The 57,671-nt window shown below is 43.6% G+C and carries 54 protein-coding genes and 2 pseudogenes (2 of these 56 running past the window's edge); 13 read left to right on the plus strand and 43 right to left on the minus strand.

Going from position 1 to position 57,671, the window contains the following annotated elements:
* Positions 1–1,586: the 5' portion of a catalase/peroxidase HPI gene (gene katG, locus BUR09_RS04225; protein ID WP_074215684.1), read on the minus strand. It extends 610 nt beyond the left edge of the window; only the first 1,586 of its 2,196 coding nucleotides appear in the window; it begins with the start codon at positions 1,584–1,586; its stop codon lies beyond the left edge, outside the window.
* Positions 1,587–1,880: 294 nt separating this feature from the next.
* Between katG and BUR09_RS17175 the strand changes: the two are divergent.
* Positions 1,881–1,997 (plus strand): annotated as a pseudogene (locus tag BUR09_RS17175) (transposase); the annotation flags it as partial.
* A gap of 245 nt (positions 1,998–2,242) precedes the next feature.
* Here the strand turns inward: BUR09_RS17175 and BUR09_RS04230 are convergent.
* From BUR09_RS04230 to BUR09_RS04245, 4 genes are read right to left on the minus strand one after another with little or no spacing between them, the layout of a single operon-like run.
* A complete protein-coding gene (locus BUR09_RS04230; RefSeq protein ID WP_074215685.1) occupies positions 2,243–2,977 on the minus strand; it encodes an SDR family oxidoreductase in 735 nt (244 codons plus the stop codon).
* Positions 2,978–2,979: 2 nt separating this feature from the next.
* A complete protein-coding gene (locus tag BUR09_RS04235; protein WP_074215686.1) occupies positions 2,980–4,317 on the minus strand; it encodes an FAD-binding oxidoreductase in 1,338 nt (445 codons plus the stop codon).
* A gap of 12 nt (positions 4,318–4,329) precedes the next feature.
* A complete protein-coding gene (locus BUR09_RS04240; RefSeq protein WP_074215687.1) occupies positions 4,330–4,746 on the minus strand; it encodes a GtrA family protein in 417 nt (138 codons plus the stop codon).
* 4 nt (positions 4,747–4,750) lie between these two features.
* Positions 4,751–5,623: a UbiA prenyltransferase family protein gene (locus BUR09_RS04245; RefSeq protein WP_084539320.1), complete on the minus strand. Its 873-nt coding sequence runs from the start codon at positions 5,621–5,623 to the stop codon at positions 4,751–4,753.
* Positions 5,624–5,907: 284 nt separating this feature from the next.
* On the opposite strand from BUR09_RS04245, the gene BUR09_RS04250 reads away from it, so the two are divergent.
* On the plus strand, positions 5,908–7,152 hold the full coding sequence (locus BUR09_RS04250) for a glycosyltransferase family 87 protein (RefSeq protein WP_139296729.1): 1,245 nt from the start codon (positions 5,908–5,910) through the stop codon (positions 7,150–7,152).
* A 30-nt stretch (positions 7,153–7,182) separates the two neighbouring features.
* Here BUR09_RS04250 and BUR09_RS04255 read toward each other — a convergent pair whose 3' ends face one another.
* The gene (locus BUR09_RS04255; RefSeq protein WP_074215689.1) at positions 7,183–8,337 is read right to left on the minus strand and encodes a TadE/TadG family type IV pilus assembly protein; all 1,155 of its coding nucleotides are present in this window, start codon (positions 8,335–8,337) and stop codon (positions 7,183–7,185) included.
* A 754-nt stretch (positions 8,338–9,091) separates the two neighbouring features.
* On the opposite strand from BUR09_RS04255, the gene BUR09_RS04260 reads away from it, so the two are divergent.
* The 4 genes from BUR09_RS04260 to rimK all read left to right on the plus strand — a co-directional run bounded on the left by BUR09_RS04260 (position 9,092) and on the right by rimK (position 12,362).
* A complete protein-coding gene (locus BUR09_RS04260; RefSeq protein ID WP_084539322.1) occupies positions 9,092–9,514 on the plus strand; it encodes a cytochrome c3 family protein in 423 nt (140 codons plus the stop codon).
* A gap of 25 nt (positions 9,515–9,539) precedes the next feature.
* Entirely contained in the window at positions 9,540–10,745 is a 1,206-nt protein-coding gene (locus BUR09_RS04265; protein ID WP_084539323.1) for an NADH:flavin oxidoreductase, read from the plus strand.
* A gap of 267 nt (positions 10,746–11,012) precedes the next feature.
* On the plus strand, positions 11,013–11,450 hold the full coding sequence (locus BUR09_RS04270; RefSeq protein ID WP_074215690.1) for an ATP-dependent zinc protease family protein: 438 nt from the start codon (positions 11,013–11,015) through the stop codon (positions 11,448–11,450).
* 6 nt (positions 11,451–11,456) lie between these two features.
* Complete coding sequence (gene rimK / locus BUR09_RS04275) at positions 11,457–12,362, plus strand: 30S ribosomal protein S6--L-glutamate ligase (protein ID WP_074215691.1); 906 nt, start codon at positions 11,457–11,459, stop codon at positions 12,360–12,362.
* Positions 12,363–12,467: 105 nt separating this feature from the next.
* Here the strand turns inward: rimK and BUR09_RS04280 are convergent, their stop codons facing one another.
* The 6 genes from BUR09_RS04280 to BUR09_RS04305 all read right to left on the minus strand — a co-directional run bounded on the left by BUR09_RS04280 (position 12,468) and on the right by BUR09_RS04305 (position 17,234).
* On the minus strand, positions 12,468–12,791 hold the full coding sequence (locus tag BUR09_RS04280) for a hypothetical protein (protein ID WP_074215692.1): 324 nt from the start codon (positions 12,789–12,791) through the stop codon (positions 12,468–12,470).
* 347 nt (positions 12,792–13,138) lie between these two features.
* Positions 13,139–13,471 carry a hypothetical protein gene (locus BUR09_RS04285; protein ID WP_074215693.1) on the minus strand — a complete coding sequence of 111 codons (333 nt, stop codon included), beginning with the start codon at positions 13,469–13,471 and terminating at the stop codon, positions 13,139–13,141.
* Positions 13,468–13,761, minus strand: a complete 294-nt coding sequence (locus BUR09_RS04290) for a hypothetical protein (protein ID WP_074215694.1) — start codon at positions 13,759–13,761, stop codon at positions 13,468–13,470. Before BUR09_RS04290 ends, BUR09_RS04285 begins: the two co-directional genes overlap by 4 nt.
* 253 nt (positions 13,762–14,014) lie before the next feature.
* Positions 14,015–15,406 (minus strand): sigma-54 dependent transcriptional regulator, encoded by a 1,392-nt coding sequence (locus BUR09_RS04295; protein WP_074215695.1) that lies wholly within the window; start codon positions 15,404–15,406, stop codon positions 14,015–14,017.
* A 73-nt stretch (positions 15,407–15,479) separates the two neighbouring features.
* On the minus strand, positions 15,480–16,709 hold the full coding sequence (locus tag BUR09_RS04300) for an HD-GYP domain-containing protein (protein ID WP_074215696.1): 1,230 nt from the start codon (positions 16,707–16,709) through the stop codon (positions 15,480–15,482).
* Between the two features lie 342 nt (positions 16,710–17,051).
* Positions 17,052–17,234 carry a hypothetical protein gene (locus tag BUR09_RS04305; RefSeq protein WP_074215697.1) on the minus strand — a complete coding sequence of 61 codons (183 nt, stop codon included), beginning with the start codon at positions 17,232–17,234 and terminating at the stop codon, positions 17,052–17,054.
* Positions 17,235–17,805: 571 nt separating this feature from the next.
* Here BUR09_RS04305 and BUR09_RS04310 point away from each other — a divergent pair.
* On the plus strand, positions 17,806–18,879 hold the full coding sequence (locus BUR09_RS04310; protein ID WP_175565984.1) for an alpha/beta fold hydrolase: 1,074 nt from the start codon (positions 17,806–17,808) through the stop codon (positions 18,877–18,879).
* A 183-nt stretch (positions 18,880–19,062) separates the two neighbouring features.
* Here the strand turns inward: BUR09_RS04310 and BUR09_RS04315 are convergent, their stop codons facing one another.
* The 26 genes from BUR09_RS04315 to BUR09_RS04440 all read right to left on the minus strand — a co-directional run bounded on the left by BUR09_RS04315 (position 19,063) and on the right by BUR09_RS04440 (position 47,413).
* Positions 19,063–20,238: an AMP-binding enzyme gene (locus BUR09_RS04315; protein ID WP_074215699.1), complete on the minus strand. Its 1,176-nt coding sequence runs from the start codon at positions 20,236–20,238 to the stop codon at positions 19,063–19,065.
* Positions 20,235–21,059, minus strand: coding sequence for a beta-ketoacyl synthase N-terminal-like domain-containing protein (locus BUR09_RS04320; protein ID WP_074215700.1), 825 nt, complete (start codon positions 21,057–21,059; stop codon positions 20,235–20,237). The genes BUR09_RS04315 and BUR09_RS04320 overlap by 4 nt, the downstream gene beginning before the upstream one ends.
* Position 21,060: 1 nt before the next feature.
* The gene (locus BUR09_RS04325) at positions 21,061–22,239 is read right to left on the minus strand and encodes a beta-ketoacyl-[acyl-carrier-protein] synthase family protein (RefSeq protein WP_074215701.1); all 1,179 of its coding nucleotides are present in this window, start codon (positions 22,237–22,239) and stop codon (positions 21,061–21,063) included.
* A 1-nt stretch (position 22,240) separates the two neighbouring features.
* On the minus strand, positions 22,241–22,495 hold the full coding sequence (locus BUR09_RS04330) for a phosphopantetheine-binding protein (RefSeq protein WP_074215702.1): 255 nt from the start codon (positions 22,493–22,495) through the stop codon (positions 22,241–22,243).
* Between the two features lie 9 nt (positions 22,496–22,504).
* Positions 22,505–23,407, minus strand: a complete 903-nt coding sequence (locus tag BUR09_RS04335; RefSeq protein ID WP_074215703.1) for an LpxL/LpxP family acyltransferase — start codon at positions 23,405–23,407, stop codon at positions 22,505–22,507.
* Entirely contained in the window at positions 23,400–24,563 is a 1,164-nt protein-coding gene (locus tag BUR09_RS04340; protein ID WP_074215704.1) for a DUF2062 domain-containing protein, read from the minus strand. Before BUR09_RS04340 ends, BUR09_RS04335 begins: the two co-directional genes overlap by 8 nt.
* A gap of 2 nt (positions 24,564–24,565) precedes the next feature.
* Positions 24,566–25,021 carry an acyl-CoA thioesterase gene (locus BUR09_RS04345; protein WP_074215705.1) on the minus strand — a complete coding sequence of 152 codons (456 nt, stop codon included), beginning with the start codon at positions 25,019–25,021 and terminating at the stop codon, positions 24,566–24,568.
* The gene (locus BUR09_RS04350; RefSeq protein WP_074215706.1) at positions 25,018–25,407 is read right to left on the minus strand and encodes a hotdog family protein; all 390 of its coding nucleotides are present in this window, start codon (positions 25,405–25,407) and stop codon (positions 25,018–25,020) included. The genes BUR09_RS04345 and BUR09_RS04350 overlap by 4 nt, the downstream gene beginning before the upstream one ends.
* A complete protein-coding gene (locus BUR09_RS04355) occupies positions 25,404–26,156 on the minus strand; it encodes a hypothetical protein (RefSeq protein ID WP_074215707.1) in 753 nt (250 codons plus the stop codon). The genes BUR09_RS04350 and BUR09_RS04355 overlap by 4 nt, the downstream gene beginning before the upstream one ends.
* A complete protein-coding gene (locus BUR09_RS04360; RefSeq protein ID WP_175565985.1) occupies positions 26,153–28,546 on the minus strand; it encodes an MMPL family transporter in 2,394 nt (797 codons plus the stop codon). The genes BUR09_RS04355 and BUR09_RS04360 overlap by 4 nt, the downstream gene beginning before the upstream one ends.
* 35 nt (positions 28,547–28,581) lie before the next feature.
* On the minus strand, positions 28,582–29,199 hold the full coding sequence (locus tag BUR09_RS04365) for a LolA family protein (protein WP_084539324.1): 618 nt from the start codon (positions 29,197–29,199) through the stop codon (positions 28,582–28,584).
* Positions 29,196–29,636: an ApeP family dehydratase gene (locus BUR09_RS04370; protein WP_074215710.1), complete on the minus strand. Its 441-nt coding sequence runs from the start codon at positions 29,634–29,636 to the stop codon at positions 29,196–29,198. The genes BUR09_RS04365 and BUR09_RS04370 overlap by 4 nt, the downstream gene beginning before the upstream one ends.
* Positions 29,636–30,715 (minus strand): radical SAM/SPASM domain-containing protein, encoded by a 1,080-nt coding sequence (locus BUR09_RS04375; protein ID WP_074215711.1) that lies wholly within the window; start codon positions 30,713–30,715, stop codon positions 29,636–29,638. Before BUR09_RS04375 ends, BUR09_RS04370 begins: the two co-directional genes overlap by 1 nt.
* Before the next feature lie 9 nt (positions 30,716–30,724).
* Positions 30,725–31,126, minus strand: a complete 402-nt coding sequence (locus BUR09_RS04380) for a hypothetical protein (RefSeq protein WP_074215712.1) — start codon at positions 31,124–31,126, stop codon at positions 30,725–30,727.
* Between the two features lie 38 nt (positions 31,127–31,164).
* Positions 31,165–31,764 (minus strand): lysophospholipid acyltransferase family protein, encoded by a 600-nt coding sequence (locus tag BUR09_RS04385; protein WP_175565986.1) that lies wholly within the window; start codon positions 31,762–31,764, stop codon positions 31,165–31,167.
* Between the two features lie 153 nt (positions 31,765–31,917).
* Positions 31,918–32,175, minus strand: a complete 258-nt coding sequence (locus tag BUR09_RS04390; protein ID WP_074215713.1) for an acyl carrier protein — start codon at positions 32,173–32,175, stop codon at positions 31,918–31,920.
* Positions 32,172–33,401 carry a beta-ketoacyl-[acyl-carrier-protein] synthase family protein gene (locus BUR09_RS04395; RefSeq protein ID WP_074215714.1) on the minus strand — a complete coding sequence of 410 codons (1,230 nt, stop codon included), beginning with the start codon at positions 33,399–33,401 and terminating at the stop codon, positions 32,172–32,174. Before BUR09_RS04395 ends, BUR09_RS04390 begins: the two co-directional genes overlap by 4 nt.
* Complete coding sequence (locus BUR09_RS04400) at positions 33,383–34,861, minus strand: phytoene desaturase family protein (protein ID WP_074215715.1); 1,479 nt, start codon at positions 34,859–34,861, stop codon at positions 33,383–33,385. Before BUR09_RS04400 ends, BUR09_RS04395 begins: the two co-directional genes overlap by 19 nt.
* Positions 34,861–36,072 (minus strand): beta-ketoacyl-[acyl-carrier-protein] synthase family protein, encoded by a 1,212-nt coding sequence (locus BUR09_RS04405; RefSeq protein WP_074215716.1) that lies wholly within the window; start codon positions 36,070–36,072, stop codon positions 34,861–34,863. Before BUR09_RS04405 ends, BUR09_RS04400 begins: the two co-directional genes overlap by 1 nt.
* Before the next feature lie 35 nt (positions 36,073–36,107).
* Positions 36,108–36,833, minus strand: a complete 726-nt coding sequence (gene fabG, locus BUR09_RS04410; RefSeq protein ID WP_074215717.1) for a 3-oxoacyl-ACP reductase FabG — start codon at positions 36,831–36,833, stop codon at positions 36,108–36,110.
* Positions 36,834–37,122: 289 nt separating this feature from the next.
* Positions 37,123–39,561: a trimethylamine-N-oxide reductase TorA gene (gene torA / locus BUR09_RS04415; protein ID WP_217694166.1), complete on the minus strand. Its 2,439-nt coding sequence runs from the start codon at positions 39,559–39,561 to the stop codon at positions 37,123–37,125.
* Positions 39,558–40,259 (minus strand): molecular chaperone TorD, encoded by a 702-nt coding sequence (gene torD, locus BUR09_RS04420; RefSeq protein WP_074215718.1) that lies wholly within the window; start codon positions 40,257–40,259, stop codon positions 39,558–39,560. The genes torA and torD overlap by 4 nt, the downstream gene beginning before the upstream one ends.
* 10 nt (positions 40,260–40,269) lie before the next feature.
* Positions 40,270–41,397 (minus strand): NapC/NirT family cytochrome c, encoded by a 1,128-nt coding sequence (locus BUR09_RS04425; RefSeq protein WP_217694167.1) that lies wholly within the window; start codon positions 41,395–41,397, stop codon positions 40,270–40,272.
* 352 nt (positions 41,398–41,749) lie between these two features.
* Positions 41,750–43,180 (minus strand): sigma-54-dependent transcriptional regulator, encoded by a 1,431-nt coding sequence (locus tag BUR09_RS04430; RefSeq protein WP_074215720.1) that lies wholly within the window; start codon positions 43,178–43,180, stop codon positions 41,750–41,752.
* Positions 43,181–43,207: 27 nt separating this feature from the next.
* Positions 43,208–45,724 carry an ATP-binding protein gene (locus BUR09_RS04435; RefSeq protein ID WP_074215721.1) on the minus strand — a complete coding sequence of 839 codons (2,517 nt, stop codon included), beginning with the start codon at positions 45,722–45,724 and terminating at the stop codon, positions 43,208–43,210.
* A gap of 27 nt (positions 45,725–45,751) precedes the next feature.
* The gene (locus tag BUR09_RS04440; RefSeq protein WP_074215722.1) at positions 45,752–47,413 is read right to left on the minus strand and encodes an FmdE family protein; all 1,662 of its coding nucleotides are present in this window, start codon (positions 47,411–47,413) and stop codon (positions 45,752–45,754) included.
* A gap of 713 nt (positions 47,414–48,126) precedes the next feature.
* Here BUR09_RS04440 and BUR09_RS04445 point away from each other — a divergent pair.
* Positions 48,127–49,221, plus strand: a complete 1,095-nt coding sequence (locus BUR09_RS04445; RefSeq protein WP_074215723.1) for a linear amide C-N hydrolase — start codon at positions 48,127–48,129, stop codon at positions 49,219–49,221.
* Between the two features lie 44 nt (positions 49,222–49,265).
* Here the strand turns inward: BUR09_RS04445 and BUR09_RS17025 are convergent.
* Positions 49,266–49,694, minus strand: a pseudogene (locus BUR09_RS17025) (HlyD family efflux transporter periplasmic adaptor subunit); the annotation flags it as partial.
* Positions 49,695–50,164: 470 nt separating this feature from the next.
* Positions 50,165–50,479 carry a hypothetical protein gene (locus tag BUR09_RS04455; RefSeq protein ID WP_139296730.1) on the minus strand — a complete coding sequence of 105 codons (315 nt, stop codon included), beginning with the start codon at positions 50,477–50,479 and terminating at the stop codon, positions 50,165–50,167.
* A gap of 291 nt (positions 50,480–50,770) precedes the next feature.
* Between BUR09_RS04455 and BUR09_RS16640 the strand changes: the two genes are divergently transcribed.
* Both BUR09_RS16640 and BUR09_RS04475 read left to right on the plus strand, forming a co-directional pair.
* Positions 50,771–51,967 (plus strand): hypothetical protein, encoded by a 1,197-nt coding sequence (locus BUR09_RS16640; RefSeq protein WP_139296731.1) that lies wholly within the window; start codon positions 50,771–50,773, stop codon positions 51,965–51,967.
* A 45-nt stretch (positions 51,968–52,012) separates the two neighbouring features.
* The gene (locus BUR09_RS04475) at positions 52,013–52,405 is read left to right on the plus strand and encodes a rhodanese-related (seleno)protein (protein WP_281248134.1); all 393 of its coding nucleotides are present in this window, start codon (positions 52,013–52,015) and stop codon (positions 52,403–52,405) included.
* A gap of 403 nt (positions 52,406–52,808) precedes the next feature.
* On the opposite strand, the gene BUR09_RS04480 is transcribed toward BUR09_RS04475, so the two are convergent.
* Positions 52,809–54,767 (minus strand): cation:proton antiporter domain-containing protein, encoded by a 1,959-nt coding sequence (locus BUR09_RS04480; RefSeq protein WP_074215730.1) that lies wholly within the window; start codon positions 54,765–54,767, stop codon positions 52,809–52,811.
* Between the two features lie 587 nt (positions 54,768–55,354).
* Here BUR09_RS04480 and BUR09_RS04490 point away from each other — a divergent pair.
* The 3 genes from BUR09_RS04490 (at position 55,355) to BUR09_RS04500 (ending at position 56,904) form a co-directional block, all read left to right on the plus strand.
* Entirely contained in the window at positions 55,355–55,561 is a 207-nt protein-coding gene (locus BUR09_RS04490) for a hypothetical protein (RefSeq protein WP_074215732.1), read from the plus strand.
* Between the two features lie 441 nt (positions 55,562–56,002).
* Positions 56,003–56,425, plus strand: coding sequence for a hypothetical protein (locus BUR09_RS04495; RefSeq protein WP_074215733.1), 423 nt, complete (start codon positions 56,003–56,005; stop codon positions 56,423–56,425).
* Positions 56,426–56,505: 80 nt separating this feature from the next.
* The gene (locus BUR09_RS04500) at positions 56,506–56,904 is read left to right on the plus strand and encodes a hypothetical protein (RefSeq protein ID WP_139296732.1); all 399 of its coding nucleotides are present in this window, start codon (positions 56,506–56,508) and stop codon (positions 56,902–56,904) included.
* Positions 56,905–57,157: 253 nt separating this feature from the next.
* Here the strand turns inward: BUR09_RS04500 and BUR09_RS04505 are convergent, their stop codons facing one another.
* Positions 57,158–57,583: an aconitase X swivel domain-containing protein gene (locus tag BUR09_RS04505; protein ID WP_074215735.1), complete on the minus strand. Its 426-nt coding sequence runs from the start codon at positions 57,581–57,583 to the stop codon at positions 57,158–57,160.
* Positions 57,574–57,671, minus strand: the 3' end of a protein-coding gene (locus BUR09_RS04510; protein WP_074215736.1) for an aconitase X. It continues 1,159 nt past the right edge of the window; 98 of the gene's 1,257 nt are visible here — the last part of the coding sequence; the start codon falls outside the window, past its right edge; it ends in the stop codon at positions 57,574–57,576. Before BUR09_RS04510 ends, BUR09_RS04505 begins: the two co-directional genes overlap by 10 nt.

The raw sequence follows: 57,671 nt of genomic DNA on the forward strand, positions 1-57,671 counted from the left end.
GAAACCATTTTTCCACCAGCTTGCGTGCTGTTGAACTCTTTTTGAATTTCCTCAAGAGCCCGCAAAACAATCTTCAATTGAGTTGGCTGGTTGACTTCCCAGTCCTTTTGCGGCGCAAGACGAATACGTGCTCCGTTCGCCCCGCCCCGCTTGTCTGAACCGCGGAATGTGGACGCCGACGCCCATGCGGTCGAAACCAGTTGTGAGACCGACAATCCTGCGGCTAAAATTTTGTCCTTGAGGTCTGCAATGTCCTTTTTGTCGATTAGTTCATGATCAACTGCAGGTACCGGATCTTGCCAAATCAAGTCCTCTGCCGGAACCTCAGGACCGAGATAGCGCGAACGAGGTCCCATGTCACGATGGGTCAACTTAAACCACGCACGTGCAAAGGCCTCTGCAAACACTTCGGGATGCTGCTGGTAAGATCGCGCGATTGGCTCATAGATCGGGTCGAAACGAAGGGAAAGGTCTGCAGTAGTCATCATCGGGCGATGTTTCTTTGAAGGGTCATGCGCATCAACCACCATGTCCTCTTCGTCCACATCTTTTGCCAGCCATTGATTTGCACCAGCCGGACTCTTGACCAGCTCCCACTCATATTTAAACAGCACGTTCAAGTAGCCCATATCCCATTTAGTCGGGTTGGGCTTCCATGCACCCTCGATGCCGCTACTGATAGTGTCACCGCCTTTACCGCTGCCAAAACTGCTCTTCCAGCCAAGTCCTTGTTCCTCAATGTCAGCACCCTCAGGCTCAGGTCCAACATGCGATGGATTTCCTGCACCGTGGCATTTACCGAAGGTATGACCACCTGCAACGAGTGCCACAGTCTCTTCATCGTTCATAGCCATACGTCCAAAAGTCTCTCGAACGTCACGACCTGAGGCAACCGGATCAGGATTGCCATTCGGGCCTTCAGGGTTCACGTAGATCAAGCCCATCTGAACAGCTGCGAGTGGGTTCTCGAGGTCCCGCTCGCCAGAGTAACGCTTATCACCAAGCCACTCGCTTTCAGTTCCCCAATAAATGTCCTGCTCAGGCTCCCAAACATCTTCTCGCCCACCTGCAAAACCGAAGGTCTGCAACCCCATTGACTCAATGGCACAGTTGCCAGCGAGAATCAGGAGATCGGCCCATGAAATTTTCTTGCCATACTTTTGCTTAATCGGCCAAAGCAACCTTCGCGCCTTATCAAGGTTAACGTTGTCAGGCCAACTGTTGAGAGGTGCTAACCGTTGACTACCGGAACCGGCTCCGCCTCGCCCGTCGCCAATACGATATGTACCGGCACTGTGCCACGCCATTCGTATAAACAGAGGGCCATAGTGACCATAATCCGCAGGCCACCACTCTTGTGACGTCGTCATCAATTCAAAGAGGTCCTTCTTCACGGCAGCCAGATCAAGGCTCTTAAACTCTTCAGCGTAATTGAAAGATTTACCCATTGGATTGGACTTTTTACAATGCTGATGCAGAATATTAAGGTTCACCTGATTCGGCCACCAGTCTCGGTTTGATGTCCCACTACCGGCTACCTGGCTATTTGACCTGCCCGTTACCGGACATTTTTTTTCGGTACTCATAAAGGCTTCTCCCATACTCTTTGGAGTTATTTGCTATGCTGCAATAAATAGCTATACAGCCACCTCCCAGCCTACCAAAAGAGTATGTATATTCCTATCAAGCCACTGATGTTATCAATTCTTTGCTATTGATTTTCTATCCACAAAACAATTTCTATGTAGTGATATGACTCTGTGCGAAGGAACCAAAGAATAAGTTTTTGATAGGCGATGTCTTTCTCATAACCTGAACTAGTAAAAAATAGAAAATGTTAGCTAACAAATCTGCTTTGATTCACGGAATTGCCATAAAAAATACGAAATTCTCGAAGAACAGATTGCTTTGGTAAGACAGGAACAAGAGTGAATGAGGTCTGCCGTAAGATGGACATACCAGAGGCTAACTTCTGCAATTGGAAACAGAAAGGGGGATTGGAATGAGCAGACTTTGACGTTTAAGCAGCTTTAGGAGGCAAACTAAAACTTAAAAAACTTGTTGTGGGCAACATTTCTTTGGCCCAAAAATTCAAGCCGCGAGTGCCTAGAGGTCTATGTGGTAAGCGATAAAAGAGAACAGGTGATAAGGCTACGCCTGATCTCAGGTGCCAACCACAACTGCCAACCACAACGTATTCAGGGTAATGAAGGTAACGAATTCATTTCAAAAACAATATTCACTATAATGATAGTCGCTTAAACAGAAATTCTGGGATATGAACGATTACCAGCATAATAAGACGCCAAACTGGCTTTGAATAAACAATATCCTTTTTCTTTTCTACAGCAGCTAAAATATCAGAAGCGACCTCTTCCGGCTGTGCTGTTAAAGCGTCTGGAAGCTTCAAGTGCTCAGTCATAGCTGTATGCACAAAACCCGGCTTTACTGTAATAATCTGAACATCTTTTTTATTAAGCCTATTCCGGAGACCGGATAGAAAAGCAGTGAATCCAGCTTTAGCACTACCGTAAACATAGTTACTTGCACGTCCTCTGTCTCCCGCTACAGAACTAATTCCAACAATAAAGCCAGCCCCTCTTTCCTCAAACTTTTGTGCAAAACGGCTAAGAAGTGAGACCGCCCCCGTAAAGTTCGTATCAATAATGACCTTCGCTTCATTGAAATCTTTTTCCGCCCTTAGCTGATCTCCTAAATAACCAAAGGCGCAAATAACCCCATCCGGTTCTACTGGAAGAGAGGTTGTAAACTGTTCGTGACTAGTAAAGTTTCTCGCATCAAAAGTAACAGGATAGACATTTTGATCAGAGCGAACACGAATATCACTAGCAAGAACTTCCAATTTTTCAATATCACGTGCAGCTAAAATAATATCAAACCCTGCTCGGGCAAACGAACGAGCACAGTCTAGAGCAATATCAGATGAAGCACCGAGAATTAGAAGTGATTTTGTCATATTTACTCCCCAATACCTAGCCGTATGCTCTGAAGAGATTTAAACTTATTGGAAGGATCCCACTTTGCCTTTAGCTCTCGAAAGGCATTTGCCGCTTTTCCATACCCCTTATCAAAGACTCCTTCTGGCAAGCGACTATCTTTCGTTAAATAGTGACATCCACCATAATCAAGAACCATAGCGTCTAACTCATCAAGCAGTGGGAACAGCGATGAAGTAACGGGAAAATCAAGAGCAAGCGTATATCCTTCACGCGGAAAAGAAATCGTTCCCTTATCACCCTTTCCGAACAGTTTTAGCACAGCAAGGAACGACCCTTGCCCGCTTGCACTAATTTTTGAAAGAATTTCTGTGAGCCCCTCTGCACTTGCCTCCTTGGGCAGCACAAACTGATACTGGGTAAAACCACGGCGACCATAAATCTTATTCCAATTGTAAATCGCATCGAGTGGATAAAAGAACGTATCATAGTCTACGATCTGCTCTGTGCTTTTTTTCGGAGCCTTACCGTAATAAAGAGCATTAAATGCACGGACGCTTAAAGAGGTCAAAGCAAGAGAAGGAAAGTTAACTGGAATATTCAATTTACGCTTGTCAGGAACAGTTAGAGCTTGTTGCTTTTGTTTCTTAGGCAGTTCTTCTGCAGCAACAAAATCTCCCCGCATCAAAACCGAACGCCCAAGTCCGCTACCACCTTGCAAGCAGTCAATCCAAGCTACAGAAAATGTCGAGTTTTCAGACTCCTCAAAGTGTTTCATAGCTTCAAACAAATTGGAAGCTTTAACAGTTTCCTGCTTAATGAATGAACTAGATACCCTGACAAGATTTATAGATGCACGTAGCACAACCCCAAGCATTCCTTGTCCACCGCTCATCCCCCAGAACAACTCAGCATTTTCTGAAGGTGTACAACGAAGAATGCAACCATCCGCAGTCATTACATCCATCCAGTTAACATGGCGTGAAAATGTTCCACTTTCATGATGGTTTTTGCCATGCACATCAGAACCAATAGCACCACCAATAGAAACATATTTGGTTCCCGGAGTAACAGGCAAGAACCATCCCCTTGGAACAAACACATCAAGAATATCTTCTATGGTAACACCAGCTTCACAGACAAGCTCCCCAGTGGACTTATCAAAACTTATGAACCGATCGAAATGCTTAGTGGAAACAATCATTGTCCCGTTTAACGCACTATCCCCGTAACAACGCCCCATACCACGAGAAATCAAGGATTCTGATGTGGCAAGAGTATGTTTCAATTGCTCGTCATTGCGAAAAGCAAAAAGCTCACTATTTACAACAGGGTAATTTCCCCAGTTACTAATTTTCATCTGCTTCCCACATTAGTTGAATGTAAAATAGTTATGCCCAAGGTAGCTTGTCACAGTAAGCAAAGACAGGGCTAAAATGTGTGCAATTTCTTGCTGATACACAACAATATTTAGAAACGGCAAGACATGCTCCACAAGAACGACACTTACAATAAGCGTCTGCGATACCCCCCAAGCATTCACAGCTATAAATCTGGCAACTTCACTTTTTTTTGAGCGGGTAGAAGATTTTTTTTGGGGAAAAGCAAAAAATTTAAACAAGATAAAAGCAATGAACATCCCGACCAGATACGCGATGACAATTGCTACTTCAAATGCAACAAATTTACTTAAGATAAATCTGACTAAGAGATTCACCAACGTTGCTATCCCCCCCAGAAACAGAAAGCGAAGGAAGGGCTTATATGATCTAACTATGAAATCAGGCATTGATCTACAAATAAATTAAAAACATAAAATGCGTGAGCCAGCCTAAAATTATCAGCTGAAGAAACTTATCTGTATATATTAAACGGGTGGGTGAGGCTGAGTTAGAAAAGATGAGAACCTGCTGAAAATAACGCATTACGCCTAATATCACCCATGCAGAAGTCAAAAAAGTAAACTTACTGGAATAGTGAATCATTACTTGTTCTGAGGTCGTATACATCAGGTAGCAAACAATATTAATTGCTGCCATTAATTGCATTGCTTGTAGCAAAAATGCTTGATTATACCCTTGCAAGCTCTTGCGGACAATATTTCCCGATTTTTGTTGAATTGATACATCGTCATACCTCTTGCCTAGAGCTAAGAGCATTGAAAGCAAAAACGTCATTAAGATAAGCCAGTGACTTACGGTAACACCGGCAAGATAGGCTCCAAGATAGACACGCAAAACAAAACCGATTGCAATACAACAAACATCTAAGACTGCTATTTTTTTAAATTTTACTGTATAAAAGACATTTAAAACGACATAGCCCACAATGAATAAGTATGCGGGAAAACCTAGCATCCATGCCAGTAGTAACGCCAAGCCCCAAATACATATGCATATCTTTACTGCAGTTTTTATAGGAATAGCTCCACTTGCAATAGGTCGATTACACTTTGTCGGATGGTTACGATCATCTGCGGCATCAAGTATGTCATTAAAAACATATACTCCACTTGCTGCAAAACAAAATGCTGCAAAACCTAAAGCAACATGCTGCAATATTGTAAAATTACCAACTACTCCCCCAAAAAAAACCGGAATAAAAATAAAACAGTTTTTTATGTAGTGTGTTGGCCGTAGCAGAGATACTACTTGCTTCAATCTCATGTTGCGCTCATCCGATATAGGTTGGTGTTAAGATATGGTAGCCCTCATTATTCCTAATTTTTATTTAAAATCTTAACATACTTTTTTTTGGGATAGAGCGTATATTTAGGACGACGTAGCTGATAATCTATTCAGTTAAGTTTATTGACTTGTTTTCTCGCGTAGTCGTTGACTGAAATTTAAGCGAGCCATGAAATAATATCCATGCACCTTGCTTTTCACCTTCCTACAAGACAAAAAAATCGCTCAGAACTTCTAGTTCACAGCGATAGAGGGGGGACAGCTTGGCAGCTCAATTGTTTGATTTTCTTTGCAATTTGCTATTAAGCTTTGAAAAAGGACATCATATGAAGTTCATAAATAATGAGCGCCTGATCGCCTATCCTATAATAATTTTTGTAATTTCATGGGCTACTTACTTCGCGGTCACTTTTTCGGGAACAGGATTAACGGATGGGTTTGGAAAAACTATTGGCGCGGATTTTATATGCTTCTACTCTGCTTCTTCCATGCTACGAGATGGAGCTGCAGCGGATGTCTACGACATAGAGAAACTTATGACTAAAGAAGCAAGCATTACGAAAAAAGAAGATTATGATTTCGCTAGTGCATGGTTTTACCCTCCCATCTATCTTTTATTTATAAAAAAACTTGCAAGTGTTAGTTACCTGCATGCCCTCCTTCTTTTTACTTTAGTAACATTTTCAATGTACTTTCTTTCAATGGCGTTGCTGTTGCCCAATCGTCTATCTTACTTGTGGCTGGTAACATTCCCTGGAGTTTTTCAGAACATAACAAACGGGCAAAATGGTTTTCTCTCTGCAACTATATTAACCAGCTCTTTGTATTTTATTGACAAAAAACCATTTATTGCAGGGTTGATACTGGGAATAATGAGTTATAAGCCTCACTTGGCATTTGCACCTTTCCTTATCCTATTAGCTACCAAAAATTATAAAGCGCTATCTGGATGCGCACTGAGCTCTGCCACCTTGGTAATTGTGTCTATTTTATCTTTTGGATTTGCGCCCTGGGGTTCTTTCTTACGTACACTTCCGTTGGCAGATACGCTGGCTATGTCGGGTTTTTTGCCATGGTACAAGATGAATTCACCGCAGGCTGGATTCCTTTTACTCGGTATCCCCCCAGAGCTCGCTAGGCTTCTTCATATTGCTATCGCCCTAGGTGCCATTGCTTTTACAGCAATGTTGTGGCGGCAGAAAGCAAACTTCAATTTGCGCGCCTCTGCGCTAATTATAACAACATTACTCTCAGTGCCCTTCGGCTATGATTACGATCTGGCGATGTTGGCACCGGCATTAATTTGGTTTGGATTAGAAGCATGGAAGTCCGGATGGTCCACGTATGAAAAAAGTATAATTATTGTTGCATGGATAGTTCCTATTGTGTCTCCCCCCATTGCGTTGGGAACACATATTTTGCTTACACCTTTGGTACTAATCATGCTGCTTGTAGCTATTAGAAATAGATACAAAAGCGAACAGCAAGAAGCTTCTTTAGTGAGTTGACGTCTTCCAAATATTCTAAATTAGACCTCATTATCTGCTGGAATCTTTAACAAATTTAACTGTATACGTTAAGCAATCACCACCAACTCCAGGCTCAGGTTGCACAGCCAGCGCACGTATGAATCGACCGGTAACTTCGTCCCCTTGCATTCTCTCAATAAAAACTGCTCCGAGATTATTAACAAACACAGTCCCTCTCCCTGGCCGAGGAGGAAGTAACGGATCATAAAAAGCAATAATTGCCACTCTGGGACTATCTAGCGGATTTGCATATAAGCTATTAACAATTTTATTCTCATTTGTACTCCATCGTGCATATGGATCCTGAGAAACAAGGTCGTTTATTCCCTGCCTAGTTGGTCCAACCATTTTCCCCGGTTCCAATAGAATTTCATCCCCAATTTCTACAGAAGAAGTACTATTACTGCCCGAACAGCCCGCGATGTTATCACGATATTCTGAAGCGCCCTTTACTGGGGTACCTTTATTTACAGGTGGGAAATCTACTGCATTAAATTGCGATGGAGTATAGCTAGGGTTCTTTCCTGTTATTGTACCTAATCTTAATACGATTTGCGTTCCAAGATCAGCTTCAGAATACCCTTGAACCACAATGCTATCCATTTCTGTTTTGTTCTTTGTGTCCAAGGCACCATTGCCGTTATTATCCGTAAACGTAAATTTATCTGGTGCAGTAAAGGGCTTAAGGCACTTAGATGAACAAGTATTAGCTATTTCTACACGTGAAGCAGCTGTAACATCAAAGCTATCAACATTGAGCACAGATCCAAAGATAGTTGCTAAAAAGTTGCCACGCGCAGCAGTACGTGAAATCTTAACCTCAATCTGGTTGGGGTCTGTGGTGTTAGGAGTGCCATCAAGATAATACGTTACATCACCATCTTTCAGTGCCGCTGTCGGTACATCGCTATCGCTCAGATTAGCATGACCATAATCTAGCGCCTCAACCGTTACAGCCGCTAGATCAGCACCTTCCACCATCAGGCTGCGTCCGCCTGCCAGCGCAGCGATATCAGCGGCCTTTTGCAGATGAGCGCGTTTTGCACGCAAAAGTCCCACGTCGACACCAAATGCCACAAAACCCAAAACAACCACGAGAACTATTGCCATGATAACGCCTACTGCACCACGCTCGTTTTGAATAAATTTATGTAGCGATCTCATACCATCCCCATAATGTTTGGTACGTTGCATTTGTGTATATTAACTCTGAAAAACAACTAATAAAGATCAAATAGCGAAGTGTTGAGGGAGAGCTAGTCTCATCATCAGTCTCCGCTATTGTTAGCGTACCTACTTTGATTCCTGCATCAAGTATTACACGCAAAAAGGCAGAACTGAATAAGCTGGTATTGACCTACTACGATACTTCTGCACCAAATATGAAACTCTGCTGCGCTTGCATCAAGTCATGCCCAGATAAAGCACAAAGCATAAAATAAGGGGCAATCAAAGATATCGCTCGACGCTTGAGCACTATGTGCAAAGACCATCAGGACCCTGTTTTTTTACCAGAGTAGTTAAACTGTTCATCCCAACACAAAAAACGGCACTAAATATATCCTTAGTGCCGTTTTAATATTAATTATGAACAGTTCGGTTAAGAAAGGTAGTTACCCTACCTCCTCTTGCCGGTCTTTAATCTCTCACAGACCCGACCACTCTTCAAAAGCCTGATCGTAATACCAACAAAAACAAGCCCCTCAAGACGACCTATCCCCATATTATCCTTCTGTAAGTCTGAAAAAGCCCATTCCTACTCTGCGAACTTCAGCGGTTATATCTTGGCAAATCATTGTTTATGCCTCTGTGTACCATCTATAAACACGTATTAGTCTCAGAGTGGGGCCTTCTGTTTTTGATACGCAAAATAAAAAAGAAACGATTGGATCCTTAACGATAAGATAATGAGGTGGTTATGAAGAGTATCGCACCGTATTGGCTCAACAATATTCTTGGTAAGTTACTAAGAATTAGTGCCATTCTATCAATAGTTCTTTGCTGTTATTCTATGGCAATTGCTTTTGAAGCCCCCAAAGCAATACTTATGATGGAGCTTACCAAAAAGCCTGTTGCTTTTGATCACGTACCCCATGCTGAACTTGAGTGTGTTCAATGTCACCACATGGTTGAAGGCAGACAGAGCTTTCAAATGTGTTCTGCCTGTCATCAAGCTAAAGATAAAAAAGCAGAAAATTCATACTACAAGGTCATCCACAACAAAAAGACAGCCAATCCGGAAATGTCTACTTGCATAACTTGCCACAAGGAAATCGCTGGTAAAGACAAGAAGAAACGCAAGGCGTTAACGGGCTGTAAGAAATCAAAATGTCACGAGTAACGTCATAAGACTACGTGGAGGACATATGAAAACAACACGAAGAAAAGTATTGCAATATATTGGTGGTGCAACTGCGTGTACAGCACTTTTCCCTATGTCATTCAGCCTTGCCGCGCCCACTCCAAGTACTGTTTTTGAACCGACCAAAATAGGTAGCCTCACAATAAAAAATAAACTCATTCGCTCTGCTACATCCATGAATATGTGCGATGAGTCCGGCGTACCGCAACAGGACCTGTATGATGCTCATACAGCGCTTGCAAAGGGAGGCATCGGTCTTATTACCACTGGCCTTACATACGTGTACAAGGATGACCAATTTAGCAAAGCTGGAACAGGCTTATACAGCGATGACCTTATTCCTGAATATAAAAAACTCACAGACAATGCCCATAATCACGATACAAAAATTGCCGTACAATTGGTGCTTGCCGGTGCTTTTACCGACTACAACATCGAGAAACGTCCCATCTGGGGACCATCTAATGTAGCGCACCCTGTATATGGAACTACGCCTCAAGCAATGACCAAGGAAGATATCAACGATGCTGTTAACGCCATGGCAGCTGCTACGGTGCGTGCTCAAAAAGCAGGCTTTGACGGTATTGAGCTTCACTTTGCTCATAATTTCCTAATAAGCCAATTCTTCATGCCATATTTCAATAAACGAACAGATGAATACGGCGGAAGCATTGATAACAGAGCTCGCTTGGCATTTGAAATCACTGAAGCATGTCGAAAAGCAGTAGGATCAGATTTCCCCCTCTGGGCAAAAATAAATGGGAATGACTACCTTCTAAGCGGAGGTGCAAGCGAAGATGAGATTCTCTTTATTGTTAAAGGGTTACAAGAACGCGGTCTTGATGCCATCAACATAAGTGGCGGCAACCTTATTACTGGCCCTCTCCCATCTCGACCGGACATCCTCAATATCCAAGACCAAAGCTACTTTAAAGACGATGCAAAGCGTATTGCCAGCAAGGTGGATATCCCACTTATCTTGACTGGCGGTCATCGTACAATTGACCTTATGGAGACCGTTCTTGCAGATAACCCTAATATTAAAGCGCTTGGTATTTCACGTACGGTACTCTCTGAACCAGACTTACCAAACAAATGGAAGGCAGATAGAAATACAACTCCACGTTGTGTTTCCTGTAACTGGTGTCTGGTTAACTATGGCAAACAAGCCTCTATCTGTGTCTTAAACCTGCCACGCCAAGAAACTTAAAACTATTTCGAATCGTGTGAGGTTCAACCTGTTGATATGTAAAAAAAGCTCCCTAAAAAGGGAGCTTTTTTTACCAGCTCTACTCGCTGGAAACTTTAAGCTACAAGTAAACTAATTTTTATTGAGATTAAAATATTGATCTCAAATTGTATGCATCTTTTATGGTACGCACTCACTTTTATATAGACATCATTATTAAAAAAGCATACATCTCCTTAGCTTTTAAAATCGCCTCGCAATTACCAATATATAAATAATAAAAACAATATGTTACGCAAAGAAGTGCTTGGGTGGAAGGAATGGGTATCGCTTACAGATTTTGGTATCGCATGCATTCTCGCAAAAGTAGATACCGGAGCCAGAACCTCTTCACTCCACACAATAGACCAAGAGGTCTTTACTAAAGACAATACGGAATGGGTGCGGTTTACCATTGCGCTTGATGCCAAAGAAAACCGAACCGTTACAGCTGAAGCTCCGCTTGTGGCTAGACGTGCAGTTACAAATTCAGGTGGGATTCCAGAGGATCGCCTCGTAATTGAAACTCAGATTTGTATCGGAAACTGGTGCACGCTGGCAGAAGTCACTCTGGCACGACGAACGGGAATGAAATGCCGTATGCTTATTGGCAGAACTGCATTATCTGGAACTGCTGTTGTCGACCCTGAAAACAGCTTTTTACATCCAACACCATTATGTGATTAAAGAATAATGAAGATAGCAATCCTTTCCCGTAAGGCTGAGTTGTACTCCACCAGCCGACTTGTCGAAGCCGCAGAACAACGTGGACACGAAGTTGAAGTTGTTAACCCGTTACGTTGCTACATGAACATTACAGCTCATAAACCTGCGGTATATTACCGCGGTAACGAGCTTAACGATATAGATGCAATTATTCCCCGAATAGGTGCATCCATTACATTTTACGGAACAGCTGTTGTCCGTCAGTTTGAAATGATGGGGGTATACAGCGTAAACGAATCAGTAGCCATCACCCGCTCCAGAGATAAGTTACGCAGCTTGCAATTGCTGGCACGGCGCGGGATAGGTCTCCCTGTTACCGGCTTTGCAAACTCAACGATGTACACGCAAGATCTTATCGATCTAGTTGGTGGAGCCCCGTTGGTGGTTAAACTGCTTGAAGGCACGCAAGGCGTTGGCGTGGTCCTTGCGGAAACACACTCTGCTGCTGAAAGTGTTATTGAAGCATTCAGAGGTCTTAAAGCAAACTTTATTGTTCAAGAATACATCAAAGAAGCCAAAGGCAGCGACATTCGATGTATCGTTGTGGGCGGTAAAGTTGTAGCTTCAATGATGCGTCAAGGTAAGGAAGGAGAATTCCGTTCTAACCTGCACAGGGGCGGAACAGCATCTGTTGTAAAAATCACTCCTGAAGAACGTTCTACTGCTGTCAGAGCTGCTAAAATTATGGGGCTTGGAGTTGCAGGTGTTGACCTGCTTCGCTCTAATCATGGCCCTGTCGTTATGGAAGTTAACTCCTCTCCCGGCCTTGAGGGAGTTGAAACAGCAACAGGAAAAGATATTGCAGGCATGATTATCGATCATATCGCGAAGAATGCATGCCCAGGCAATACCAGAACAAAAGGCAAGGGCTAACCCCTTACTTCATATAAACACAAAGAGGAGCTCTAAGAGCTCCTCTTTTTTTTGGGTGCTGAACCCACAGTCAGAATGCGTATTGGTAACAGCCAACAAGCCCTGCTAGTAATCCTTATCCCGCATTTTACGGGGCTCTTTGCGCCCGGATGACCAGCTGGCATCAAATTCGTCTAACCATAAGTCGTCTTCGGTAACAGTAGCAGAACGGATGGTGAGATAGTCATACTGACCTTCTTTACGGATGTAGCCCGATACATCAAGCCATTCACCGACATAAGATAACAGATTCAAACCACTGCGGTTTTCCTCAACAATATATCCGTCGTTTGATGTGGTAACTAGCATCAATCTTTCAGGCTCGTCACAACTTTTGATCCAAGGCTGCAATGTTCCGCTCAATTGAACTGTTTTCTGTTCACGACTCATAATGTTCTCCAAACTTATGATCCTGACAAACAGGTTCCCTGCACCCTTAAGAACAGGAGGTTACTTGTTCTTTGATAGGGGGCTTTTTTCGGGATGGTTAATTTTTGGGTGCTCCGGCAAAAAACCGGAGCACCAACCAGATCAGCACACAGTTAAGTACATCCACCGCTGGTAAGAGCCTTCCAGCATGAAACATAACCCAATAATGATCCCCGAAGGATATGAGCAAGAGGATCGGGGCAATTATGGCTATATCCCTCGCAATTGATGCTGTCGAATTCTTCATGCGTTGCTTCAAAGATTAATGAAGAATCCAGTGAGATGTAGTTAACAGCGGATATTTAAGGTCATACCTTACCGTCAGGTTCGGCATCCATCTCTATTGGAACGTCTCCACCTTCATAAATATCCATACTGGTAACGTTAAGTGCAGGTTCATCGTTTACGATGACATAGTCGCCAACAACTTCAACTTGTAGTCCCTCCAGCGTGGTATCAGTAATGTTTATAAGTAAAAGTTGGTACTCACCGTCATCGAGATACACACTTTCACCTTTAACCATAATGCTACCAACCAAGACTGCATGTGGCTCCACTACGTCGTATTCCTCTGCCCTGCATTCACCTATTACCAGCAGTGCCATTGTTACGCTTAAACATAGTGAGAAAACTTTTCTCATTTCATTTTCCTACTGTTAAAAAATTCAGATTTAACAAAAGGAATTACTCTTTTTACGTTGATTGTCTCAATATTGCCGTTACGGGTCACTAACCCTTCCAAAAGTATCGGTTCCCGTAAAAACTCCAGTAGCTGAATGTGTTGAGGAAGGTTTTCAACAACAACTTCTCGCTCACCGGCACACGCGATTGAAACTTTCAAAATATTGAAGTGCTCATCCCTTTCATAAGGAACCAGAACACCAAGTACTTTTTGCAGTACACCGCTTTGTTCTTGTCTAAAGGCATCCATATTGACACCTCACTGTATTTTTCCTTCACTAAGCATAGACAGTGCCAAAATAATAACATGTTAATTTTAATCACTTTTTCAAAGCAGTACATAAAAAAAAGGAACTTCCGGTTCTTATTTCTAAGATCTGAAAGTTCCAATTATTCGAAACAATTAGAGTAAAGCTACAACTATTTGTTTTTTAAAGCATTTTCTAAATAACACAAGTAAGAACTTTCAGTTCCCATTGTTTGCAAACAGGAACTGCCGGTTCCTATTTGAAGTCTTCTTTTTTCAGTTTGTGTTTCTGCATCAGCTTATGAATCTGGCGGGTTGTAATACCTGCCTGTTCTGCAGCCTGATTTATTCTTCCTTTAGTCGCCTGTAGTAGTTCCGTCAGATAAATATATTCAAACTGGTCAATAACATTTTGACGTGCTTCACCAAGAGGGATGGAAATATCTGCCTGCGTATCTAATGTTGCGCTGGAAAGAGCAGAAATTTCGTTGGGAATATTCTCCAGTCGAATAACTTTTTCGGTCTCAAGAATGCAGGCACGCTCAATAATATTTTCGAGTTCACGTACGTTACCCGGCCACGAATACCGTTTAAAAGCAGCAAGTACCTTAGGGTGAAGCCCAACGACATCTTTACCAAGAACGAGGTTGCAGTTTTGAATAAATGTCTTAGCAAAAGATGCCAGATCTTCTTTCCGATCCCGTAAGGGAGGAATAGGGATAGGGAAAACATTCAATCTGTAATACAGGTCCTTACGAAATGTCCCTTTTTCGCATTGAGCCCATAGATCATCATTTGTAGCGGCAATAATGCGAACATCAACAACATGTTCTTTATCGCTGCCTACCCGTTGAATAGTGTGCTCTTGTAGAACATGTAAAAGTTTGACCTGCATTGAAGGGGTAATTGTGCCTATTTCATCTAAAAAAAGGGTTCCCCCTTCTGCCGCGCCAAACTTGCCAATAGTATCCTTTAACGCACCGGTAAATGCGCCGCGTGTATGACCAAATAGTTCACTTTCAATCAAAGAATCAGGAATAGCCCCGCAATGCAAGCTTACGAACGGCTTGTCTTTTCTTGTGCTATGTGAGTGGATAAGCTTTGCAAGAACGCTTTTCCCGATGCCGGTCTCACCTGTCAATAAAACCGTTGTCTTGGTTGCTGCCATCTGCCTGACCATCGAAAACACTTCTCGCATGAGCGGGCTGCTTGTTTTTACAAGCTGCAATGCCGTTTCGTTCCAAAAATCATCATGTAAGTAGCTAAGTTCATTTTTTCTAGCCAGCTCTCGATCAAGACGAGAAAGCACCAAAGTCACTTCAGACTGCATGAGAGGATACGCCAGATAATCAACAGCTCCGGCATTAATACCCTCGATGGCGTATCTGATTTCTGTTGAATTCACCAAAATAACAACATCTGCATTGGGTGCTGAGTTCCAGATGAAATTTAAGCCTTCAGAAATATCTACTTTTCCACCTAACAACAGTCCATGATCGACAAAAACCACATCAACCTGACTGTTAATAACGTCGCCTTTAAGTTCGCTAACTGTACTTAGTGTCACATTAGGCTGCACAACTAAAATACTGCGCTTAAGTATTTCGCTAGCTTCAACATCAGGAGTAATAATTTGATATTGTGACATATTTAATTCCTATTTGAGGAATTTACGAGCTAACAAATACATTGGCAATCAAAAAGAGCTACCCAACCTTATCCTACTCATTAAAAGAGTAATTGTGGCATGTAACAACCAACTCATTGATTTCGTCTTTATGCTGCTCAATCATCTGAAACATGGAGGGAGAAATCGACGGGGCTATTTCATTCCGTATTATGTTAAAAGCCTTATCAATAGACATACCCTTTCGATAAGGGCGTTCTTCCAGTAAAGCGGAGATAACATCTGAGAAAGCTATAATTTTTGCCCCTACATCAAGGCTGGACTCATCCAAGGCATGTGGGTACCCCGTTCCATCACTCTTCTCATGATGCCTTTCCGCCCAAGTCACAATTTCACGGAACCAAGGAGACTGGCTTAGTTCATTAAGAATTTGCCCCGTATAATACGCATGCAACTTCACAAGATTATACTCTTCATCGGAAAGTGGCCCTTTTTTTTCTATCAATTCGGGATCAATACCTATTTTCCCGATGTCGTGCAGGTAGCCGCTCACCAGTAATTTCTTACATCCCTCTTCCGAGAACCCTAAATACTTACCAAGAAAGCTGGATAGATGTGCAACTGTGTAAGAATGCGAGGCGGTAAAGCGACTTCTAAAATCGATTATTCTGGATAGAGTTAGAGCAAAATCAATAATATTATCTATCGTCAGTTCGAAATCCACCGAGACATCAAGTCTGCGAAACAGTTGATCCATCTCCAGATTGTTGATTTCAAACCAAAAAACATCCGCCTTAGAAACCTCATTAAAAGCTTCAAAAACGTCGGGATGAAAAGTCGTTCCCACCTTCGCTCTGATTGTTTCAGTTACGTGTTCTTTTTGATTAAGGATAAAGTTATCTGGGTTGATAAGCACATCCACTCTATCAGCAAGATGGATAATATGACTTTGAAACAACACCTCGCCATCTTGAACATCTAATGAATCTTGATATCGTATATGATGGTGCCTAATAATTTGAGCGATGTTCTCAAATGCATCGAAAGACTCCAGCATACGGTGGCCCATAATACAATGCGGCGTCGGATTAACTACATCTTCCTGCACAAGCAGATCACGTTCCTGAATTGACAATGCGCCAATATCATGAAGTCCTGCTGCAACAACTAGTTCGAACAGGTCCTCATTACTTAACCCCATTTTTTTGGCAATAGCGTATGATGCCACGGCAGTTCGTCTATGGTGCGACTTCAGCAAATAGTTAAAGCTATCAATAGACTTGATTATCGGAACCGCTAGATCTTTCAAAGAGATTCTATCCATGTTTCTTGTCCTTTTAATCTTCCAAGCGATACTCTGTAAGGAAGAAGGCTGCCGTTGACAGACATCTTAAAACTCATCGGTTTCAGTATAGTTGAAATGTTCCATTAGCAGAACGCTATTTCACTTGAATTCTGAATCCTGAATGAGACGCTTTGAACTTCCCCATCTCTCCCGTCCAGACAGGAAAATAGTAAGTATGCGCTCACTCTACTTTGTAGCAAATTAAAAGCTTTAAGTAACACTTTGCGATCTAAGTAATCATCTTAAGGCGCTCTTTTCGGACTTCTCTCGGTACCTCACGGACTTGAAATAGGCATAGCGTAACGCCACTCTCTCCCTTTATTATTTAAACGGATACAGTTTTAAAACTTTTGGGAACTTTAGATAAACACTTAAGTCAACACCTTCATCAATAGCCCACATGACAACCACAGTGAATACTACAAGAACAAGAGCAGCTACAAGCAGCTCAATACGAATTACACCGTATTCTTTCCTAAAAAACTGTTTAATTTTATTAAACATTCGATACCACCGGTGCCTATTGATAATGTTCTTGAGTCACAAATCATAGCCAATTGATATAACTATAGCCTTCCTGACATAACTAGTGAATTAAAACACACCGCTGATGCTATCTCGAATCTTGTGAGTTCCGGACGAGTCATATGCAATAAAAAAACTCCCCACTAAATAGCGGAGAGCTTTTTCATATCGATATTAGGTTCGTAGGCACTTTGGAATTACAGGTCGTTACTTCAGGATATTAAGATGTGTAACAAACACTGTAGCGGGCTGCATTCAAGCGACCATGGAGCATTTTGGAATCAAAAAATGATTGCCAAAGACAAAGAATACAGTCACTTCAATCGAAACAAAAGAATCATAAATAAGCATCATCCCAACTGCGCTGGTATACGCAGAGTTTTAGCTTGCAGACCATTGAGAATAGGATACGTAGTCTCAATCATTTGAAGATAGTTACGCTTTCTCTTGCCGTTCTGTTTCAGGAGTAATATGCACCAGACATCAGGAGCCCAGGACAAGTACCCGTTAGACTAATACCATTGGCATTATTATGCATGAAAGGCACGTTATGAATAAAATTATACTGAACCTTATGTGCTCACTATTTGTTCTCGTCACATTGCCCGACTATGCTCAAAGCAACATCACTAAGCTGGATAATATTAAAGCCCAAAAGGTCTCAGACGTAACGTCTATCAATGTCCGTGAAAAGATAATTCTTGGTGGCGCGGAACAGTGGATATCAATCCAAAGTGAGGATACTTCAAACCCCATCTTATTAATTCTTCACGGCGGCCCTGGTTTTGCCATGATGCCCTTATTCCATATCAGCAATAGCGAACTTGAAAATTACTTCATCGTAGTCAACTGGGATCAAAGAGGGGCGGGAATGTCATACTCATCCAATATTCCCAAAGAGACTATGACTCTCTCACAGCTTCTATCAGATGCACACGAATTAACAGGGTACTTAAGAATACGTTTTAATCGTAAAAAGATATTTATTCTGGGACATTCTTTCGGCACCATTCTGGGTACTTTTTTGATACGTGATTATCCAGAAGATTACTATGCATATGGCGGTATTGGGCAGGTAGTTAACGTTATTGAAAATGAGCAGCTAAGCTATGACTTTGCCTTAGAACAAGCGTATAAAGACAGTAATAGAAAGGCCATTGATGAACTTAACAACATAGGTCGCCCAAATGAAGCAGGTGAATATAGCGACGATTCTGGCTATGATATCACCATGAAATGGGTAGGCTATTATGGCGGTGAACTCTATGGAAAAAGAGATTCCGAAGAAATAGAACGTACTATTCTCAATAGTAAAATGTATGAAAATATACGAGATGATGTCATTAAAGGCTGGTCTTTTTCGCAAGAGTTATTCAATGATAACGCGATTTGGTCTTTTGACTTTCGATTAAGTGTTAATCACGTGGATGTCCCCATGTATTTTTTTACCGGACGCCATGACTACGACACGCCATGTACACTTGTTAAGCAATACTACAACACGTTATCTGCTCCGATAAAAGAGATCATATGGTTTGAAAACTCGTCCCATTTTCCATTTTATGAAGAACCACAAAAATTTAATAAAATGATTATTGAAAAGTTTACCACTCATCCCTTTTAGCCCAATTTGCACAGCTTTTCTAAACAACGCTCTTTAGTTAAAATTAAATCGAGTCAGTAACTTATTTTGATCTAAACAATATTTCGCTAACCATAAAAAAAGTTCTTGTATAACAAGAACTTTTTTAAACTCTTCTAAATGTGAATAGCCCGACTAACAGAAGTCGAACCTGTGACTTGTCGTTTACCAATCAGCAAGTTTGCCCATACTATTCCTTGGCAACTCACTGCCAATAGATATCTTCTTTGGCAACTCAGCAACACTGCAGCGTTCACGGCACCAAGCATGCAGATCTTTCTTTAGTTGCTTCCAGTCTCTGCACTCTGCATTGGGCACAATATACGCTTTAAGTCTGTTTCCTTCTTCAGGGCGCATCAAACGAACAGCACATTCAACTATATCAGAATGCTCCAGAATCACTTGTCGAACCCGATCTGGATACACATTACGTCCTGCCACTTGAACTGCATTATCTTTACGACGAAAAGGCATAAAAGAACGTGGGGAATCCCAACGCACATTGTCAGGAAACGGCAAAGCACAGATTATATTTCCCACCCCGTCAGTACGTTGCAGTAAATCATTTTCCATCCCCCAGTAAGGAAAAAGTTCATATGGAGTATCCGGTAGCGTTCTATATCCAACGCCACCTGTTTCGGACGATCCATACACTTCCACAATTCTTGAAAAGCCGTCAGCTCTAAGCTTCAGAATAACCTCAGCTGGACATGGACCTGTTGAGGTTATCCCGACTACATCCCTGCCGCATGATAAATGTAAATCTGACTGACCCTTCCAAAACATTGGAAAAGCAATCACAACATCACCGTCCTGCAATAAATTAATAAATGATTGCCCTGGGTATGGTGGAACAATAAGGCGATCAACCTTTAAGATGGTTGGGAGAAGCACCGTAAAAAGGAATCCATAAATATGGTGCTGTGGAACGACGCATACAATTCTGGAACAATCCTTAACAAGAGTTGCTAAAAATCGGGCCTCTTGCTCCAGTAACTTCAAAGACTGCTCACAAACAACCGGAACTCCTGTTGAGCCGGAAGTGCGGAAAAAAAGTACTGCTGGACCATTCTCCCACTGTGCATAAACATTACGACACACAGTGCGTACCGGCTGAGATAAAACATCGTTCCAGTCATCAGCTTTGGCACCAAGCATCTCACATAGCTGTTTATAGACATCTAGCTTATCGTCTACAGTCAGTGCAGGAAACGCCTCTTCTAAGGAGCTGGCAACGTCTACATTATCTCCTTGCAGCAACCCGCCGCCCTTTTCCAACAAACGCGAGCGCAACATGCTGATCAACAACAGTTCAACATCAAAAGACGTAAAAATACTCATGCACAAGAACCATTAATAGAAATTACTGACTCAAGACCTGATGCATCATTACAACGCACAGCTACATCCTGCTTCAAGGCAATCGCTCTTGCGACTTCCAAAGCTTGCCCTGCCGGAAAAGCAGATTTAATTGGGTCTGGCGCAGTTCCACGCTGAATCAGCACTTCTTTTAGCTTTCCACGCTTTCCCACTTTATCTCGCGTTAACAACATAAACATCGAGCCTTCAGCTGGGGAACTATGCGGAAAAGAATTTTCAATGGCTTCACCATCTACAGCCGCAATAGCGTCGCACAACGTAGAGTCATATTCGTCCACGGCACCTACGAGAACTGCATCAACACGCCCTTCATCTAACCAGCAACGTGCAGATACAAGAGCAGAAGCAAAAGACGTTTCAAATTGATTTATACTCAGACAAGGGCCAGCAATACCAAGCTTCAAAGAAATGATGGATGCAGCAATATTATGCACAGAGGTAGAAAAAGCGAGCGGGGAGGCAAGCTTGGCACCAAAGTCGTGAATAGAATCCAAAAAATCAAATGTCGTACGTGCTGGCCCATAACCAGTAGCAACTATTACACCTAATCTTCCAGAGTCAAACGACTCAACCGACATACCAGCATCCCTAAGAGCCAAGTTAGCACCAAGCAAGGCTAAACGACTATACTGAGAAGTTCTTCGTAGCTCCCGTTTAGTATGAAACTGCTCCAACATCTGAACATCGGCTGTTTTTGCCAAATCTAACTCTTTCTCAGCAAGGACATCAAAAGAACTCCCTTCCGGAGTCACTATACCCATCCCCATAATGGCACATGACATATTACAACTCCTTCGAAAAGATCAGCACAGAGTTATTCCCACCAAATGCTAATGATTCAGAAAGGCCATAACGAGCAACGATGGAAGTCTCACTACTTACCGGGCACACAGCAAAACCATCTTCCGGTTCATCAAAGCCAACGCTTGCAGGCAACTTCTGATCAAGCAACGCCTGAATAACAAATACAGCTTCAATCGCTCCGGCAGCACCAAGTGTATGGCCGGTAAATCCTTTTGTGGCTGACACAAGCGTATCAGGGAACATGTCGGTCAATACGCGAGACTCTACCCTGTCATTATCTGGAGTTGCAGTGCCATGAACATTAATAAAATCCACATCGTCACGGGTAATTCCCGCCTGCTCCAGCGCACTTTCAATGGCACGCTTCACCCCATCCCCCTCGGGTGCGGGAGCGGTCAAATGATATGCATCTGCAGAGGTTCCATACCCCGCGCATTCAGCCTGCAAAGCAATCCCACGCGCTTCAGCATCTTTCCGTTTTTCAAGCACCAGCATCGCAGCGCCTTCTCCAAGATTCAGCCCCTTGCGTCCAGCATCAAAAGGCTTACACGGTTCTGAATCGTATACCCCGAGACGAATGAATCCATTGTAAGAAACAAGACTGAGTTCATCCACGCCTCCGGCCAGAACAATATCGCAGACATCATTTTCTAACCACGACATGCCCAACCCAATAGCATCAGTACCAGATGAACAGGCATTCACAACTGTTTGGCAAGGCCCGGAAAGTCCCAAGTACTTCGAAACAGCGAGCGCTGGATTAGAATGCAACCATGAGGAAACCTGACTCACGGACTTCCACCCATGCTTCTTATGCGCAAAATAGTCATCGGCAAAATTAAGCGAAGCACCGGTAGTTGTACCTATACAAACACCAACACGCTTGTTTACAAGATCTTGTGGTGTAAGTTGAGCCTGAACCAACGCCTCCTGAACAACCTGCATCAGCATACGAACAGAAAGAGAATCTTCTGAACATGCCGCTGGTGAAAAATTCTGCACCTCAAAAACAGGATACACTACATCCAGTTCACAACTAATTCGTTTAGGTGGCGCAGCAAGACGGGCTCCAGAGTATAGAGTGTCCATAACAGCTGACACCCCTTGCCCTGCAGCACATAAAATCCCCATTCCGGTGACACTGGTACGGCATTTCATACTACGCCTGACGCTCTTCGATAAATGCAGCTAAAGCGTTGAGAGAGGAGAAGGCGACTCGGTCTTCTTCAATATTTTCGATCACTACACCAAAATGCTTTTCTACCAAGACTACAAGTTCTACTGCATCAAGGGAATCCAGACCAAGTCCATCGTCACCAAAAAGAGGCTCATCACCTTTAACTGTTTCAGCCGAAATATCTTCAATATATAACTCATCAAGAATTGCTGTAAGCAACTTGTCGTAAACAGACATATTTTCTCCTTAATTCCACATGTCAAAAAAATTAAAAATTTGGTATGGTTGCATCCACGCGAGCCGCTCAAGAGACGTTGCAAAACGTTGAACATACGGACGGCACAATTCTGTTCTCTTGCCAACATTAGCAGGCACAGAAAACACATCCAGCACATGTGCACGGGCAACACACGCGCCCTCGCGAAGCGTCGCCATTACAGCTACCGGCGCACCCGCAGCAGCCGCAACAGAAATAGGAAACATCGGCAGCTTAACCTGTTCCCCGAAGTATTTTACATCAACGAGATTTTTGTCACCCGGTAAATACCGATCCCCCATAACGCACACAATCTCGTTACGCTTCAAGGCCTTCAACATTTCAATCATTCCACCAAAAGGCCCTGATGGATCGATAATGTTTACTGAAGGCCCACGAATGCCTTGTTGAAAAAAGTGCAGATCAACATTTCCCTGTTCTTGCAACAGCACAACATTAATGGGTACTCCGCCACACGCAAGACCGGCCATGCCTGTCTGCCAGCATCCAACATGGGCAGAAAGAACAATGAGTCCATTACCTTCTGCAAGCAAAGAACGAATACGCTCATTATCCTCTTCCTGAGCTAAAACAGCACCGCGTCCAAGCACTCGATAAATAATGCGATCCAACAAAACCATGCCGAAAGAAAGATTGAGTCGGAACCCTTTCCAGAGTCGCGACAACCAACCGCAAGAGGCAAATCGGCGAGTTAAGTAAGGCTGCGAACGTCGGCGTACCGAAGGAAGTAAGCTGTACCAAGCGGCTACAAATACAAGAACAATGTACGGCGGAATAATTCCACCAATACGTACCAAAAAATAAAAAAACTGATGCCGCAACTGGCCGCCAAGGCTCTTGCTGCTCCATTTAGATGCTGTCATGCTAGTCATGCTGACCTCTAGCCTGCAAACCACTTTGGATAAGGTAAGACAACAACCAAATGATTCCACCGACCAAAACAGCGGCCACGGGTGCCACAATCAAAGACCCGATTACCCATTCCCACAAACGGTCCAACGCCTGATAGCCAAGCGTTTCCATTGATATTTCAGTAAGCCATCGTCCATGGCAAACATAGTGTCCGACCTCAATACAAATGGCAGGCACAAAAGGTGGAATACATAACTGACTGACGGCCAGCCCGCATATTTTGTTTAATCGCAACCACCCCGCCAGTAATAAAATACCGATAGAATGCAACCCGATAAGAGGAAGCGTCCCTAAAACCGCGCCCAGCGCGCCAGAAAGAGCCAACTCATGCGGAGTAGCCTCGTCTTCAAGCAGCATACGCAACGAACGAATAGGATGGGTTACGGTAATACCTTCTTCCAGCGAAGAGGAAAACTTACCGTGCGGTAAAGGAAGCATAGAGCGCATTGTCAGTCGCGTGTTAAGCAGACTGATGGTCACATTATCTTTAAGCTTATGAAAGTGAGATACGCGCTCTTCCGACTTTGGATAATATACAGATATCGGCACCGTTTTCAGTGGAATACCAGCCCATGCGGCCTTGGCAAGCACTTCAATTTCAAACGCATACCGAGTTTCACTCAACTTTAGATTATTCAGCAGAGCAACGGGGTACGCCCTGAATCCGCTTTGCGGATCGCTAACATCCCATCCCGTCTGGACTCGCAACCAGAACCGTGAAAATTGACGGCCAAATTTTGATGAACCAGGCACATTCGGCACAGAGAAATCTCGTGCTCCTACGTAAAGCGCATTCTGATCTTCTTCCAGAGCAGCAAAAAAAACTTCAAGATCTTCCGGAAAATGCTGTCCATCTGCATCAATAGTAACAATGTGTGTCTTCCCAAGAGCCGCTGCTTTCTTTGCAGCAGTCAAGATAGCTGCTCCCTTGCCCATGTTCTTCTCATGTTTAACCACATGACAAGGTAAACCGGACAGAGTTTCCGCACCCCCATCAGTGCTGCCGTCGTCAACAACAAGAAGATGCGGATGCTGCTCAAGAACACCGCTTGCCACACTGCGCAACGTTGCACCGTGGTTATATACAGGAATAACGACTAAAATATCATCACGCATTGCTACAACGCCCCGCTTGACCAACGGGAAAGAAAACCCTGATAGAAGTCAGGTGGTGTCACAAGAAGCTCTCTTTCAAGCGTCACCATCAACAACACGGAGTAACCGCGCGTAACAACTTCATCCTGTTCATTGCGAATATAAAATTCATACGACAGCTTGGCGGCTTCACTCCAATGAAGCAATGCCTCAACGGAGCAAGTGTCACCATACTCAAGGGGCTTAATGTAATCGACATGCATCTGCTTGATAGGCGTTACAATCCCCTGCTTGTAAAAATCCATATAGCCAATGCCCAAAGAGTCACCCAGAGCAACTCGGGCGTCTTCAAAATAACTGGGATATCGGCCGTGCCAGACAATGCCCAAAGGATCTACTTCTTCAAATCGAATCCGCCTTTCAACCTTACAGGAAAGCGGCTTTGGTCCATCAGAGGAACGGAAATACGGCTTAATCACACACCCTCCGTACTGCCTGCTACACGGGCGAGCTGCAATGTAAAGGAGGAGGCAACACCATTTTCTGTTGTCAAACGAACATTTACAGAAGAACACTCCTTATTAGCAGGAGTACAAGACACAGCCACGTCCATATCCGGCGATACAGGCTGAACGAACTTTGCATTGCTAATGGCAGAAATTTCCAAGCTGTTTCCACAAATGCGTTCAGCAGTAACCACGCCCATCAACATCTGAACTATGCCAGGCAAAATAGGACGTTCGGGAAAATGGCCTTCAAATCCTACAAACGATACAGGCAGCCGAAAGTGAGATACCCACTGCCCTGTTTCCCCCTGCTGCACCGAGGTCATTGCATTGATAAGTTCTTTACGCACCCTGTTCATTTCTTCTCTCCCTCGGCAACAGACACAACGACAAATTTAACACGTGCATTTATCTCGTTATTCTCTGGCTCTAAATATACAAGCATTGTCGGCATCCATTGAGAACCGACAGATGTATGATTACTGTACGTTGCTTTCCACAACAGTGAAGACTCGTTATACACGGCTGTTTCACCGCGCACGACTTTAGCTACCCCATTGCCCCCAACAGCTTGTCCGAGCTGCTGATCCTCCACTTGGGGATGACCAACGGTAATGTTACCAAGCGGCTGTGGCATAAAAGTATTTGTCAGACAAATTTGTCCTTCGCACCGCTGCAAAATTTTTCTTTGCCCATCAGAACGAGCAGAATCGCTTTCTAAAGGCATATAGTTTACCAACATCCGGCGAACGCTTCTCACCACCAGTTTGCGCACCTGTGATAATCCGATACCGGGTAGCGTCGAATGAAGCTGTTCCCCCTCCGGCATCACAGATACATCAAAAAGCTTGGTCCCTAATTCGGAAAATGTAACAAGTCGGGCAATCCGAGTTACACCGTTTAAATGCATAAGGCCTTGGAAGGTAAAACTCTTGCCGTTGGTCGACACATCTCCGGACAGTCTTATTCGATACATCGCCTTGCTTTGACTCCAATGGGTTACGGCTTCAATAGCAACGTCACCATCAGGAGGCATCGGATGCGGATCGATACTGCCTGCGGAGCACCCCGTCAGCAAGCAACAAAAGAGTACTAATAAACGAATCATCGCACACTCCGACAGCTTTTAGACCGATACAGCATAGGGACAAGAAATAACGCAGCCGGAATAGCTGCTCCAACACCGAGAAGCACGGTTATACCCAGCGAATACATTGCAGGATGCTCTGCAAAAACAAGTGCACCGAATCCAGAAACCGTTGTTAAACCGGAAACCAGTACTGCACGGAGCGTTCCATGCTCAACACCTTCTTTACAGGCATTCACAACAAAAATTCCATAATCAGCAGCAAGGCCGATAATTAGTGGCAACGCTGCAATACTGAATAAGTTGAATGAGGTTCCTGTGACTCTCATTACGCATAATAAAAATGTCAGACCAGTACATAACGGGAGTATTGCAAGCAGAGTCAGCCCTATGTGACGGAAGAACAACAACATCAGCACCGCCATGGAAGCAAAAGCCAATCCGACGAACAGTCGGAAGTCCTGCTCAATTGCTTTACCGAGTTGTTCCCCAAGATTTCTTGCCGAATAAAAATATATCCCCTCAGGCAATTCAGAAGAACGAGCGAGATCACGAATTTCCGGCAGATCTGGCACAAGAGTCTGTACATACTGCCTGCCGTCCTTTTCGGCATACAAAAGCGACGAAATACCGCCGATACCTGCTGCGTTCAAATCTGCCAGTCCAATATCAGCTGGAGTAGTGGTCATCCATTGAAAAAAAGGATCAAAGGCATGAGGAGAAAATCCGTATGTAGATTGCGCATGTAACACTGCCTGCTCCATAGCCGATAACTGACTGGCGGCAAAAGTATTCCACCGGCTACGGTTGGCAGCCCTTTTGTCTTCAGCGGGCAATACGGTCGACAAAGAATATGCATGCTTCACTACGCCGTGTTTACGTAAATACGCGCTGAGCTCTTCGCCTCTTTTAAGAGCCTCTTCCTGTGTTGTTCCTTCTGCAAAAAAAATTGCGGATTCATTTTTCCCACCCCACTCCTGCCGAATAGTATCCTCTGCCTGCAACAAAGTTTTTGGAAAAACACTGAGCGAGCGTAGCTCGTTGTCCATCTGCACATGTCCCCCGTAAAACAAGGCACCGGCGAGCACACCGCAGGTAACGATACAAAGAGGAACATTCCACTCACGTTCACCATCATAAGAGATAGAACTGCCGAACTGATTCGGAACTCGTCTACAACCTGTTTCAATACCAGAACTTGGCACTAGGCAATGAGGAAGAAGAACTAACGCCAGTACTAATCCACAGCACAGACCGACTATGCCGAAATACGCCAATTGCTGAATGCCCGGCATAGCGGAGAAAGCCAATGCACCAAAGGCAGCCAGAGACGTTATGCCACCGAACAGTACCGGACGGGCGACTGCAGCAAGTGTTTCAGCAGGAGTACTGGAACTGTACCGAAAGGCAAAATAGACATGCAGGGCAAAATCAACAGAAATTCCAAGCAGTACTGCACCGAAACCTAAGGTGATAGAAGAAACAACCGACTGGGTAACAGCCAAAACAGAAGATGCAACAAGTAACACAACGCCAGGTACAGCAGCCACCCACAAAATATCCCGAGAGCGGATGAACACAAAAAATATTGCCAGTAAACCGACGAGCGATACCGTAAGCACCACACGCAAGTCCTGCTTAATCGTGCGAGCATTTTCCACAGCAAACTGATGTCCGCTAAATACGGTTGTGCTAATATCTCCAGTCACCGTATCCCGCAGCACTTTCGAAATTCCGGCAAGCATTAATTCAGCATTGCCAGAGTCGGTGGGAGCTACAGAACTTTTCACCAACAACAAAAGTTTCCGCCCGCCGTCCTTCGATAACACGCCCTGCTGCACAGTCACATCTTTTGCAACTCGAAAAGAGCGCAGCAACTCGTATAAAGGCGACAGAAGATGAAATGGATCGTATTGGATAAATTTCTTGGAGACAAAACTGGAAGCATTAAACAAATTCAGATAGTTATCCCGCATCACCGTATCAAGCTCATGCTCAGCAAGCTGCTTTTCTAGCGAGTCTATAACAGCCTGATCAGCCAAAGAGGGAAGAATTCGAACAAATGCTTTCGGGTCCGGCAATACATTGTCCGGTAAACAAGGGGTCAGATTATCTGGTAATGCAGACCGGAGCCTTTTTGCTGCTGCAAACAAAGTCTGTGGAGAGGTATTCTCGCCAGCCTCAAGTTGAATAAAAACCATTCTGGAAAATGGAGCCAACTCCATAAGCTTGAGACTGTACGATAATTCCGGATCGTTGTTGGGCAAAATCATACCGATATCTTCACGCACCTGCATGCGACTTAACATTACGCCACAGCAGACAAGCACCAATACGGCAAAAATAAGCAGCTTTCTTCTATGTGGTACAAGAGCATGGTACCACGCTGCGAAATAATGGATCTGATTCATAATGTATGCAAAGCGTTCCAGACTTCCATGCCCAATCATGGAGTCAGTAAAGAGGCGTCAATATCGGAATTAATTATCGTATCAAAAAAAGTATATGTTGTTACATCGCCATCAGCTTCGATAAACTCAAGCTTGGCAACATCACTCATTGCAGGAGATAAGGTAACCCGTAACTCTCTCAACAAACGGCGTACAACTGTACTCTTCGGAGTCAGAACTAGTTTGAGCGGTTTTTTACTTGCTACAGCAAACTCATATTGTTCGCGAAGCGCATCAAGATCAAAACATGTCCATTTTAGCACCTGTTCTGTCAGAATACGCATTTCAACATCATCCGCCACACGAAACGGTTCATCCGTTCCGGCAAGCGTATTCCAGCGTCGTCCCTGTTTTCCTGCAACAACAAACCCCGCTTTGACGGGTGAAATATATTCCCATCTTAAGCGGTCAGGGCTTTGAAACAACAACACCCCTTGCGACTCTAGAGTGTCATCAAACATAGCCAGTGTCTTGTGCTGCACAAAGCGACATTTCAAGCTCTGTACATTCCCCATTGTCGTCTTAAGCTTATCCAAAACCTCTTCTGTACCTGCATACGCATACGCTCCGCAGGAGAACAACAAGCAAAGACACAACAGAATTACACGCATCATACTTCCGGACCGCCTTCTTCCGGCACGTAAAGTTTTAGACGCACTTCTGCAATCAGCCTTTCACCATGGGTAACGGTGCCATCCACCACGGCAAATCCCTGTAGCAATCCTACAGTTGTAACTGTCACAGTCAAAGAATCACCGGCAACTGCTTTACTAAACACCTTCATTTTGCGAATACCAACGAGATATCCTTCTTTAATATCCTCGTTAGCCTGCGCTAATTGATATCCCTTAAAAGCAGCGTATGCCTGCGCCACCAGCTCGGCATATACAACACTATCAAGTTCAGCGTTTCTGCCGACAAGAATACAGTCTTCGTCAAGCCGAGCGGTAACTACCGCCTGCTCATCTTCAACATGCACGAGACGGTCTACAAGGCGCATAGGCGGCTTATGTGGTAAAATACCTGCAACATCTAATGGCAAAGAGGACACTACTTAGCCTCCTTTTCAGAATCTGTCTTTCCCTTATCAGTATCTTTCTGGGCAGGCCTCCAGCACAGCGGGTCCGAAGCTAAATAGTCCCCTGTTGCCTGATACGCCATCCCTCGACAGCCGTAACATTCATGAGCAAGGTCGCACTCACGACATTCACCTTTGATGTGTTCCCGAACGTTACGTAATTCATGCAACACTCGGCTTTGACTCAGAATATCCGCAAGCGGCTGCGTCCGAATATTACCAACAGAGATATCAACACCAGGACACGGAATAATATCGCCGGAAACCGTTACCGTGCAGGAATATGCATGCCTGTTACAGCACAATCCAACAACGGATGGATGCGGCTCCCAGTGCAGGTCATATCGTTCCCGATCAATGCGGGCCAGCTCTTCAAATAATGCTTGGGTTTCCGGAATGGTAACAGCAAGCTCTGGATGCTTCTGTGCCCGACCTTGCAAGGTAATCATCTCGAAATAAGGAATAATATTCCGATCACGAAGCCAGACCCACATATCCGGCAGTTCATCAATGTTCTGCTTGCAAATGATAGACTGGACCCCCAAAGGAATTTCCGAAGTGGGGTATCCAGCTTCCATCAATAAATCCAGACCGCGTCGAATATCGACATAAGATCCTTTTTTACCGGCTAACCTCTCCTGAACATCGGGACGCATGCTGTTCATCTTTACAACAGGAGCAACCCCCAACGAAAGGAACTCACGTGCCATATCAGCAGTAACGTGCGTACCGTTGGTAAAAAGATCGATTCCTATACCTTTAGCAGCAATTGACCTCATAATGTCCAGCGTATGAGGATATACAAGAGGTTCACCTCCCCCGAGCACAATCACACGACGCACGCCAAGGTCTGCGGCTTCATCCAGCACAGAATAAATTTCATCCAGTGAAAGTTCATCCTCTCTGGCAGAACCGGACTCAGCGTAACAGTAAATGCAGTTCAAGTCGCATTCGCGACTAAGCTCGAGCTCAAGAGAAAGGATGCGATTCTCTTTTCTGGCAGCATCTATGTCTTCTTGGCTAAAATTAGATCCCCAAGGGCGGTCTGGCATACTCAAGATTTACTCCATAACAGCCAACGGAATTGTTGCCTGAATATCATTTCGCAGATTTATGATCCAAGTGTTATAACTACGATGAATAGTCTTACGCTGTGCGTTATAATTCATATTCACACTGTTGAGGTACGTAATAGAAAAAGCTTCAGTGTTATATTTAACATTAACCTGAACCATATGATTACGTACATTCAACGTACCAATCATAAGCCCATTACGTTTCTTTTTCATTACCCAACCACGCTTTGCACCGGCAGTCACAATTGCTTTTTCTACCTGCTTCAGGGTAAGCGACCCTTCAGGTGCCTGAAAAGACTGATCATGGTAGCTCATCATAGTCTTCGAACAACCAACAGAAGCAACAACGAACATCATAACAACAAGAAAAGAGAAAACGCGTTTCATAACAACCTCTTGGGTAACACAAGATTCATAAAAAATAGCTACCGTCGTTTACGGGCAGCAGCTATGGCCTGCTTAACATATTTTCGCATCGCAAGATGGGGCACATCTTCATGCATAAACTGACGAGGATAGACCGGTTCCAACCCTTCAACCACGATCTCTGCCGGCCGCATTGCCCATTGCCCTCTGGGCAACAGTTTATCCGTACCGGATATAGCAAGCGGAACAATAGGAACATCATTGTCTAGAGCCACCTTAAAGGCCCCTGAATAAAACCTGCCCAGTTCTCCGTCGCGGCTTCTATGCCCTTCAGGGAAAAAGAGAATACTCCCTCCCCTGTCGATGACATCACGGCATTGTGCCATAAACTCATCCTGATCAAGCTGCTCGCTGTTCAAATACTTGGCTGCCCGCATAAAAGGAGCATAAAACCACATCTTAAACGGCCATGCGCGAACAACAATAGAAAAGTTTGTTACAGGCAGTGTCCCCATGCAATACACATCAAAAAATGACAAATGATTAGCCACAAAAACACAAGGTGTCGGTACACGTTCCTTTTGCAAGCCTTCTTTACGAACCCGTCCAAAAGGTCTCAAGAACTCCATCCAGACTCTGCCGTAAAACCAGATAAACATACGCGCAACCCTATCCAGCTCCCATCCTGTTACCAATCTCCATAGATGAAACAGGGGAAAAGCCAGAAGCACACAAAAAACAGTCCACCCTATTAACAACGGATACTGAATCAAGTTCATAAGCAGAAGAGACAAACGCATACCAAAACCAAGCTACCCTTCAAGCTCGCTTTTCTTTCGCAAAATATATTTATGTAAATCATCAAGAGTGCGAATTTCTCTCAGTGCCTGATTATCACGTAACTTAAATCCAAACTCCTGCTCCAAAACAACAACCATATCAACAGCATCAAGACTGTCTAAGCCCAGATCATCGTTAAAACGAGCTTCAGGAACCATCTGTTCCATTTCAAGTTCAAACTCTTCCGCAAGTGCGGCATTCGCAATCTCAATTACTTCCTTCTCGGTCATGTAGCATTCCTTATAACTAGTACAGAATTAATGCCCCCGAGGGCAAAACTGTTTTTAACGACGGTGCTAACCGCCTGATTATGATTTACAACAGGCAAATTCACGGCTCCGCACCGTGGATCAACCTCAGTGAGGTTACGGGTAGGAACAATGATGTCATTGGTTATCATCAACACAGATGCAATGCTTTCAAGTGCCCCACTGGCTGCCATTGTATGGCCCATATGCCCTTTTAAACTGCTAATCATCGGCATAGAGGTAAATATCTCAGCTATGGCAGTCGCTTCTGCAATATCCCCCTGCTCGGTGCCCGTAGCGTGAGCACTGATATAATCAACGTCTGCAGGTGATACAGAAGCGTCTTTCAACGCAAGTTCAATACATGTTTTAATGGAGTTAGCGTCTGGATTAGCTATGCTGCTTGGAGAGCTATTGCAGGCAAAGCCTACAATCTCGGCAAGAATATTCGCACCACGGGCTTGCGCATGTTCCAGGCTTTCAACAATAAGCAAACCTGCTCCCTCAGCACAAACAATTCCATCACGACTACTATCAAACGGGCGAGATGATGCTTCTGGAGAGGTTACGTCACTGGATGAAGCAGCATTCATCAGACCAAAAGTAGCAGCAGTAAGCGGACTAAACTCATCAGCTCCACCACACAGCATGACATCCTGCCTGCCATATGCAATGCTCTCATAGGCAAGTCCGATTGCCTGACATCCGGAAGCACAAGCTGCAGAAGGAGCTTCTACACGTCCAGTAACACCTAGCACTTGGGCGAGGTTGGCAGCTACAGTATGCCCCATCACTTTAAAAAATGTTGTAGAACGAATAGCTTCCAGACTATTTTCTTTTACATACTCAGTAAAAAACTCTTCTAAAGCATCCGCACTTCCTATAGTGGAGCCAACACAAACTCCTAATCTTCCAGAAGCTAGAACCGCGTCAGAAATGTTTGCCTGAGTCAAAGCTTCCTGAGCAGCCAGTACAGCGTACTGCGTCATGCGCGACATCGAACGACGATACTGACGGGGAATTACTTTAACATTCACAGGCGGAACCATACCAGCAGCACGGACACTCAACCCAGAAATTTCAGTGCCAGACGGCAACTCACCAACAGCTGAGTCACCAGCCACAAGCCCATCCCACATACTCTCGACACCGGCGCCAAAAGGAGAGACGGCTCCCATGCCTGTAATTACTACTCTTCTCGAATACATGCCCGTAACTCCTTATGCAGTTCTTTCATCCCGACCAAGCACCCGCAGGTTACAAAGGCAGAAACCATTGCGCCAAGAACTCCCGGAAGAAGAACAGATTGACCAGCCAAACCAAGTCCCTTAACTTTTGTCATAGGCATCGGGGAAATCTGATCAATGCAATGCCGTACACCATACAAACTACCTGTAGGGCTCGCTACCCAGTGCTGCATTGTCAAAGGAGTTGCCACATCAACAAGGCTCACACCATCTCTTAATTCAGGACACCCATCTTGAACCCTTTGCCAAATAGCCTTGCCAATACGTTCTTTTTCCTTGTGATATGCATCTGGTCTGTTTCCATATGACGTCGCCTGCCATTCGGAGAAAGCTTCAGTTGGAGCAGCCGTTACTACTGTTATGGCTTGTCGTCCATCCGGCAAAGGCTCACCGCCTGCCAGATAAATAACTCCTTCATCCGCTTCAAAAAATTTTTCTACACAAGGAGCAGTGCAAAGAAATACGTTACTGTCCGTAAGAAGTTCCACAGGATGATCAGCAATAGCAAATAGAACCATTGCCTGAGCTGTATCCTCCAAACGTTTCAGCCGCTTTGCCCATTGGGGACGTACAGCACCTTCCGGTAACAGGTCTGGCAACAAAGCCGGATGACCGGTATAGACACACTGCCTGCTGTGAATCGTGTTACCATCGGTAAACTGCACACCGGCAACACTACCGTCATCCACCAAAATACGCTCAACACCCTTTCCGCAATAGACATCACAGCCTAGCTCACGTGCTCTCTTTTCAAGCGCATCAGCCAGAACCTTGCCCCCACCGGGAAATGAGTGTGCGGAATGCACATACGATGCGAGAGTGTAGGCATGTGCGTCGAAACGCGCCTGCTCAGGCGAAACACCATACAGTAACGCATGCAAGGAAAATGCCGTTTGCAGATACGGGTTCGCTGTCGCCCTACGGGCTTCATCCGCCACGCTTGGAACGTCCAAGTCAGGGATCAGTGCATCTTCATCAAGTGAGTGCTGTAAGTTCAGAAAAGGAGACTGCGCTGCGGTTTTTTCCACACGTTCCCAAAAAGAGACAATCCCGTCCGCTTCTTCAGGGAATTCTTCCATAAGCATAGATACAAACGAATCAGCACCATGCGGAAAAGCTATTTCGCGGGATGAGTCCAGAAATTTGAAAATATTAGCGCAAGCAGGTCTCAGTTCCTTCCGTTCAACATCATCAATGCCTAAGAATCTAAAATAAGACTCCAGCACCCCGCCTGAGCCAAGTCCACCGACATAGTGAACGCCTGTATCAAAATGTACCCCTTGCCTGCTAAATCCACGCAGTAAGGGAGCAAGCCGCTTATCCTTCTCGACAACAGCAACACGTTGTCCCAATTTCGCAAGAGTGATGGCAGCTGTCAGCCCAGAACACCCGCCACCGATTATGATCACATCATACTGCATCAGGAAAATCTCAAAACAAGACTGGCGTTTGTACCGCCGAATCCAGCGGAATTACATAATATATTATGAACGCGAGTTTCTTTGGTCTGTTGAAGAACATTTAACGTTTTAAGCGCGTCATCCGGCTCGCCAAAATTGATGTTTGGAGCAAGAAATTCCCGTTCAGCCATTAACACGGAATAAACAACCTGAGATGCACCAGTCATCCAGAGTTCATGTCCTGTCATTGACTTCAGCGACGCTACCGGCGGTGTTGTATCGCCGAACACTCGTAAAATATTCTGCCCCTCTGCAGCATCGCCCAGAGGTGTAGAAGTCGCATGAGCGTTGATATAGTCGATGTCTGATGGTTGTACATCCGCATTGCGGAGCGCCATGGACATAGCGCGAGATAATCCCGTTGAGCTAGGTACAGAAAGAGCTTCGCCGTCTGAAGAAAATCCATACCCACAGACTTCGCCCAAAATATGTGCGCCACGCTCAACCGCAAGATCGTACCGTTCCAAAACAATTGCGGCTGCACCACCGCTTGGAACAAGCCCGTTGCGTTGAGAGTCAAAAGGACGAGACGCCTTAGTAGGATCATCATTTGTGGCAAAAGCCCCAAGCCCATCAAAACTGCACACAGACTGCCAGTTAAGCTCTTGCGCGGCCCCGCAAATAACTCGTTCCTGACGTCCGAGGGCAATAAGGTCAGCAGCCTGCCCCACGGCATTGCCGCCACTGGCACACGCAGAACTGATGGTCCAGCAGGCACCTTGCGTCCCCAAAATGGAATTCAAGTTCAGTGTCACGGTGGAAGTCATCGCACGGAACACATGCCCGCTGCCGATAAGACAGGTCTCACCACGCTCCCGAAGCAAATCAACTTGCTCCACAGCAGTTAAGCCGCTTGAGTCGCAGCCGAACACAAGTCCGGTCATGTCATTCCGCAACTCTTCAGGAGCAAGACTGGCATGTTCCAACGCATCTGCCACTGCAGCGTAAGCCTGCACAGCAAAATCTGGCATTGTTTTACGTTGCTTGCGCGTGAGATATTTTTTTGGAGAAAAATCGATGGCACCGGTAAGCGAGCTTGCAAAGCCTAGTTCGATTCGCTCTGGATCTGATACAATGCCGGAACGCCCTTCATATAACGCTGACGCAACCGTCTCTCTGTCGTTACCAAGACAAGAGACAATACCGACACCAGTAATAGCGACTCTATACATAGAGAATGTCCCCCTGCCCAAAAATTGGGCTAAAACTACATGTGAACGCCGCCGTTCACAGAAAGAACCTGACCGGTGATATATCCTGCATCAGGGGAACATAAAAAGCGCACCACACCTGCAACTTCTTCAACAGTTCCCATGCGACCAACTGGAATCATTGGAAGGATCTTCTCTTTAGGTAGACCATCTGTCATATCGGTCTCGATAAAGCCGGGAGAAACCGCATTTACCAGAATATTTCTTTTGGCAACTTCTCGCGCAAGAGATTTTGTAGCCCCAATAAGACCTGATTTTGCAGCGGAATAGTTCACCTGACCGGCAACACCTGTCTCACCAGATGTGGAAACCATATTAATGATGCGGCCTTCACGCTTGCGAAGCATATAGGTCAACACACATTTTGTGACATAGAAGAAACCACTCAAATGGACATCCAGCACACCAGTCCAGTCTTCATCGTCCATCCACATCATCAGGCCATCTTTAGTATAGCCAGCATTGTTCACCAGAACATACGGAACAGCATCTTTTAGTAACGGCTCTAACGCAGCCCTGACAGCATCTTTATCGGCAACATCAAAAGGCAAAAGCGTACATTTACGCCCCTTCTCAAGGATAGCTGCCTTAACTTGTTCAGCAGCAGCATGATCACCACGATAATTTAACCAGATATCGTATCCGGACTCAGCAAGGGCCAGAGCCGTTGCTGCACCGATACCTTTGCTGGCACCCGTTATAAGCGCAATAGGAAAAGTCATAGTTCTCTTTTTGATTATAAGTGTTAGACAGGCGCGTTATAAAGGATAGACAACAGAGTTGGCAAGATGATCCGATAACAAATATGTCACCAGTCATGTAGCGAGAATGAATTGGCGGGACTCAAGACAAATAGTAACAACAGGTGACACTTAAGCGCCCAAAAAGTTGGGTCCTCCCTTGTCGCATTGCTTATCCTCAACATATTTCAACTATAGAAAAAGCGCTCTTACCTGTGGTAAGAGCGCATAGAATACACTGCTACCTATAAGCTAAATGTAAATATGTCAGCTACCTGTGCGGAGAATCAAAAACAGTCACAGCCGGTATTTTTCCTTTGAACTTTTCAATTTGCACAAGAGCTGTATTTGCAACAGTCGCCTGAGCAAGTTTTGAAGACCCCTTGTCCAAAGTCAGCACATTCACATGACCATACTTACATAAGGAATCATCTTCACCAGGATTAAGCGGATCATACCAGCCGCCTTCACGTAATCTGATAACACCTGCTCTAATTCTATCGGAAACTTTTGCACCGGCTAAAACTTGTCCACGGTCATTAAATACTCGTACAATATCACCATCTTTAATGTTACGTGCTTTTGCATCTTCAACACTCATTAAAACAGGTTCACGATCTTTTACAGTGTACTTTTTACGTAGAGACTTAACGTTATTCATTTGTGAATGAAGACGATTTTTGGGATGAGGACTAAGTAAGTGCAACGGGTACTGTTTTGCTTTTTCCGAACCAAGCCATTCTGCTGGCTCAATCCAACTTGCATGCGGCGGACAGTCATCATACTGCATTTTTTCAATATCACGACTAAAGAGTTCAATTTTACCGGATGCTGTACCTAAAGGCTCCATATACGGTTCTTCCCTATACTCTGCATGGCGGACCCAATTCTGAGCTTCTTTTTTTACCTCAAACTTCAGCTCTTCGTTCTTTTCCCAAAAAGATGAGAAGTCCGGCATTGCAAGTTTTTTATTCTTACCTTGTTTTCGTGCAGAATCATAAAACGATGCAACCCAGTCCATCTCGCCTTTGCCTTCCGTAAAGGCATCTCCATATCCCATCTGTTTAGCAAGAAGCGAAAAGATTTCGTATGTTGATTTAGATTCATAAAGAGGATCAATCACTTTCTTCATCGGCATTATGTATTTTGCCGAGTAATCGCCTCCACGCTCAATGTCATTTTGCTCAAAGTTGGTGCATGCCGGTAAGACAATGTCTGCAAAACGAGCTGTAGAGGTCCAGAACATTTCGTTAACAATAATTGTCTCTGGTTTTCTCCAAGCCTTAATAAGCTTGTTGCGATCCTGCTGATGATGGAACGGGTTTCCACCAGCCCAATATATAAGCTTGATGTCCGGATATGTAACCTTTTTACCGTTAAAGTCGATCGTCTTACCCGGTTCGAGCAATGCGTCTGTAATACGGGCTACCGGAAATGCTGGCGGCATGCCTTCCGGTGTTTTTCCTGCGCTAAAACCAGGAAGCCCTGGTGCATCAGCTGTAGGTGAACCTGCTCCAGAGTAATGATAAGCAAGACCGAAGCCTCCACCTGGCAACCCGATCTGACCGAGCATTGAAGCAAGTGTAACAAGCATCCAATGAGCCTGCTCACCATGATCTGCCCGCTGCATAGACCAACCGCTCATCAACATGGTACGATGTTTTGCTGCACTTCTTGCCAGCTCACGAATAACGCTTGCAGGTATACCGCAAATATCAGAAGCCCACTCAGGAGTTTTCGCAACCGAGTCAGAACCGCCTGTAATATATGAGGATACTTTATCGTATCCTACTGTATATTCATCAAGAAAATCTACATCAACCAAATCTTCTTCGATCAGGGTGTATGCCATACCCAGCATCATCGCCACATCAGTATTTGGCCGAGGTGCGATATGCTCGGCATGCAAATACTCGGAGGTATCATTGCGAATAGGATCAATTACGATAATTTTTTTTCCGGACTGCTTTAGTTTTTCTATCCATTCCTGTCCTTCATGGTCTGGAACAGACCACCCCATTTTCAGGGTAGTAAGCGGATCCGAACCCCAAATAATAATCTGCTCTGAATGTTCTATTACTGTAGGCCACGTACTTTGCTGGCTATAAACCTCCATATTACCCATCACATAACCCATTACAATCTGAGATGCGCCGGTACTATAGTCACCGACACAACTGGTATATCCGCCATGCAGGTTAAGCAATTTATGCAATGCTGCGGAAGAGTTGTGCAATTTTCCAAGGTTACGCCACCCAGGGCTACCACCATAAATGGCAGAGACACCATGTTCTTTTTTTACTCTGTGTAATTCTGACGAAACTAACTCAAGAGCTTTTTCCCAACTAACACGAACAAATTCTCCTTTGCCACGCTCGGATGTATCACTTGCCTTTCCCTTCTCTAAAAAGCCCTTTCGTACCATCGGGTATTTAATTCGACTTGGCGAGTAAACATATTCTGGTGAAGATGTAACTAAAGAGTTCGGAAACTTATCTCCGGAAAACGGTACTGCTTCGACAAACTTGCCGTCTTTGACCTTGGCTCGAAATGCTCCCCAATGAGCAGCAGTCAAAACATTATCATGCCCGCCTGCGGCATATGCCGAAGTAAGAAAAGAAGGCCCAAGCAACGTTGCAAATCCTGTAAAAGCGGAAAGTTCCAAAAACCTTCTTCGAGAAATGCCTTTATGGGTATCAGCCATTGTCATACTCTCTCTCCTCTCTGATACATAGTGATAAGATTATCTTTCTTCGGGACAGACAGAGCTACCTGCAAATCTTTCGCATCTGCTTGTACAAAAGATACTAGCCCCTTTACGACTAACGAATAAAAACCGTCCGGCTCAACCTGAACACACATATTGGCGAACTCAGGGAGCCAGTTTAATAAGTGTTCTTTGATAAACAGCTGTTGACGGGCAAGAGAAACAAAAGGCTCTTCCACCATCTGATCTTCTGTACAAAGCACACTCATAAATTCAAGAAGAACAGCTAAGTGATCGCAAGGCTCAGTAAAGTCAGAACTGACACCTAATCCGTAGTCAGCCATAATTGACCTTACATCCGTTTCTGCCTGCTGATGTGTAGAAGCAGAACCGCTTGTAAATACAGACTCATACGGTGGAACAGACCTCATGCCGCCTGCCCCTAAAAATAGCCTTGCAAATTCACAGGACATATCTAACGAAATGCTTGAAGCATCTCCCTTCTTAAAACGGGCTTCAACAGTACTTGACCAAGGAGCAAACTCAGGAATTTGAGATAACGAAGCCAACCAGTCCCGTCCTTCGCCTTGTTGATATGAAAACACCTGTTCCGCTGTAAGCTCTTTTCCTAACAAGCTGGAAAACCAGCAATATAGGGCAGAACGCACTTCAGGAAGAAGCTTTGGTTCATACTTTTTCATTACACAATTCCTAGTGACTGCCGTTCATATCTGAAGCATGCATCTGAAGATACTTAAGGAAGAAACGGTACTCTTGCTTTGACAAAGAAATATTATGTTTCATTGCCTTCAAGTTACCTATCCACTGGTTGGCATTAAAATGTGCAGCAGGTGTTGCGTTGTGACATGTGCTGCAAGCACTGCTCAACATTTCACTACCGTAACTCCAAAGTGGTTCACGGCTGTTGATGACATTTTCAGATTTAATCCAACAGGTAAGACTTACCTGATGCCATGTCTGCTCAGTATCAGGATCAACTTGGGTGCCGTGGACCTTCACATCAGATCTAATTTTTTTAGAAAGAGCGGCACTGAAGATACGTTTTCCTTGTTCTTCATAAATCATTGCATCAACACCATCCTGCTGCCAGCCTTCAATTAATACATTCAGCCAACCATCAGCACGCTCCAACACCTTAACCTGTGTTGCCGGAAGCAACCTGCCGACAGGTTTACCGTCTTTCTCCTTATAAATTGGCATCATTAAAATAGGATACTGGATATCTCCACTAATCCCCTGCTCTTTAGCCAGAGTTATTAGCTCTTCAAAAGCAAGCTTATATCCTGAAGACATATCCGGAAGCTTGTGAGTAATGCCTTTGTGACAGTTGATGCAGGTTTGACCTTCTGAAAGACCTTTCTGCATTCGTTTTGCACCGTCTTGCTTCTTAAATGAATCATATTTAAATGCCTTTTGCTCATGGCATTCTCGGCACTCTCTTGAGTCATTGGCTTCCATTTCAGCCCACACACGCTTTGCAAGACGTAATCTGTTTTCATCAAACTTTTCAGGTGTATCAAGAACTCCTTTAAAAGATTGAACAAGCTCTCGGGACGCCACAATCTTGCGTTGAAGCATTGGAAGAAAATCGGAAGGGACATGACATGAAGAACAGTCAGCACGCACACCAGAGGCACTCATGTAATGCTTACTTTTACTGTACGCAGGAAATACATTTTCCTTCATCTCATGACATGAAAGACAGAATCCACCAGACTCTTTATTTGTGGTGGCAAAAACACCTGCACTGGAAATGCAAGTAACTACAATCAAGCCAATAACCAGCAAGGCTCGCTTAGTTGTAAACAGATGGGTCAAAACATCCTCCAACAGATTCTTTTTGTTTGAAATCTAAGCAAGCTAAGCAAACGCAATGCCAATTATTTCTGTTAATTTTATTTACTATTTCAGTCACTAAAGATGACGAGCTTCAAGTTGTCCAAAAAAACTGGTCAAACCATGTATAAAAAAAAGACAGTACTCCACAAAAAGTGGACACTGTCTTTAAAAAAAGGACACCTTAAGGAAGGTGTACACGCATAAGCTTATTTACAAAAATTACTAGAACATATTACGTTTTAGAGCGTATTCAACAAGCCAACAAGTGGATTATGCCCCTGAATGTTAGCCACAGATAAATACAACGCCCGCCTCCTATAGTCATACGTAGTTAACGGGAAATTTCATTTTTCTTGAGTAGTGAATAAAGGCGACTTCTGCCAAGACCGGTGACCTGACAAGCTGCTCTGATATCCCAGTGAGCATATTGCATTACATCTTGCAGATACTGTTTTTCTAATGCCGCTAAAGCTTCCTGTTTGAACTCCTTATACGGAAGGGGTTCCTTTATAGAAGCTGAAGATCTCAGGCTACGATCCTCGGCTGATGCTGAGAGGTAATCATCAACTTGTTCTATTGATGAAAATTTTGATTGAAGCACCGCCATGCGAATACGTTCCGGCAAATGTCTTGGAAACAAATCCGGTTCCTGTATTGCCGCAACAAAAGCACTTTCTATTGAATTATAAAGCTCTCGCACATTGCCAGTCCATTCATACAGGCACAACATATCTACAAGCTCAGATGCAACTCTTTTCGGCTTGCAGTTGTATCTTGCAGCGATCTTTTTATTGAAAAAGTCAACCAGCTCAGAAATATCCTCTTTTCTTTCACGCAGGGGGGGCAATGATAACGTCATGGTTTGCAAACGGTAAAGCAAATCTCTTCTAAAGCGTCCATCTTCTACCATGGAGTCGAGACTTCTGTTGGTGGCAGCAACCAGTCTAAAATTACTGTATACCTCATCTTTACCGCCTACAGGACGAAAACATTTTTCTTGCAGTACCCGAAGAAACTTTCGCTGACTTTCAAGTGGTAATTCACCAATTTCATCAAGAAATAGTGTTCCTCCATCAGCCTCTCGAACCAGTCCATTACTTGCCTTCTCAGCTCCGGTAAATGCTCCACGAACATGCCCGAACAGTGTACTTTCAATCAGATTATCTGGGATGGCAGCGCAATCAACTGTAATAAAACATGAGTTTGCTCGTGAACTGTTTTCATGCAAAGCTCTTGCAAAAAGTTCCTTTCCTGTTCCTGTTTCACCCGTCAGAAGAACTGCAGCATCGCTTTGAGCTGCTTTGCGCATTTTCCGTAACGCAGATTTAACGGCAAAACTGCTTCCAACTATTCCGGACCTGTTCAACTCTTTTGCTCCGTTGGCGGAAGCAGCAAGATTATCCCTATATTGAAGTACACGCTTTAAGGGCAGCAAAAATTTTTTAGGTGAAAGGGGTTTTTGCAAATAGTCCCACGCACCATTGCGAATCGCTAACTCCACCCCCCCTGGGTCCCCCTGACCAGTCATAATAACTACTTCAGGAGGCAGAGAAAGATCTCTAAGCCTTGGAAGCAGGTCCAGCCCGCTGCCATCGGGCAATTTTACGTCCAAAAAAACTACATCAAAGTTTGCAGCCAAGCCCTTCTCAATACCGTCAGTAAGAGAGTGTGCGACTTCTGCTGTATGCCCGATAGTTAAAATCAACTCAGAAAGAAACTGGCATGTAGGTATATCGTCATCAACAATGAGAACGTGAGCCATAAGTTTTCCCAAAAAGTTTCAAATAAATTACATTGAAATAAACCGGCTGACAGTGTCAGCCAATTCCCTGATGCTCACCGGCTTTTTCAGAAGAGCCGCTAATCCCAGTCCTTCTGCTTTCCGTTCATCAAAGCGGGAGCTGAACCCAGTACACAAAATCACTGGAATATCAGGACGAATATCTAGAATGCTTCGTGCAAGCATATCTCCAGTCAGTCCAGGCATATTATAGTCTGTTATAACCAGCGAATAACTTTCCGGCGACGTAGAAAATAACTTCAAAGCAGCTTCAGCGCAGCGCTGAGCTTGAACTGTGTATCCAAGCTGCTCCAACACTTCAGAATAGGATAAAAGAACCGTTTCTTCATCATCGACAAACAAAATTTTTCCATCACCTTGCGCTGTCGAAATACCACTTTCTTTACGCAAAGAGTCCGGACTTTGGTCGCAGGAAGGAAAAATTATATTTATCCGAGTCCCTGTCTCTACTGCACTGTCAACATGCACAAATCCACCATAGGAAGAAACAATCCCCGCCACAATAGACAGTCCAAGCCCCGTACCTTCTCCAGGAGGTTTTGTTGTAAAGAAGGGATCGAAAACATGCTCAAGCACCTCAGGGGGCATCCCCGGTCCATCATCCTCAACACTAAGTAAAATATAGCTGTCAGATACAGACAAGGCACCTTGGAACATATGTTTCGGTACCGTGAACTCTTTTTTAAGAAATATTCTGATAGTCCCTTTTGAATCCCCTATCGCCTGCACCGAGTTCATACACAAATTCATCAAAACTTGAGAAATCTGAGTGGAATTTGCTAAAACTACCGCCTCCTTGTCGACACGCAGTTCCATCTCGATCTTTGCCGGTAAAGAGACTCTGAACATTTTTTCTGTTTCAAATACAACCTCATCAAGACGAAGCGGCTTTACCCCATCACTGTTAGGACGTGCAAAATTCAAAATTTGTTGTACTACGTCCCTGCCACGATAAGCAGCAGCCAGAATTGACTGAAGCTTAGCTCCGACACTTTCTTCTTCCACTTCGTGAAATAGCTCTATCATCTCACCATTGGCAATAATCGCACCCAGAATGTTGTTAAAATCGTGTGCGATGCCTCCTGCCATTACACCAAGAGACTCCATACGCTGTACTCTAATAATTTGTTTGTCTTTCTCAAGAAGAGCACGCTCCGCCTGCTTATGACGCACAACCTGTCCAAATGTCGAAACAAGAGTATTGAACGTTGAAAGAGCCTCAGGCGAGTAGTTATCATTACTCGCCACGCCGACTACAAATTTATCGATATTATCCGTATGAAATGCACGCAGCGCAAAACAGGCAGGCAGTTCACCTTTATTTCCTGTTTTAACGCTTATAGTTGATTGTACAGCCGTATTGCAGCAAAGATTTTCAAGTGGAAATGACACTTGGTTTAGAACAGTTACATAGTCTTCAGGAAAACTGGTCACCATATTCAGCCTGTCATTTTGTTTAACAGCCAAAAAAACGACCTTTGCCCCCATAGTCTGGTGAATTAATTCTAAACAGGTGCCATGCAATGCTTGCTCAGAAGAAGCCTGTAACGACTGAAAAAGCATAGTGTTAACGGCTTCAAGTGCCAACGTACGCTTCTTTACAGTTTTTTTTAAGCTTTGGTTCCATCCAGTAATTAATGCCAGTAAAGCTAATCCAACACCAAGTACGATCAGTGTTCCACCTATTAGCCTGTCATCTTTCCAAATTGGAACCTTTGGAGTAACCAACCATTTGCTATGAAGTTCTGCATGTTTTGATGATGGAATTTGCTGAACGGCTCCCAAAAGCTGTTTTTTAAGCTCAGGCATGTTTTTACGGACAGCCATACCTCTGACCGCAATATAGTCAGTGAATCCAGCGATCTTCATTTCACCAAAACGCTTTTTATCAAGAAAATATGAAGCGATGGTTAAATCAAGAATGGCTGCGTCAGCCTCCCCTTGCAGTACTGATTCTAAAACAGTTGTCCCGTTCCCGTCATATTCAACTAGGTGAATATCGTTCCCGAACAGTTTTAAAAGATACTGCGCCACCCCAGAATATGCTGGAATAGCAATACGCTTACCGCGCAGAGAGTCGACATTTTCCCCAAAGGAGGCTTCCGCAGTTGTGACTACTACTGTAGGCTGCTGAATATATGGAAAAATAAAATCCATTTTTCGTTGTAATTCAGGCGTACGTTCCACTAATGGGATAAAATCCACGTCCTTGAGTTCCACGGCTTTGAACATTCGATATCTGCCAGTACACCGTGTACGCTTAAACTTCACTCCAAGAATTTTCTCAAAAAGATGTACATAATCAGCAGTTATCCCAGAATAAAGACACTGACCATCCACAAACTCATATGGAGGTGTGGCTATGCATGTACCAAATCTTGGAGCACGGGCACGGGACGTCAGCAAATCCGGTCCTACGCTGTTACACAATCCAATTGAAGAGAGGACACTGAGTAGAGCAAGTGCAAGAAGAGAAATCCCAAGCAGACGTGAATATTGTTTCATACAGCCTCTACAAGGTAGTACTATAATTTACTTACCAAAAGCACATTTAGGGAACGAGCAATGGGAACAATCCATACACATACCGCCATTGGCGATTGCAGCAAGGTCACTTCTGGTAATTGCCAGCCCTGCAAGTAGCCTAGGGAGTATAATGTCCAGACTTGTATGCTTATGAAATAAGGCACAAGCCGGAACGCCAAGGGTCTGAACCCCCTGCAAGCTTCCAATAAGAGTCATGGCTCCGGGCAAGACAGGAGCACCATAAAGAATATTTTTCAACCCTGCATCAACAAGTCCTGCACGAGTAACATCGTCAGGATCAACAGAAAGTCCTGCTGTGGTGATTATAAGATCACACCCTTGTTTCACAAGCGACTTAGCAGCATCGGCAATTCTGGAACGATCATCCTGACAAATGATAACTTGTTCAATGCTGCTTCCAAGAGCAGCAAGTTTAGTTTCGATAATGCCTTCAAATTTATCTTGAATTAGTCCGTCAAAAACCTCATTGCCGGTTATCAACACCCCAGCTTTGGCTGCCCGAAGTGGTTTTACCGAAAAAACAGGTTCTTCACCCAGCACTTGTATTGCTGTATCAAACACAGCCCGCTCAAGATAAAGAGGAATAGCCCGAGTTCCGGCAATACTTACCCCTTTCTTTACTAAAGAAAAACCTTTTCTGCATGCAGCCATCACACCAGGGATATGGTTGAAGGCCTCCAGAGTTTTAGTATCGACAACAAGCATGCCCGCCTCTTGCGATATCAGCTCTACCTTGCCTTCTTTTGCAGAGCCTCCGGCTTTAACAAACTCTCCGGCCATCTTGTTAGCAAAGTGCGTAGCACATTGGTTCTCATGAACCCAGCTACCATCTACATCCCCATCCACAACATATACAGAGTTCTTTCCAATGCGCTGAAGACGGCACAAATCACCCACTTCAAACACATGGCCCTTTCGGAAAAGTGGCCCTTTACTTTTTCCGGGATTAATTTCTGTCATGTCGTGCAGTGCGGTTTTACCAACCGCCTCTTCAAGAGGAACAACAGACACATTGCTAGGGACAACGCGAGTTCTATCTACTACAGAAACCTCTTCATAAGGACTTTCTCCCTGACATGCCCTGCAAATTGAACCATATTTTTGGGGGTACGGCTCTCCGCATACTGGACAATCAGCAATTGTGCCCTTGCTTCGCTTTATTAAATGCTTGCCAGAAACTTTAACTGGAGAAATGTTGCAAATTGACGCACCTGCGAGGGCAATCTCGCGCTGCAACTTTTCCGTATCCTGCTCTGCTTTCGGTTTGCGCTTATAAAGCCATGTTGTCAGCTCTTCATACTGTTCCATTTTTTCTGGACACAAGCTAACTCGAACCCCTTCGCCATTATACTTATTGTACAACGTTACTGCATAGCGTCCAAAATTAACCACCTTGAGCCAGCCATTACCCATCGTACACGGAGTGAGCATTTGTGCAGCATCCGGCAAGCACCAAGATGTCTCACTAATAATCTCATATAATACGTCTTCTGACATACAAGCCTTAGCAGCTTCAACCATATACCCGCCAAGCATTAACCCTGGTGCCGGATAATTGTGAAATAGCGTAGCCATATCCTTAAACTCTTCATAAGAGTATTCCCCAATCGGTTTTTCATCACCTTGAATAATAATATCGTGTCCCATCGTTCCTCCAAATATGAACTAGTGAACACAACTAATCAAAATTTAGACCAAGATTTAAAGTCAGCATTTTAAGCATGTTAAGAAAAAAGCTGCTTTAAGAGTCCATCAAAAGTGGACAACAAAAATCCGAGAAATCCGCAAAAACTGGACAGCATGCAAAACAAGTTTTGTTTTGCTCAAAAGTTATTAAAAAACAGATGTTTAACTAGATACTAATTACTCGGCACCTGCTACGAAGCTGCCACACTAGATTATCTTTAACACTCGGCTCTACAGCCAGTTATATTTGAAGTTAATATGAAGAACGATATGATTGAATCAGCACAACGCAGCGCGAAGCACTACTCGATCAGAGTGATCGAGACAAAGAAGATGCTCTTAACAACATAAGAGATAAGCGACGTAACTGGCATCCCTGTTGGAACCCTAAATGTCTGGCGTTCCCGCAAACAGGTCCCGCGCTATATAACAGTCCTGAAAAGCGTATTCCACAGGTCGAACACGCTGAAAAAGTATTTCGAATCGTGTGAGATTCGGACGGTTATTATGTAAAAAAAGCTCTCTGCTAGGTTAGTGGGGAGCCTTTGGTTATGGAAGCAGGCAGTAAACGGCCATCGAACAAAAACGTATCGTTATCTTTCACGATCTTAATTAGCATTAACTCCAGCAAATTTTCATGCAGAGTAATAACCCTGGAAAAGGAAGGTGATTTCATGCGTAAAAAGAATAAATATCTAATTTTAACAGAACTATACTTATCTCTTGCTGTAATTATGCAAAGCAATGATTCTGAAGCCTGCTCGCGCATTGTTGTTGCTACTCCACATCATGGGGTTATCGTCTCGCGTACCCTTGATTGGTCAAAAGAGTTAGGAGAAATCGCTGAGGTATCCGGCGTAGGACAAAAACGGACTACACGAAACAAGTCTGGCCATTATGCCAATCCGGCCACATGGACAGTCAAATATCAAACCTTAAGCTTCATCGAACCAAAGGTGTTCGAATGCACCACTTCCGAAGCCATCAACGAGAAAGGACTATCTGCGTCCGTCCTGTATATGGCTGACTCTGAAAAAATCCAGCAAACGCACAGTGATAACGAAGCACCTGCCGTCAACTTGCAGAACTTGGTTAGCTATCTGGTAGAAAATAATGCTTCTGTTCAGGAAGCTTTGGATGCGAAAGAGGCAGGCAAATGGCAAGTGGCGTGGGCAGAAACTATACACATCAAGGGCGAAGCTATTCAAGGTCCTCATTTTTCTATGCAGGACAAAAGTGGTCACATAGCATTGTTTCAATTTACCGATGTTGGCGAAGTCATCTATGACAGCAAGAAAGGTGACGATGATCTTAACGTAATGACCAATGCCCCACTGCTGTGGAAACAGAGAGTCATGCTTGAATATGTCGGCAAAAACAATATCCGGCGCATGGACGCGGACATCCACCCATACTCCCGATTCCAACGTCTAACCGCATATCTTAATGCTCAACAGTTCGATTCCAAGCTGAGCAGAGCTCAGGTCGACGCCAAGATCAGTCTTGTGATGGATACAGGGGGATCAGTGCCTACGGATGTCAAAGACGAGTCAACAGGACTGAGCTATGAAACCCAGGTGAAAATCCAATATCATTTTGATACTGGGGACATAAGTTTTAAGAATTATCAGGTTGATGAACAAATGAGATTCAATTTTAAGGACATCATGAAGTTCAAGAAACCCATGTTCGCAGATCTCATGGGCGATCTAGCAGCTGGGCACAAGAGTCCAAACTGGCTTCCATATAATCCAGCAAAATGCCAATAACAACCGTTGGCTAAAAATCTATATTGCGTATATGAAAAAGCTTTAACTTTTATTTCAGCTTGTTGCCCCACATAAACAAAGCCAAGATCTTTGTTTAAAATTTTTGCTTCAACCTCCAACATACAGTCATAATTTACAATAACCATCACAGGCTCAGCTTCATTAATAACACCCTCAACAGTATGCGCTGCAAGTTGCTGCACGCGACCGAAAACTGGAGCAGTAAAATTCTTTAGCGTATTCACTCTTCGAGCCTTAACCAATTCTTGTGTTAACTTCTCAATGCGAATTGCTATATCACTTTTTTTATCCAGCAAATCTTTGCGAAATACTGCAACAACTTGCTTCTTTCTTTTGTTGGAAGATTGAATAGCAGCTTTGATTTCCTCAACCTGCTGCTTTTCTGCCCTCAAATCTTGCTCTGCAGTAATCGTTTCGCTTTCCCGCACTAACCAGTCATATTGACGGCCCATTCCGTCTTCATAAAGTTTTTTGAGTGATCTAGGCCATTTTTCTGATATAGTAAGCAATTTAGATAGTTTTTCCACCCGAAACGATGCAGCTGCTAACCTGGCGTCAAATTGTTTAATCTCACTATTTAGAACGCTTAGCTAAGACATCAGCGTTTCTGCATCTTCTCGTACACGTTCATGGTAAACTGATACCACACTTTGCAACGCAGGAGAGGTTGAGCCTGGAAGTTCCAATCGAGGCAGGACGCTGCCTTCCGGTTCCCATTCCAACAGGGATTTAATACGGGCCAAATCGTACTGGGACTCAATTAAATCACGTTCCAGCTGTTTTTCACCAAAAAAGCCCTAACGAACCATCGTTAAGGCTTTTTCATTTTCAATTTAAGGCACCTGAATGAAAGGTCGTGCCTCACTATCAACTATATTTTATTTCTCGTCTTAAATAACACATTATCTCTCTATCATGGCCACTACTGTTTTTTCTTAGTTCCATGATCATGACCTTCATGTTCCTTATCCATCTGCTTCATGTCATCACCTTTTCTCATCATCTGATCATGGTCATGCTTCATGTCACCATCTTTTTTCATCATCTGGTCATGATCATGCTTCATGTCACCACCTTTTTTCATCATCTGGTCATGATCATGCTTCATTTGATGACCTTCATGAGAAGAAGCTAGCGTGTAACCATCTCCTTTCACCATTGTATCAGTAGCAAAAGCAACAGCTCCAGTAAGCACTAGAAGACCTATTGTAATTATTGCGATAACGTTTTTATTCATAACAATAAACTCCCATTGAATAATGTACTTCTTACCCAAAACATACACCATTTCTTAACTAGGATATAATTATTGTTATTATATTTAGTAGTCCAAAAATAAAAAGAATTTAGTTTTTATTAAAACATAACACTACCTATTGTTATCAACATAAGCATGCTATCCATTTTGATTATTACCCATTAATATACAGATGCTTTCGGTAGATTCACAACATGAAGACATAACTGTTACTTCAGCTGTAACATCATGGCTCGTATCTGTTGAGACAAAGTAATTCGTGAGGTAAACATGTTAACAACTGCCTTGCTCGCAATGGGTTTTCTCCTTTCCCCCAGAGCCTTTATGATTACAGGAAGCGGTATCGGACTGGCTGGGAACTGGTATTTTTTAGTCACCGCATTTCTTCTTGCAACACATATAGCCACTATTCCTCCACGTACTCCCAATCGTAAAAGCACCAACGCAGATGCACTAGAATCATTTGGATATGGTATCCGCTTTTTCTCACTAGTTTTCTTTTCATGTTCAATACTGGGGATTGCGGGCTATGCTTTCAACGAAGTCTTCCTATACTGGTTTCCCAACTTCCTTTTCAGTTTCATCATACTGACGTGCTCTTTTTTCACCAGTTTGGCACCTTCCTGCAAGGCAAGGAAAATACAACTCATTGCAATCATCACGATACTTATCGGTATCGTTTTTCTCTCTGTTGCGGCACTATGGGCTCCATCTCCCAAGGAATCGAATTCACCTAACTTCTTTTTGCCGTATGGATCATCTCCTTTCTCCGAAGGGCTCTTTTTCATGGCCCCTCTTTTGATTGGTTATGAACTCTATGCTTCATCTTCCACCAAGGACAAATTTACAGGTTCTTCATACGCTCTGGCTCTGACCATGGCAGCATTATTCCTGTCCATTTTCGCCTACGCCGCACTGAGCATTTCCGGTACAGAAAAATTGGCCGATTCGACTGTCCCTTATATGATCGGCGCCAAAAAGATACTCGGTCAAAACGGACGATATATAATGGGAGGAATCATCATCCTAGGCAGTTATGTTGCCTTCAATACAATTCTCTTGTTTCTCAAAGCCCCATTCATCACACTTATGGACTTCCATCTTTCAGCTCAACTTTCCAGTAGCAATTTAGGAAAGCAAGCTGTTGCGACAACCGTTCCAGCTCTGACGGTTTCTATTCTTCTCCTCCGAGGTTATGCCGGCGAACCAATTACCGAATCATATATTGCTGGAGGCTTCGCCCTTTGGTTTGTGTTCTATGGATTGTCCACAATAGTTTCGGTAATAAACACGGACTTACTTATTGCCAAGCTATTCAAAATAGTTGGTACTTCTTCATGCTTATACCTCGCGTATGCAGTATTAAAGATGTCTGAAGCCCCTCTCAAAGGACTCATCGTGGCTGGTGTCGTCTCGATTGTCATTGCAGCATTGGGCATAATAGGCAGGAAGATGTTGTTACCCTAAGAAGATATGATACAATGAAAAACAAATGTTCATAGAGAGGTTACTATGAAAGCAATTAAATTAGCCGGCTTTATCCTAATGATCTTAGCATTTGTAGCTACGGCATTTGCCGAGGGCGTTCAACGGATAGACAAAGATGCTTTAAAGGAAAATATGGGGTCCTACATCATTGTAGATTTCCGCACTGGATCAGACTGGAAAGGAAGTGAATTTAAGATACTGGGAGCTGTTCGCCCCAAAGGAAACATTGTGGATTTTGCCAAAAGCAAAGGTTGGGCAAAAGATGCAAAAATCGTTTTTTACTGTGCCTGACCGAATGAATCTACAAGCGCCCGGGAGGCGCAAAAATTGATCAATGCAGGGTACACAAACGTTTTCGCCCTGGTTGGCGGCTGGAACGACTGGTATAGAAACAAGTACCCTGTAGAAGAAAAATAGGGCAAAGTCGAAGGTAAAATAAGTCCGTGCACTTGACGACACTATCTAAATCAAAACAACTCAAGCACAAAATATTTTTTTACCAACTAACTCGCCCTAGCTTTGTAGATATTCTTGAATTAGCGATCGTCGATTTAAAAGAATATGGTGATCAGATGATCGAAGTTGGAAGAATTAACAAAGACGTTCCATAGGTGATTAAAACGTCTTTGATAGCGCGTTGCGGCTCTTATGGTAACTTAGAAAGTCTACAAAGCTAGGGCGATTCATATGTCAGGCTCCATGCAGTATAACAGTTGTTCTCCACAAAAAAATTTTCTATTTGTAGGGAGCATCCAACCATCTCTTTTCTAACATGGGTGGTTGTGGTGAACAGGCGCTCCATTTTTTATGCTAGGATCAATTAGCTTTTAATAAGTTTAAGAAAATTATTTCGCGCTTGATCGTTTCCGATAATTGCAATCAGGTCTTCATCCAAAAGGACACAATTCGCGTCGGGATTACTTAGCAGCTCTTCATTTCTAACAACACCAACAATAGAAGCACCGGTCCGTTTTCTAATATTACTTTCCCCGATTGAATGATTTGCCAGTGAGCTCTCTTTAGATAACCTTACCCATTGCAAATCAAATTGCCGCTCAGCGCCACGTAACTGGGATAAGACTTTGTAATTTTGTTTTTGAGTGAATAGGTCAGAATATAGCTCTTGGCGTACTTTTTCTGTTTGGTATTGAATTTCTGTCAGGGGCACGTCCAAATACTGAAGGGCTTGCCGAACGATTTCCAGACTCCCTTCCAAATCTGGTAATACAGCTTCTGATACACCCAGCTCCTTCATAACCTTAAAATCATCATATCCTGCAGAGCGCACAATAATTTCCAGTCGTTCATTTATCTTTTTGGCTAATTTGACAGCTGACTGACTTGTAACACAATCAGAGACTGTTACCACTAAAAGAGCCGCTGAGCTGACTCCCGCCGCCTCCAGAACTATCTCTTGATCCGCATCACCATAAACTGCTGCTATATCAGCCTGTTTCAATTCTTCAAAACGTTTTTGATCAAACTCCACCACAACGTGAGTTTGATTTAAGCGTTTCAAGATTTGAGCCGTTTGAAAACCAATCCGTCCACCTCCAAGTATTACCACGTGATTTGCTAATTTTTCTTGAGGTAAATTGTAGGTAGTAAGCTTTTCATGGCGAAACCACCGTTGTCTGAATCTATAGAGAGGAGCAGTCAATCCCGAAACTACCGGAGTTAACGCCATAGATAGTATTGTTACGGTAAGGACAAGTGAATAAACCTCGTTTGTTATTGATGCTGTTGAAACCCCCAGTCGTGCAAGCACAAAGGCAAATTCACCTACTTGAAAAAGTCCCAACCCAACAGCTAGAGGTACAACATTTCTGTATTTAAAAAGAATTGAAATTGTAGCAAAAATAAGCCCTTTTCCTATACAAATAATAACCAACAGCTTTATTACGGATGAAAAATTATCAACCAAAAACATCGGGTCGAACAACATGCCGACTGAGGAGAAAAATAAGAGCCCAAAAATATCCCGTAATGGAATAATGACACTCAATGCCTGATGGCCATGCTCTGATTCACTAAGAACCATACCGGCAACAAACGCACCAAACGCGAACGAAAGACCAACCATATAGGTCAAGTACCCTACACCTAAACCGATTGCTGTAATCGCCAGCAAAAATAGCTCTTTTGAACCGACACTTGCAATATGACGCAACAACCAAGGAAGCAGACGTGTACCGAGAACAATCATTACTGAAAGAAAGCCAATAGCTTTTAGTGCAGCAAAACCAAGTTTTGGCAAGCCAAGCACAGGGTCATTCAGTTCCGGCAAAGCAATCATCAAAGGAACAACTGCCAAATCTTGGACTATAAGTATCCCTACCATTACTCTACTAGATAGCGTCCCCATCCATCCTTGGTTCATCAAGGTCTTCAAAATAACCATAGTACTTGAGAATGAGACAAGCGCTCCAAGCCAGACTGAAGATTTCCAGTCGAGCCCCATAAGTTGCCCAGCCCAATAACCAAGGGCAATAGTTGCCAACATCTGTATTGGAGTTCCTATTAATGCAATTTTCTTTACTGGTTTTAAATCCTTAAAAGAGAATTCCAAACCTAAAGCAAAAAGCAGTAAGGCAATCCCAATCTCAGCAAGAAGTTCAATTTCGTGAACATCAGAGATAGTATATCCGCTTGTATAAGGCCCAAGGAACACCCCTGCCAGAATATACCCTAGGATCAAAGGTTGCTTTAAACGTTGGGCGACTAACCCAAAAAAAAACGCAAAAACAACAATGAGAATTATATCAGTGGCGAGCCCCATTACGTTACTTCCTCATTAATAATTAAGTAGCCAGTAATTAACCAACGACTGTTACAGCTGGCTCATGGCATCATAATAAATTTTCACGATTACCACTCATAAAATAAGTACTATTTTCAGAATCCAAATAGCAAGAATAACACCCTATCAATTTAAACTTTTCCAATTCAATTCATTAGTTATGGAAAAAATACAATTGATAAACAGTGTTCGACCCCCTCTTTTCCAATTCAAACACTATCTTAGCATATTCTTTTACCCACTCTACGTAACCCCAACCGCTCAAGAGGTAAGCGATGTTACAGGCATTCCAGTTGGAACACTCAACGTCTGGCGCTGTCGCAAGCAGGACCCGCGATATGTAAAAGTCCCAAAAGGCGTATTCTACAGACCGGACACGTTGAAGAAGTATTTCGAATCGTGTGAGGTTCGGACGGTTGATATGTAAAAAAAGCTCTCTGCTAGTTAGTGGGGAGCCTTTGGTTATGGAAGCAGGCAGTAAACGACCATCGAACAAAAACGCATCGTTATCTTTCACTATCTTAATTAGCATTGACTCCAGCAAATTTTAATGCAGAGTAATAGACATGGAAAAGGAAAGTGATTTCATGCGCAAAAAGAATAAATATATAATTTTAACAGTACCATACTTATCTCTTGCTGTAATTATGCAAAGCAATGATTCTGAAGCCTGTTCGCGCATTGTTGTTGATACTCCACATCATGGGCGTATCGTCTCGCGTACCCTTGATTGGTCAAAAGAGTTAGGAGAAATCGCTGAGGTATTCGTGTAGGGCAAAAACGGACTACACGAAACAAGTCTGGCCATTATGTCAATCCGGCCACATGGACAGTCAAATATCAAACCTTAAGTTTCATCGAACCAAAGGTGTTCGAATGCTCCACTTCCGAAGCTATCAACGATAAAGGACTTCCTGCGTCCGTCCTGCATATGGCTTGCTCCGAAAAATTCCAACAAAAACATAGCGTTAACATAGAACCTGCGGTCAACTTACAGAACTTAGTTAGCTATCTGGTAGAAAATTATGTTTCTGTTCAGGAAGCTTACGCTCTAAATTGTTCCCCAAAAGCAATACGTTGAGAGCTTAGAATTTGCCCCCTGAGAATTATGGAAGGCAAGAAAGAATCGATGTTCTAAGGTAAAAAATGAGTTAGGTCTTGAGAAACGGGCAACACCTTTTGAAGCTACCGTTAAAGAAAATTCGGAAGAACTTATGCAAGACGAAGAGCTTGCCACTTATCTTGAGAAAGTACATGCAATATATTCCGGAGAGGTAAGCGAAATAAAGCAATCAACAATAGACCCTGATAGTAAAATTAATTTTCTAGGTAAAGAGCTTGAACTTATGGCGGACTTCAGATTGGGTGAATTGAAAAAAAGTCAAACAATTAAAACACTGCAAGATATTCAAGCTGAAATGGTTCTCGAGAAAGAAAAATTAGATGCGCAATTGATTGAAAAAAACATCTCAACCGTTCATTATGCTGACCAAGTGAATGCCAACATTTTGAAGTTTCTCAATGAGAGTAAAAAGAATTTAGGAGAAGAAGCCTATATAAAATTGTTTGGAATGGCTTCGGATACTATTTTCCAGATTGTAGATCCTAAAATTCTTGCCCAGTATCACCAAGATTAATTTATACATGTATCAACAGCTAACCATATTGCAGAGATAGAGCTTAATTTCTAACCAAGGTTAACATGCACAATAAACGTATGAGTGAAGAAGAGTACAATAAACGTATAGCAGAACTGCTCGATAAAATTCAGTCTACGTCGTCAGCTAACGAAGACAACGATCAATTATTTCAAAGATACAGGCGAGCAGAGTTTGATCTTATGGTCGAATATCGTCTTGGAGCCGACTTTTCCAGAGATAAATGGGAAAAATTGCGAGCCGTCCATGATCAACTGATGGAAAAGGTTGAAAAATTGAGACGCGCACATGCTGAGGGAAAGCTCAATCAAAGACAGTTGCTCTCTAAAATTCAGGATTTCTCGTTTGAAATGAAAAAACAATACTCAAAATTTCTGACTGAAGAAGAGGTAATGTTATTGCTTGGCAAAGAGCAGCAAAATATTCCGTTTTTTACATACGATGCAGATAATTCGTAGCCTGATCCTACAACAAAAAAGGAACTGCTTGATAGAACATCTTTTACAATATGAAATGATTGATAATCCAATCCGTAGCATGGACATAATGGCAATCTATCGCCGCCAGTTTATTAGTAATCGGTGGGAAACCTAATAAACTGGTGGCGATTCATTTTGTTGATTATAGCTCAACTGACCTTCACTTTTTTTGTGGTAGAATCACAAAAAAACACCTGCGACCAAGAAGTCCCCTGGCCGCAGGATATTATTTTTACTTTGATATGATAATAGTACCAGAAGTACCGTCGATAGTAACCTCATTAGCTTGACTGAGCTCTTCCATAGCTGGCTCATCGACACATACGACTGGCATTTCTTTTTTATAAAATTCGCGCATGACCAATGGACCAGTAAGAAGAACTGTATTAGTACGAAGGTTTACTAAAGCTTTGGGAGCCTTACCGACACGAGCTAGCTCTAACAAGACTAAGCCCGCCCCACTTGATCCCTTGCCAAAAGGAAACACAAGAATTTTGTTAGCCATACACTGACCACATTGATCGCTCAACGGATCTAAAATAATACCTGTTTTGGGATCAACACCACCAATGAAGCTAAGTGGCTTCCGAGAAAACAATACTTCGCCTGTAACTTTCCCTTTGATTACTGCGTCACATTTGATGGTGGTTAATGCCATGATCTTGCACTCCTATGCAGTTTTCCAGCAATAGCTGTTTCAACACAATCTTCAAGACTTCCGTATACAGGCTTGATCCCACTATAAG

It is taken from the genome of Halodesulfovibrio marinisediminis DSM 17456 (assembly GCF_900129975.1).
GTDB lineage: Bacteria > Desulfobacterota > Desulfovibrionia > Desulfovibrionales > Desulfovibrionaceae > Halodesulfovibrio > Halodesulfovibrio marinisediminis.

Coding starts and splice junctions, on each gene's coding strand:
- BUR09_RS04255 (WP_074215689.1), bottom strand. CDS start 8,337: ATGAGATCGCTACATAAATTTATTCAAAACGAGCGTGGTGCAGTAGGC.
- BUR09_RS04395 (WP_074215714.1), bottom strand. CDS start 33,401: ATGTATTCGAGAAGAGTAGTAATTACAGGCATGGGAGCCGTCTCTCCT.
- BUR09_RS04245 (WP_084539320.1), bottom strand. CDS start 5,623: ATGAGATTGAAGCAAGTAGTATCTCTGCTACGGCCAACACACTACATA.
- BUR09_RS04310 (WP_175565984.1), top strand. CDS start 17,806: ATGAATAAAATTATACTGAACCTTATGTGCTCACTATTTGTTCTCGTC.
- BUR09_RS04505 (WP_074215735.1), bottom strand. CDS start 57,583: ATGGCATTAACCACCATCAAATGTGACGCAGTAATCAAAGGGAAAGTT.
- BUR09_RS04335 (WP_074215703.1), bottom strand. CDS start 23,407: ATGACTAGCATGACAGCATCTAAATGGAGCAGCAAGAGCCTTGGCGGC.
- BUR09_RS04330 (WP_074215702.1), bottom strand. CDS start 22,495: ATGTCTGTTTACGACAAGTTGCTTACAGCAATTCTTGATGAGTTATAT.
- BUR09_RS04500 (WP_139296732.1), top strand. CDS start 56,506: ATGAGTGAAGAAGAGTACAATAAACGTATAGCAGAACTGCTCGATAAA.
- BUR09_RS04385 (WP_175565986.1), bottom strand. CDS start 31,764: ATGTTTATCTGGTTTTACGGCAGAGTCTGGATGGAGTTCTTGAGACCT.
- BUR09_RS04400 (WP_074215715.1), bottom strand. CDS start 34,861: ATGCAGTATGATGTGATCATAATCGGTGGCGGGTGTTCTGGGCTGACA.
- BUR09_RS04375 (WP_074215711.1), bottom strand. CDS start 30,715: ATGCCAGACCGCCCTTGGGGATCTAATTTTAGCCAAGAAGACATAGAT.
- BUR09_RS04230 (WP_074215685.1), bottom strand. CDS start 2,977: ATGACAAAATCACTTCTAATTCTCGGTGCTTCATCTGATATTGCTCTA.
- BUR09_RS04340 (WP_074215704.1), bottom strand. CDS start 24,563: ATGCGTGATGATATTTTAGTCGTTATTCCTGTATATAACCACGGTGCA.
- BUR09_RS04320 (WP_074215700.1), bottom strand. CDS start 21,059: ATGTCATGTGCCATTATGGGGATGGGTATAGTGACTCCGGAAGGGAGT.
- BUR09_RS04480 (WP_074215730.1), bottom strand. CDS start 54,767: ATGGGGCTCGCCACTGATATAATTCTCATTGTTGTTTTTGCGTTTTTT.
- torD (WP_074215718.1), bottom strand. CDS start 40,259: ATGAAAAAGTATGAACCAAAGCTTCTTCCTGAAGTGCGTTCTGCCCTA.
- BUR09_RS04325 (WP_074215701.1), bottom strand. CDS start 22,239: ATGAAATGCCGTACCAGTGTCACCGGAATGGGGATTTTATGTGCTGCA.
- BUR09_RS04300 (WP_074215696.1), bottom strand. CDS start 16,709: ATGGATAGAATCTCTTTGAAAGATCTAGCGGTTCCGATAATCAAGTCT.
- BUR09_RS04290 (WP_074215694.1), bottom strand. CDS start 13,761: ATGGATGCCTTTAGACAAGAACAAAGCGGTGTACTGCAAAAAGTACTT.
- BUR09_RS04240 (WP_074215687.1), bottom strand. CDS start 4,746: ATGCCTGATTTCATAGTTAGATCATATAAGCCCTTCCTTCGCTTTCTG.
- BUR09_RS04435 (WP_074215721.1), bottom strand. CDS start 45,724: ATGAAACAATATTCACGTCTGCTTGGGATTTCTCTTCTTGCACTTGCT.
- BUR09_RS04405 (WP_074215716.1), bottom strand. CDS start 36,072: ATGTATAGAGTCGCTATTACTGGTGTCGGTATTGTCTCTTGTCTTGGT.
- BUR09_RS04270 (WP_074215690.1), top strand. CDS start 11,013: ATGTTACGCAAAGAAGTGCTTGGGTGGAAGGAATGGGTATCGCTTACA.
- BUR09_RS04365 (WP_084539324.1), bottom strand. CDS start 29,199: ATGATGCGTGTAATTCTGTTGTGTCTTTGCTTGTTGTTCTCCTGCGGA.
- BUR09_RS04260 (WP_084539322.1), top strand. CDS start 9,092: ATGAAGAGTATCGCACCGTATTGGCTCAACAATATTCTTGGTAAGTTA.
- BUR09_RS04280 (WP_074215692.1), bottom strand. CDS start 12,791: ATGAGTCGTGAACAGAAAACAGTTCAATTGAGCGGAACATTGCAGCCT.
- BUR09_RS04355 (WP_074215707.1), bottom strand. CDS start 26,156: ATGATTCGTTTATTAGTACTCTTTTGTTGCTTGCTGACGGGGTGCTCC.
- BUR09_RS04430 (WP_074215720.1), bottom strand. CDS start 43,180: ATGGCTCACGTTCTCATTGTTGATGACGATATACCTACATGCCAGTTT.
- BUR09_RS04265 (WP_084539323.1), top strand. CDS start 9,540: ATGAAAACAACACGAAGAAAAGTATTGCAATATATTGGTGGTGCAACT.
- BUR09_RS04235 (WP_074215686.1), bottom strand. CDS start 4,317: ATGAAAATTAGTAACTGGGGAAATTACCCTGTTGTAAATAGTGAGCTT.
- BUR09_RS04490 (WP_074215732.1), top strand. CDS start 55,355: ATGGAAAAGGAAAGTGATTTCATGCGCAAAAAGAATAAATATATAATT.
- BUR09_RS04315 (WP_074215699.1), bottom strand. CDS start 20,238: ATGAGTATTTTTACGTCTTTTGATGTTGAACTGTTGTTGATCAGCATG.
- BUR09_RS04360 (WP_175565985.1), bottom strand. CDS start 28,546: ATGAATCAGATCCATTATTTCGCAGCGTGGTACCATGCTCTTGTACCA.
- BUR09_RS04380 (WP_074215712.1), bottom strand. CDS start 31,126: ATGAAACGCGTTTTCTCTTTTCTTGTTGTTATGATGTTCGTTGTTGCT.
- BUR09_RS04440 (WP_074215722.1), bottom strand. CDS start 47,413: ATGGGACACGATATTATTATTCAAGGTGATGAAAAACCGATTGGGGAA.
- BUR09_RS04295 (WP_074215695.1), bottom strand. CDS start 15,406: ATGTCACAATATCAAATTATTACTCCTGATGTTGAAGCTAGCGAAATA.
- BUR09_RS04350 (WP_074215706.1), bottom strand. CDS start 25,407: ATGAACAGGGTGCGTAAAGAACTTATCAATGCAATGACCTCGGTGCAG.
- torA (WP_217694166.1), bottom strand. CDS start 39,561: ATGACAATGGCTGATACCCATAAAGGCATTTCTCGAAGAAGGTTTTTG.
- BUR09_RS04455 (WP_139296730.1), bottom strand. CDS start 50,479: ATGAATAAAAACGTTATCGCAATAATTACAATAGGTCTTCTAGTGCTT.
- rimK (WP_074215691.1), top strand. CDS start 11,457: ATGAAGATAGCAATCCTTTCCCGTAAGGCTGAGTTGTACTCCACCAGC.
- BUR09_RS04390 (WP_074215713.1), bottom strand. CDS start 32,175: ATGACCGAGAAGGAAGTAATTGAGATTGCGAATGCCGCACTTGCGGAA.
- BUR09_RS04445 (WP_074215723.1), top strand. CDS start 48,127: ATGCGTAAAAAGAATAAATATCTAATTTTAACAGAACTATACTTATCT.
- BUR09_RS04495 (WP_074215733.1), top strand. CDS start 56,003: ATGCAAGACGAAGAGCTTGCCACTTATCTTGAGAAAGTACATGCAATA.
- fabG (WP_074215717.1), bottom strand. CDS start 36,833: ATGACTTTTCCTATTGCGCTTATAACGGGTGCCAGCAAAGGTATCGGT.
- BUR09_RS16640 (WP_139296731.1), top strand. CDS start 50,771: ATGTTAACAACTGCCTTGCTCGCAATGGGTTTTCTCCTTTCCCCCAGA.
- BUR09_RS04305 (WP_074215697.1), bottom strand. CDS start 17,234: ATGTTTAATAAAATTAAACAGTTTTTTAGGAAAGAATACGGTGTAATT.
- BUR09_RS04285 (WP_074215693.1), bottom strand. CDS start 13,471: ATGAGAAAAGTTTTCTCACTATGTTTAAGCGTAACAATGGCACTGCTG.